The organism is Candidatus Pseudomonas auctus (assembly GCF_048654275.1).
GTDB lineage: Bacteria > Pseudomonadota > Gammaproteobacteria > Pseudomonadales > Pseudomonadaceae > Aquipseudomonas > Aquipseudomonas pharyngis.
Window position 1 is genome coordinate 115,344 of record NZ_JBJYZK010000012.1, and the last position, 54,587, is coordinate 169,930.

Annotated in this window: 58 protein-coding genes and 1 pseudogene (2 of these 59 cut by a window edge); 32 read left to right on the top strand and 27 right to left on the bottom strand. The window is 61.7% G+C overall.

Translation table 11 applies throughout. From position 1 onward, the window contains the following. Positions 1-264, bottom strand: the 5' end (the start) of a protein-coding gene (locus tag ACKUG4_RS21050) for a molybdopterin molybdotransferase MoeA (RefSeq protein ID WP_445434788.1). 942 nt of this gene lie to the left of the window's left edge; 264 of the gene's 1,206 nt are visible here — the first part of the coding sequence; its start codon is at positions 262-264; the stop codon falls past the left edge of the window. Beyond that, complete coding sequence (gene moaB / locus ACKUG4_RS21055) at positions 261-800, bottom strand: molybdenum cofactor biosynthesis protein B (RefSeq protein ID WP_039770868.1); 540 nt, start codon at positions 798-800, stop codon at positions 261-263. Before moaB ends, ACKUG4_RS21050 begins: the two co-directional genes overlap by 4 nt. 298 nt (positions 801-1,098) lie before the next feature. Between moaB and ACKUG4_RS21060 the strand changes: the two genes are divergently transcribed. From ACKUG4_RS21060 to ACKUG4_RS21095, 8 genes are all read left to right on the top strand, one after another. Continuing rightward, positions 1,099-1,998, top strand: a complete 900-nt coding sequence (locus ACKUG4_RS21060) for a LysR family transcriptional regulator (protein ID WP_445434752.1) — start codon at positions 1,099-1,101, stop codon at positions 1,996-1,998. 160 nt (positions 1,999-2,158) lie between these two features. Next, positions 2,159-3,001 (top strand): formate dehydrogenase accessory sulfurtransferase FdhD, encoded by an 843-nt coding sequence (fdhD, locus tag ACKUG4_RS21065; RefSeq protein ID WP_445434753.1) that lies wholly within the window; start codon positions 2,159-2,161, stop codon positions 2,999-3,001. Continuing rightward, on the top strand, positions 2,998-3,483 hold the full coding sequence (gene moaC, locus ACKUG4_RS21070) for a cyclic pyranopterin monophosphate synthase MoaC (RefSeq protein WP_445434754.1): 486 nt from the start codon (positions 2,998-3,000) through the stop codon (positions 3,481-3,483). Before fdhD ends, moaC begins: the two co-directional genes overlap by 4 nt. Then, on the top strand, positions 3,480-3,731 hold the full coding sequence (locus ACKUG4_RS21075) for a MoaD/ThiS family protein (protein ID WP_007957033.1): 252 nt from the start codon (positions 3,480-3,482) through the stop codon (positions 3,729-3,731). The genes moaC and ACKUG4_RS21075 overlap by 4 nt, the downstream gene beginning before the upstream one ends. A 3-nt stretch (positions 3,732-3,734) precedes the next feature. Beyond that, on the top strand, positions 3,735-4,196 hold the full coding sequence (gene moaE, locus ACKUG4_RS21080) for a molybdopterin synthase catalytic subunit MoaE (protein WP_102717759.1): 462 nt from the start codon (positions 3,735-3,737) through the stop codon (positions 4,194-4,196). 391 nt (positions 4,197-4,587) lie between these two features. Beyond that, positions 4,588-5,931: a chromate efflux transporter gene (gene chrA / locus ACKUG4_RS21085; protein WP_445434755.1), complete on the top strand. Its 1,344-nt coding sequence runs from the start codon at positions 4,588-4,590 to the stop codon at positions 5,929-5,931. Between the two features lie 425 nt (positions 5,932-6,356). Then, positions 6,357-7,721 carry a glutamine synthetase family protein gene (locus ACKUG4_RS21090; protein ID WP_064595435.1) on the top strand — a complete coding sequence of 455 codons (1,365 nt, stop codon included), beginning with the start codon at positions 6,357-6,359 and terminating at the stop codon, positions 7,719-7,721. Between the two features lie 143 nt (positions 7,722-7,864). Next, positions 7,865-9,148 carry an NAD(P)/FAD-dependent oxidoreductase gene (locus ACKUG4_RS21095; protein ID WP_445434756.1) on the top strand — a complete coding sequence of 428 codons (1,284 nt, stop codon included), beginning with the start codon at positions 7,865-7,867 and terminating at the stop codon, positions 9,146-9,148. Between the two features lie 49 nt (positions 9,149-9,197). Here ACKUG4_RS21095 and ACKUG4_RS21100 read toward each other — a convergent pair whose 3' ends face one another. The 3 genes from ACKUG4_RS21100 to ACKUG4_RS21110 are packed head-to-tail and all read right to left on the bottom strand — an operon-like array spanning position 9,198 to position 11,124. Further along, positions 9,198-9,983, bottom strand: a complete 786-nt coding sequence (locus ACKUG4_RS21100; protein ID WP_445434757.1) for a DeoR/GlpR family DNA-binding transcription regulator — start codon at positions 9,981-9,983, stop codon at positions 9,198-9,200. A 42-nt stretch (positions 9,984-10,025) separates the two neighbouring features. Then, on the bottom strand, positions 10,026-10,223 hold the full coding sequence (locus ACKUG4_RS21105) for a hypothetical protein (RefSeq protein ID WP_445434758.1): 198 nt from the start codon (positions 10,221-10,223) through the stop codon (positions 10,026-10,028). A gap of 7 nt (positions 10,224-10,230) precedes the next feature. Next, positions 10,231-11,124: a LysR family transcriptional regulator gene (locus ACKUG4_RS21110; RefSeq protein ID WP_178076196.1), complete on the bottom strand. Its 894-nt coding sequence runs from the start codon at positions 11,122-11,124 to the stop codon at positions 10,231-10,233. 84 nt (positions 11,125-11,208) lie between these two features. Here ACKUG4_RS21110 and ACKUG4_RS21115 point away from each other — a divergent pair, with 84 nt between their 5' ends. Further along, positions 11,209-11,985: an NAD(P)H-dependent oxidoreductase gene (locus ACKUG4_RS21115; protein WP_064595425.1), complete on the top strand. Its 777-nt coding sequence runs from the start codon at positions 11,209-11,211 to the stop codon at positions 11,983-11,985. A gap of 27 nt (positions 11,986-12,012) precedes the next feature. On the opposite strand, the gene ACKUG4_RS21120 is transcribed toward ACKUG4_RS21115, so the two are convergent. Continuing rightward, positions 12,013-12,528, bottom strand: coding sequence for a transporter suffix domain-containing protein (locus tag ACKUG4_RS21120; protein WP_445434759.1), 516 nt, complete (start codon positions 12,526-12,528; stop codon positions 12,013-12,015). 131 nt (positions 12,529-12,659) lie between these two features. Here ACKUG4_RS21120 and ACKUG4_RS21125 point away from each other — a divergent pair, with 131 nt between their 5' ends. From ACKUG4_RS21125 to ACKUG4_RS21135, 3 genes are read left to right on the top strand one after another with little or no spacing between them, the layout of a single operon-like run. Then, a complete protein-coding gene (locus ACKUG4_RS21125) occupies positions 12,660-14,213 on the top strand; it encodes an efflux transporter outer membrane subunit (RefSeq protein ID WP_445434760.1) in 1,554 nt (517 codons plus the stop codon). Beyond that, entirely contained in the window at positions 14,206-15,303 is a 1,098-nt protein-coding gene (locus ACKUG4_RS21130; protein ID WP_445434761.1) for an HlyD family secretion protein, read from the top strand. The genes ACKUG4_RS21125 and ACKUG4_RS21130 overlap by 8 nt, the downstream gene beginning before the upstream one ends. Then, complete coding sequence (locus ACKUG4_RS21135; protein WP_445434762.1) at positions 15,293-16,318, top strand: DUF2955 domain-containing protein; 1,026 nt, start codon at positions 15,293-15,295, stop codon at positions 16,316-16,318. The genes ACKUG4_RS21130 and ACKUG4_RS21135 overlap by 11 nt, the downstream gene beginning before the upstream one ends. On the opposite strand, the gene ACKUG4_RS21140 is transcribed toward ACKUG4_RS21135, so the two are convergent. From ACKUG4_RS21140 to ACKUG4_RS21155, 4 genes are all read right to left on the bottom strand, one after another. Continuing rightward, positions 16,303-16,743 carry a hypothetical protein gene (locus ACKUG4_RS21140; RefSeq protein ID WP_445434763.1) on the bottom strand — a complete coding sequence of 147 codons (441 nt, stop codon included), beginning with the start codon at positions 16,741-16,743 and terminating at the stop codon, positions 16,303-16,305. The two genes, ACKUG4_RS21135 and ACKUG4_RS21140, sit on opposite strands and share 16 nt — an antisense overlap. A gap of 79 nt (positions 16,744-16,822) precedes the next feature. Next, complete coding sequence (locus ACKUG4_RS21145) at positions 16,823-17,842, bottom strand: AbrB family protein (protein WP_445434764.1); 1,020 nt, start codon at positions 17,840-17,842, stop codon at positions 16,823-16,825. 39 nt (positions 17,843-17,881) lie between these two features. Next, complete coding sequence (locus ACKUG4_RS21150) at positions 17,882-18,304, bottom strand: HD domain-containing protein (protein ID WP_445434765.1); 423 nt, start codon at positions 18,302-18,304, stop codon at positions 17,882-17,884. Between the two features lie 15 nt (positions 18,305-18,319). Next, the gene (locus tag ACKUG4_RS21155) at positions 18,320-18,709 is read right to left on the bottom strand and encodes a hypothetical protein (protein ID WP_445434789.1); all 390 of its coding nucleotides are present in this window, start codon (positions 18,707-18,709) and stop codon (positions 18,320-18,322) included. Positions 18,710-18,871: 162 nt separating this feature from the next. On the opposite strand from ACKUG4_RS21155, the gene ACKUG4_RS21160 reads away from it, so the two are divergent. Then, positions 18,872-19,303, top strand: coding sequence for a hypothetical protein (locus tag ACKUG4_RS21160; RefSeq protein ID WP_236190657.1), 432 nt, complete (start codon positions 18,872-18,874; stop codon positions 19,301-19,303). Positions 19,304-19,372: 69 nt separating this feature from the next. Here the strand turns inward: ACKUG4_RS21160 and ACKUG4_RS21165 are convergent, their stop codons facing one another. Continuing rightward, positions 19,373-19,786, bottom strand: coding sequence for a hypothetical protein (locus tag ACKUG4_RS21165; protein ID WP_064595408.1), 414 nt, complete (start codon positions 19,784-19,786; stop codon positions 19,373-19,375). A 388-nt stretch (positions 19,787-20,174) separates the two neighbouring features. On the opposite strand from ACKUG4_RS21165, the gene ACKUG4_RS21170 reads away from it, so the two are divergent. Continuing rightward, positions 20,175-20,360 (top strand): hypothetical protein, encoded by a 186-nt coding sequence (locus tag ACKUG4_RS21170; RefSeq protein WP_064595400.1) that lies wholly within the window; start codon positions 20,175-20,177, stop codon positions 20,358-20,360. A gap of 80 nt (positions 20,361-20,440) precedes the next feature. Here the strand turns inward: ACKUG4_RS21170 and ACKUG4_RS21175 are convergent, their stop codons facing one another. The 4 genes from ACKUG4_RS21175 to ACKUG4_RS21190 form a co-directional block, all read right to left on the bottom strand. Further along, a complete protein-coding gene (locus tag ACKUG4_RS21175) occupies positions 20,441-20,989 on the bottom strand; it encodes a cupin domain-containing protein (protein WP_011333561.1) in 549 nt (182 codons plus the stop codon). A 205-nt stretch (positions 20,990-21,194) separates the two neighbouring features. Continuing rightward, positions 21,195-22,478 (bottom strand): NAD(P)/FAD-dependent oxidoreductase, encoded by a 1,284-nt coding sequence (locus ACKUG4_RS21180; RefSeq protein WP_445434766.1) that lies wholly within the window; start codon positions 22,476-22,478, stop codon positions 21,195-21,197. Positions 22,479-22,531: 53 nt separating this feature from the next. Further along, the gene (locus ACKUG4_RS21185) at positions 22,532-24,022 is read right to left on the bottom strand and encodes an aldehyde dehydrogenase (RefSeq protein WP_445434767.1); all 1,491 of its coding nucleotides are present in this window, start codon (positions 24,020-24,022) and stop codon (positions 22,532-22,534) included. Positions 24,023-24,274: 252 nt separating this feature from the next. Beyond that, positions 24,275-25,651 (bottom strand): glutamine synthetase family protein, encoded by a 1,377-nt coding sequence (locus ACKUG4_RS21190; RefSeq protein WP_011333558.1) that lies wholly within the window; start codon positions 25,649-25,651, stop codon positions 24,275-24,277. Positions 25,652-25,933: 282 nt separating this feature from the next. Here ACKUG4_RS21190 and ACKUG4_RS21195 point away from each other — a divergent pair, with 282 nt between their 5' ends. The 5 genes from ACKUG4_RS21195 to ACKUG4_RS21215 all read left to right on the top strand — a co-directional run bounded on the left by ACKUG4_RS21195 (position 25,934) and on the right by ACKUG4_RS21215 (position 31,016). Then, complete coding sequence (locus tag ACKUG4_RS21195) at positions 25,934-26,695, top strand: gamma-glutamyl-gamma-aminobutyrate hydrolase family protein (protein ID WP_074687819.1); 762 nt, start codon at positions 25,934-25,936, stop codon at positions 26,693-26,695. A gap of 219 nt (positions 26,696-26,914) precedes the next feature. Continuing rightward, positions 26,915-28,057, top strand: coding sequence for a polyamine ABC transporter ATP-binding protein (gene potA, locus ACKUG4_RS21200; protein ID WP_221399373.1), 1,143 nt, complete (start codon positions 26,915-26,917; stop codon positions 28,055-28,057). Next, a complete protein-coding gene (locus ACKUG4_RS21205) occupies positions 28,054-28,968 on the top strand; it encodes an ABC transporter permease subunit (protein ID WP_445434768.1) in 915 nt (304 codons plus the stop codon). The genes potA and ACKUG4_RS21205 overlap by 4 nt, the downstream gene beginning before the upstream one ends. Next, positions 28,965-29,849, top strand: coding sequence for an ABC transporter permease subunit (locus tag ACKUG4_RS21210; protein WP_007957119.1), 885 nt, complete (start codon positions 28,965-28,967; stop codon positions 29,847-29,849). Before ACKUG4_RS21205 ends, ACKUG4_RS21210 begins: the two co-directional genes overlap by 4 nt. Before the next feature lie 69 nt (positions 29,850-29,918). Continuing rightward, entirely contained in the window at positions 29,919-31,016 is a 1,098-nt protein-coding gene (locus tag ACKUG4_RS21215; protein ID WP_445434769.1) for a polyamine ABC transporter substrate-binding protein, read from the top strand. A gap of 121 nt (positions 31,017-31,137) precedes the next feature. Here ACKUG4_RS21215 and thpR read toward each other — a convergent pair whose 3' ends face one another. Next, positions 31,138-31,677 carry an RNA 2',3'-cyclic phosphodiesterase gene (gene thpR, locus ACKUG4_RS21220; RefSeq protein WP_443526076.1) on the bottom strand — a complete coding sequence of 180 codons (540 nt, stop codon included), beginning with the start codon at positions 31,675-31,677 and terminating at the stop codon, positions 31,138-31,140. 107 nt (positions 31,678-31,784) lie between these two features. On the opposite strand from thpR, the gene ACKUG4_RS21225 reads away from it, so the two are divergent. Next, positions 31,785-31,979, top strand: a complete 195-nt coding sequence (locus tag ACKUG4_RS21225) for a hypothetical protein (RefSeq protein WP_007957125.1) — start codon at positions 31,785-31,787, stop codon at positions 31,977-31,979. Between the two features lie 15 nt (positions 31,980-31,994). Here ACKUG4_RS21225 and ACKUG4_RS21230 read toward each other — a convergent pair whose 3' ends face one another. Together ACKUG4_RS21230 and ACKUG4_RS21235 are read right to left on the bottom strand one after the other, a co-directional pair. Beyond that, the gene (locus ACKUG4_RS21230) at positions 31,995-32,348 is read right to left on the bottom strand and encodes a DUF1428 domain-containing protein (protein WP_064595389.1); all 354 of its coding nucleotides are present in this window, start codon (positions 32,346-32,348) and stop codon (positions 31,995-31,997) included. A 2-nt stretch (positions 32,349-32,350) separates the two neighbouring features. After that, positions 32,351-33,430: a hypothetical protein gene (locus tag ACKUG4_RS21235; RefSeq protein ID WP_443526079.1), complete on the bottom strand. Its 1,080-nt coding sequence runs from the start codon at positions 33,428-33,430 to the stop codon at positions 32,351-32,353. 223 nt (positions 33,431-33,653) lie between these two features. Between ACKUG4_RS21235 and ACKUG4_RS21240 the strand changes: the two genes are divergently transcribed. Further along, a complete protein-coding gene (locus tag ACKUG4_RS21240) occupies positions 33,654-33,926 on the top strand; it encodes a hypothetical protein (protein ID WP_039770930.1) in 273 nt (90 codons plus the stop codon). A 43-nt stretch (positions 33,927-33,969) separates the two neighbouring features. Here the strand turns inward: ACKUG4_RS21240 and ACKUG4_RS21245 are convergent, their stop codons facing one another. Continuing rightward, the gene (locus tag ACKUG4_RS21245) at positions 33,970-34,176 is read right to left on the bottom strand and encodes a hypothetical protein (RefSeq protein WP_064382340.1); all 207 of its coding nucleotides are present in this window, start codon (positions 34,174-34,176) and stop codon (positions 33,970-33,972) included. 234 nt (positions 34,177-34,410) lie between these two features. Here ACKUG4_RS21245 and ACKUG4_RS21250 point away from each other — a divergent pair, with 234 nt between their 5' ends. The 4 genes from ACKUG4_RS21250 (at position 34,411) to paoC (ending at position 40,179) form a co-directional block, all read left to right on the top strand. Next, a complete protein-coding gene (locus ACKUG4_RS21250; RefSeq protein ID WP_064595387.1) occupies positions 34,411-36,165 on the top strand; it encodes an L-lactate permease in 1,755 nt (584 codons plus the stop codon). Between the two features lie 242 nt (positions 36,166-36,407). Further along, a complete protein-coding gene (paoA, locus tag ACKUG4_RS21255; protein WP_445434790.1) occupies positions 36,408-37,031 on the top strand; it encodes an aldehyde dehydrogenase iron-sulfur subunit PaoA in 624 nt (207 codons plus the stop codon). Continuing rightward, positions 37,028-37,984 (top strand): FAD binding domain-containing protein, encoded by a 957-nt coding sequence (locus tag ACKUG4_RS21260; protein ID WP_445434770.1) that lies wholly within the window; start codon positions 37,028-37,030, stop codon positions 37,982-37,984. Before paoA ends, ACKUG4_RS21260 begins: the two co-directional genes overlap by 4 nt. Next, the gene (gene paoC / locus ACKUG4_RS21265) at positions 37,981-40,179 is read left to right on the top strand and encodes an aldehyde oxidoreductase molybdenum-binding subunit PaoC (RefSeq protein WP_445434771.1); all 2,199 of its coding nucleotides are present in this window, start codon (positions 37,981-37,983) and stop codon (positions 40,177-40,179) included. The genes ACKUG4_RS21260 and paoC overlap by 4 nt, the downstream gene beginning before the upstream one ends. Positions 40,180-40,235: 56 nt before the next feature. Here paoC and ACKUG4_RS21270 read toward each other — a convergent pair whose 3' ends face one another. Next, positions 40,236-40,712, bottom strand: coding sequence for a (R)-mandelonitrile lyase (locus ACKUG4_RS21270; protein ID WP_064595382.1), 477 nt, complete (start codon positions 40,710-40,712; stop codon positions 40,236-40,238). 99 nt (positions 40,713-40,811) lie between these two features. Here ACKUG4_RS21270 and ACKUG4_RS21275 point away from each other — a divergent pair, with 99 nt between their 5' ends. After that, positions 40,812-41,705, top strand: a complete 894-nt coding sequence (locus tag ACKUG4_RS21275) for a LysR family transcriptional regulator (protein WP_085607527.1) — start codon at positions 40,812-40,814, stop codon at positions 41,703-41,705. Positions 41,706-41,711: 6 nt separating this feature from the next. Here the strand turns inward: ACKUG4_RS21275 and ACKUG4_RS21280 are convergent, their stop codons facing one another. Next, positions 41,712-42,656, bottom strand: coding sequence for an aldo/keto reductase (locus ACKUG4_RS21280; protein ID WP_445434772.1), 945 nt, complete (start codon positions 42,654-42,656; stop codon positions 41,712-41,714). 111 nt (positions 42,657-42,767) lie between these two features. Here ACKUG4_RS21280 and ACKUG4_RS21285 point away from each other — a divergent pair, with 111 nt between their 5' ends. From ACKUG4_RS21285 to ACKUG4_RS21295, 3 genes are all read left to right on the top strand, one after another. Then, on the top strand, positions 42,768-43,538 hold the full coding sequence (locus tag ACKUG4_RS21285; protein WP_445434773.1) for an alpha/beta hydrolase: 771 nt from the start codon (positions 42,768-42,770) through the stop codon (positions 43,536-43,538). Positions 43,539-43,668: 130 nt separating this feature from the next. Then, positions 43,669-44,535 (top strand): CAP domain-containing protein, encoded by an 867-nt coding sequence (locus ACKUG4_RS21290; RefSeq protein WP_445434774.1) that lies wholly within the window; start codon positions 43,669-43,671, stop codon positions 44,533-44,535. 402 nt (positions 44,536-44,937) lie between these two features. Continuing rightward, a complete protein-coding gene (locus ACKUG4_RS21295; protein ID WP_445434775.1) occupies positions 44,938-45,366 on the top strand; it encodes a nuclear transport factor 2 family protein in 429 nt (142 codons plus the stop codon). 66 nt (positions 45,367-45,432) lie between these two features. Here the strand turns inward: ACKUG4_RS21295 and mqo are convergent, their stop codons facing one another. Then, the gene (gene mqo / locus ACKUG4_RS21300) at positions 45,433-47,082 is read right to left on the bottom strand and encodes a malate dehydrogenase (quinone) (RefSeq protein ID WP_064595368.1); all 1,650 of its coding nucleotides are present in this window, start codon (positions 47,080-47,082) and stop codon (positions 45,433-45,435) included. A gap of 432 nt (positions 47,083-47,514) precedes the next feature. Between mqo and ACKUG4_RS21305 the strand changes: the two genes are divergently transcribed. Then, positions 47,515-47,937, top strand: a complete 423-nt coding sequence (locus tag ACKUG4_RS21305; protein ID WP_445434776.1) for a nuclear transport factor 2 family protein — start codon at positions 47,515-47,517, stop codon at positions 47,935-47,937. Between the two features lie 40 nt (positions 47,938-47,977). Here the strand turns inward: ACKUG4_RS21305 and ACKUG4_RS21310 are convergent, their stop codons facing one another. Together ACKUG4_RS21310 and ACKUG4_RS21315 are read right to left on the bottom strand one after the other, a co-directional pair. Beyond that, the gene (locus tag ACKUG4_RS21310) at positions 47,978-48,841 is read right to left on the bottom strand and encodes a methyl-accepting chemotaxis protein (RefSeq protein WP_371855266.1); all 864 of its coding nucleotides are present in this window, start codon (positions 48,839-48,841) and stop codon (positions 47,978-47,980) included. Beyond that, positions 48,833-49,591, bottom strand: a pseudogene (locus tag ACKUG4_RS21315) (MCP four helix bundle domain-containing protein); the annotation flags it as partial. The pseudogene ACKUG4_RS21315 and the gene ACKUG4_RS21310, both read right to left, overlap by 9 nt. 247 nt (positions 49,592-49,838) lie before the next feature. Here ACKUG4_RS21315 and ACKUG4_RS21320 point away from each other — a divergent pair. Together ACKUG4_RS21320 and ACKUG4_RS21325 are read left to right on the top strand one after the other, a co-directional pair. Then, entirely contained in the window at positions 49,839-50,153 is a 315-nt protein-coding gene (locus tag ACKUG4_RS21320) for a DUF2388 domain-containing protein (protein WP_011333537.1), read from the top strand. Between the two features lie 117 nt (positions 50,154-50,270). Beyond that, on the top strand, positions 50,271-50,675 hold the full coding sequence (locus ACKUG4_RS21325) for a hypothetical protein (protein ID WP_200889809.1): 405 nt from the start codon (positions 50,271-50,273) through the stop codon (positions 50,673-50,675). Here ACKUG4_RS21325 and ligD read toward each other — a convergent pair whose 3' ends face one another. The 3 genes in view from ligD to ACKUG4_RS21340 are tightly spaced (at most 17 nt apart) and all read right to left on the bottom strand, a layout consistent with a single transcriptional unit that may run on beyond the window. Continuing rightward, positions 50,676-53,222 (bottom strand): DNA ligase D, encoded by a 2,547-nt coding sequence (gene ligD, locus ACKUG4_RS21330; protein ID WP_445434777.1) that lies wholly within the window; start codon positions 53,220-53,222, stop codon positions 50,676-50,678. A 17-nt stretch (positions 53,223-53,239) separates the two neighbouring features. After that, positions 53,240-54,193, bottom strand: coding sequence for a methyltransferase (locus ACKUG4_RS21335; protein WP_445434778.1), 954 nt, complete (start codon positions 54,191-54,193; stop codon positions 53,240-53,242). Between the two features lie 11 nt (positions 54,194-54,204). Then, positions 54,205-54,587, bottom strand: the end of a protein-coding gene (locus ACKUG4_RS21340; RefSeq protein ID WP_445434779.1) for an iron-containing redox enzyme family protein. It continues 994 nt past the right edge of the window; 383 of the gene's 1,377 nt are visible here — the last part of the coding sequence; its start codon lies beyond the right edge, outside the window; the stop codon is at positions 54,205-54,207.

Consider the following 54,587-nt stretch of genomic DNA (forward strand, 5'->3'; position numbering starts at 1 on the left):
GGCGTCCGGCGCCATCCCGGCGTAGACCCGCTGCGACACGCTCAACGGCTGGCGTTGCAGATCGGCGAGGTTCAAGGCATAACCGTCCATGGCGCTGTTCGGCCACGGCGGCAGGTCGAGGGTGGCGACCAGATCGCTGGCCAGCACGCGCCCGCGCGCTTCATTGAGCGGCACCGATTCGCTGTCCGGCAGGCGTTGTTCATCAGCCATCGCCAGCAGTTGGTCGAGGGCGTCCTCGACCGGCATCAATCCCGGCTTGCTCATCCGCGCGGCCCGCAGGCTTGCACCGGCTTGAGGTGCGGAACGAAGTTGCACGGGCGGTGACGGTTATCCAGTTGTTCGGCGAGGATGCCTTCCCACGCGGTGCGGCAAGCGCCGGTGGAACCCGGCAGGCAGCACACCAGCGTGCCGTTGGACAGCCCGGCCAGCGCACGGCTTTGCACGGTCGAGGTGCCGATGTCGAGAATCGAGATGGCGCGGAACAGTTCGCCGAAACCGTCGATCTGCTTGTCCAGCAGGCAAGCCACGGCTTCCGGGGTGCTGTCACGCCCGGTGAACCCGGTGCCGCCGGTGATCAGCACCACTTGAATGCCGTCGTCGGCGATCCACTGCGCGACCTGGGCGCGGATCTTGTACAGGTCGTCCTTGAGCAGGTTGCGTTCGCTCAAGGTGTGGCCGGCCTCCAGCAGGCGGCTGACCAGCAACTGGCCGGAGGTGTCGCTGGCGTAATCGCGGGTATCGCTGACCGTCAGCACGGCAATATTCAGGGGAACGAACAAGGCATCCGATTTCACACTCATGGCACTCTCCGGCCGTCGTCAATTCAATGGATGACGAGCCTAAGTGCCGCCTGTGAGGACTGTCTAATCACTCTGGCCAACCACACTATCGACCTGCTCTATCGGTGTTTTTTTTCAGCCCCTCGACCACTGTCCGGCCCAATGAAACCGGGGGTCATCGAAACCCTCGATAGGCTCTTAAACACTGCCGATTGGACGAAAAAAACCATCAGTGGGATCGTCGTTCCCTGCGCTTTCCGTGCGCTGTACGCATCTGCGTCAATACTCAATCAAAATTCCTTATCGAGCAGGTGCCGTCGTGGACATCAAACAACTCAAGTTCCTGATCGCGCTGGACGAAACCCGCCACTTCGGCCAGGCCGCCGCGCGCTGCCACATCACCCAGCCGACCCTGTCGATGCGCCTGCGCAATCTGGAGGACGAGCTGGATCTGGTGCTGGTCAATCGCGGCCAGCGCTTCGAAGGTTTCACCCAGGCCGGCGAGCGCGTACTGGCCTGGGCCCGCACGCTGCTGGCGGCCCACGACGGGTTGTTTGCCGAAGCCGCTGCCTGCCGGGGGCAACTGGTGGGTAGCCTGCGGCTGGGGCTGGTGCCGCTGAGCAACTTCAATCCGGTCAATTACATTCAGGGTTTGTCCGGGACTTATCCGGAGCTGAAATACAGCCTGTCGTCGCTGAGTTCGGACGAGATCATCGAAGGCCTGGGCAACAATCAGCTGGACCTGGGCGTGTGTTATCTGGACCACGTCAACCCGAACTATTTCGAGTTCTTCGAGATTGGCGAAACCCGTGTCGGCCTGCTCTACGACACCCGCCACTTCCATTTCGAAGGCCCGGAAATGAGCTGGGAAGACGCCGCCGAACTGCCGCTGGGGATGATCACTACCGGCATGCACTACCGCAAATCCATCGACCTGAGTTTCCGCAGTCGCGGGTTGAATCCGCAGCCGATCCTGGAAAGCGACTCGACCTATCAACTGCTGCAGGCGATTCACCAGGGCTTCTGCTGCTCGATCATGCCGCTGGACAGCGGGCTGGAGGAGCCGATCGAACACCTGGCTTTCATCAACCTGCCGGATGCCAGCGTACTCGCGCCGCTGGGGCTGGTGATGCGCAAGACCGAACCGCGCTCGGCGATTGCCGAGAAGTGTTTTGCCGAGGCGCGCAAGATGTTCGGGATCGAGGCGCCCGTCGTTTAACCCTCCCCAAGTTGCCTGAAACGTTGCACTTCGGTGCAACGACTTCAGGTCCGCCTGCGGTCATCGACCAAGCCAATCACTGCATCGGAACAAGCGATTGGACGCACTATTCCCTGCCCCGTAGCCTGAACTCACTTCAGCGCTTCGGGGACTTTTCAAGATGCTGTGCCAAGTTGAACAACTCATCGAACCGGGCGACGCCAACGCCCCCGCGCCACAACCGGCGCAAGTGGCCTACCGCGAATACCTCGACGACGCGCCGTTGTCCCACGCGGCGCTGGCGGCGGAAATCGCCCTGGCCATCAGCTACAACGGCCTGAATCAGGCGGTGATGATGGTCTCTCCAGGCAACATCGAAGACTTCATTCGCGGCTTCAGCCTGAGCAATGCCATCGTCGACCGCCTCGACGATATCCACGACATCCGCCTGACCCATTTCGACCAGGCCTGCCAGGCCGACGTGCAGATTTCCAGCCGCGCGTTCTGGGCCCTGAAGGATCATCGCCGGCAGATGGCGGGCACCAGCGGTTGCGGCCTCTGCGGCGTGGAAGCCCTTGAGCAGGCGCTGCCGCAACTGGAGATCCTGATCCCGACACCGTTGCCACCCGCCGCGCATTTCAACGGCATCCGCCAGCGCATCGAACAGGCCCAGCAACTGGCCCGCAGCAGCGGTGCCCTGCACGCGGCGCTGTACTTCGACGCCGACGGCGAAGCGCTGTTGTGCCGCGAAGACATCGGCCGCCACAACGCCCTCGACAAGCTGATCGGCGCCTTGCAATTCGAAGGTCTCGATGCGCGTCAGGGCTTCGTCGTGGTCACCAGCCGTTGCAGCCTCGAACTGATCCACAAAGCCGTGCGCGCCCGCCTCGGCACCCTTGTCAGCCTGTCTGCCCCCACCGCGCTGACCGTGCGCTGGGCGCTCAAGCACCGCTTGAACCTGATCCACGTCCCGCACCGCAATGCCCCGCGAATCTACAGCCCGATCCAGGAGCCCACCGCATGAGCAACACCCTCACCCACCTCGACGATCAGGGCCGCGCCAACATGGTCGACGTCAGCGACAAAGCCGCCACCCGCCGCGAAGCCACCGCGCAAGCCTGGGTGCAGATGCGCCCGGAAACCCTGCAAATGATCCAGTCCAACGGCCACCCCAAGGGCGATGTGTTCGCCGTGGCGCGGATCGCCGGGATTCAAGCGGCCAAGCGTACCCACGAGTTGATTCCGCTGTGTCATGCGCTGCTGCTCAGTTCGATCCACGTCGAACTCAAGGCCTGCGAACCGGACCGTGTGCAGATCACCAGCACCTGCCGCCTCACCGGCCAGACCGGCGTTGAACTCGAAGCTCTGACCGCCGCCAGCGTCGCCGCGCTGACGATCTACGACATGTGCAAAGCGGTGGACCGGGCGATGGTTATCGGCGACATCCGCCTGCTCAGCAAACAGGGCGGCCGCTCCGGCCACTTTCAATGGGAGAACCCGAAATGATTCTGATCAACTACTTCGCCAGCTACCGTGACCGGCTCAATCTGGGCGGTGAAAAGATTCCGGCCAGCGACACCCTCGCCTGTGTCGAGGACGTGCGGCAGATGCTGATGCAGCGCGGCGATGTCTGGCGTGAAGTGCTCGGCGCCGGCAACCTGATGTGCGCGGTGAATCAGGAACTGTGTCAGCCGGATCAGGCAATCGAGGATTTCGACGAGATTGCGTTTTTCCCGCCGGTCACGGGGGGTTGAAACATGGGTGTTCGAGTCCAGCGTAAAGGCTTCGATGCCGGTCAGTTGATTGCCGATCTGCATGCGCGCAATCCACGGGTGGGCGCGGTGGTGAATTTCATTGGTTATGTACGGGATCTGAACGTCGGGCAGTCGGTGACCGAGCTGTTTCTGGAGCATTATCCGGGCATGACCGAGAAGGCTCTGGAGCAGATCGCCGAACAGGCGCGAGAGCGTTGGCCGCTATTGGCGGTGGAGATTGTGCATCGGGTCGGCGCGCTGTCAGTGACCGAACCGATCGTGTTCGTTGGCGTCAGCAGCAAGCATCGGCATGCGGCGTTCGAGGCCTGTGCGTTCATCATGGATGTGCTGAAGACGCGTGCACCGTTCTGGAAACGTGAGACCACGCCGGAGGGTTCGCATTGGGTCGAGGCGCGGGAGAGTGATCAAAATGCGGCGTTTCGCTGGAGTCTGGCGCATGCCTGAAGACCGAAAGCCCTCACCCTAGCCCTCTCCCAGAGGGAGAGGGAACCGACCCGGGGATATTGCAGTACTACGCCGACCTGAACCTATAGCGTTGAATCCGGATGCCGGTCTGAACGCATAGGACTGAATCCGGATGCCAGTCTGAGGGCAGTTTGCCGAATCCGAATACTGAACTGAACGCATAGTGTTGAATCCGGATGCCAGTCTGAGGGCGGTGTGCTGAATCCATAATCGACTCGATTCTTCAGGTCGATGTATGACGCAAGACACCTCGGTCGGCCCCCTCTCCCTCCGGGAGAGGGCTGGGGTGAGGGCTGCAATCTCGATACCACTCCTTAACAAAAGCCTGATTAGATAGCCGCTCCACCACAACTCAACTCGGGAGCCACACTTGAGCCAAACGCCAAAAGACTTGCCCCGTCCTCAACCCATCACCCTGCGCCAGGCCTGGCCGTTCTGGCTCAAACTCGGCTGCATCGGCTTCGGCGGCCCTGCCGGGCAGATCGCGATCATGCATCAGGAACTGGTGGAGCGCCGGCGCTGGATCTCGGAGCGACGTTTCCTGCATGCGCTCAACTACTGCATGTTGCTGCCAGGCCCCGAGGCCCAACAACTGGCGACTTACATCGGCTGGCTGCTGCACCGAACCCCTGGCGGCATATTGGCCGGAGTGCTGTTTGTATTGCCTTCGCTGCTGATTCTGATCGCTCTGTCGTGGGTCTACATCGCGTTCGGCGATGTGCCGGCGGTAGCCGGGGTGTTTTACGGAATCAAACCGGCGGTGACCGCGATTGTGTTGCACGCGGCCCATCGCATCGGTTCGCGAGCGTTGAAGAACAGTTGGTTATGGGCGATCGCCGGGGCGGCGTTCGTGGCGATTTTTGCCTTCAACGTACCATTCCCGCTGATCGTGCTCGGCGCGGCATTGATCGGTTATTTCGGCGGACGCTGGGCGCCGCAGCGGTTCAGCAACGGCGGCCATCGCGGCGGCGAAAAATCCTTCGGCCCGGCGCTGATCGATGACGACACACCGCCGCCCGAACATGCGCAGTTCAACTTGCCAAGGCTGCTGCGTCTGGCGCTGATCGGTGCGTTGCTATGGTGTCTGCCCATGGCGTTGCTGACCGCGTTGTTCGGCTGGGACGGCACCTTCACGCAGATGGGCTGGTTCTTCACCAAAGCGGCGCTGCTGACGTTCGGCGGCGCCTACGCCGTGCTGCCCTACGTGTATCAGGGCGCGGTCGGGCATTACGGTTGGCTGACGCCAACGCAGATGATCGACGGCCTGGCCCTGGGCGAAACCACGCCGGGACCGCTGATCATGGTCGTGGCGTTTGTCGGGTTCGTCGGCGCTTACGTGCAACCGACGTTCGGCCCGGAACACGCGTTCGCCGCCGGAGCCTTGGCCGCGACGCTGGTGACCTGGTTCACTTTTCTGCCCTCGTTCCTGTTCATCCTCGCCGGCGGGCCGTTGGTGGAGTCGACGCACAATGAACTGAAGTTCACCGCGCCGCTGACCGCGATCACGGCGGCGGTGGTCGGGGTGATCCTCAATCTGGAGTGTTTCTTTGCCTGGCACGTGTTCTGGCCCAATGGATTCGCCGGGCAACCGGACATTTTCTCGATCCTGCTGGCCTTGGCTGCCGCCGTCGCCCTGTTCTTTTTCAAGCGCGGCGTGATCGAGGTGTTGATCGTTTGCGCCCTCGTCGGGCTGGGGTTTTATCTGCTGCGTTGAACCGGGGTGCACGCCAACGCCTGCGGAAACAGGCGTTTACTTATCCGGGGATTCCCCCTTACTATCCAGCCACACCGGCTTGGCGGGACACTCCCGCCGCCGACGTTTTCCGCCAACGGAAACACGCGTCATGAGCACGTCACCACAACAATCAGAATCGTTGAACGTCTCTGCACTGTGCGCCCTCCTTCACAGGGGCCGCGCATGAATCGCATCGTCAATCTCCCCATGGCCCTGAGCCGTTCCAAGCTGCGTCACTCCGCACGCCCGCCGGATATCTGCCTGCCTGTCTGATCGCGCCGATAAAAAACCGCGACAGCTCCCCCTCTTTTTTCGATATCCCTGCCAGGACGCCCGCGCCTTTTGCCGAGCTGCGTCCGGCCCGAATCTGCGCGCCTGTGCGGCGCCATCGTGAGTGATTGATTATGAAATTCGCAGCCATTGAAGACGCCCGTCACTTTCTCGAGCAGAACCCCGACATCGACATGATCGAGCTGTTCATCCTCGACGCCAACGGCGTGCCGCGCGGCAAGCTGTTGCACCGCGAAGAACTGCTCGCCGTGTACGAAAGCGGCCGCCCGCTGCCGAGCACCATTCTCGGCCTGACCGTGCATGGCGAAGACGTGGAAAACTCAGGCCTGGTGTGGGACGTCGGCGACATCGACTGCCGCGCATACCCATTGGAAGGCAGTCTGGTGCGCCTGCCGTGGCGGCAGATTCCGACTGCGGCGGTGCAGGTCAGCATGCACCCGGAACAAGGCATGCCAGCGAGCATCGCCGACCCGCGCCACCTGTTGATCAAGGTTATCGACCGCCTGAAGGCCGAGGGTTATCACCCGGTCATGGCCTGCGAGCTGGAGTTCTATCTGCTCGACGCCAAACGCGATCACAACGGCCGTCCGCAACCGGCGCTGGATGCCGACGGTGGGCGACCGCGACACACGCAGGTCTACGGTTTGCGTGAGCTGGAGCAGATCGAACCGTTCCTTGCCGACCTCTACAGCGCCTGCAAACTGCACGGCATTCCGGCGCGTACGGCAATCTCGGAATACGCGCCGGGCCAGGTGGAAATCACCCTCGAACACGGCGATGCGCTGGAAGCAATGGACCAGGCCGTGCGCTACAAACGGCTGGTCAAAGCCGTGGCGCACAAGCACGGGATGCAGGCGACGTTCATGGCCAAGCCGTTCGATCACCTGGCCGGCACTGGCATGCACATGCACGTCAGCCTCGCCGATGCCGAGGGGCGCAATCTGTTTGCTTCCGAAGACCCGGCCGGCACCCCGCTGCTGCGCACGGCGATTGGCGGGATGCTCGCCTCGTTGCTCGATTCGCTGCTGCTGTTCTGCCCGAACGCCAACTCCTACCGCCGTTTCCAGGCCAACAGCTACGCGCCACTGGCACCGACCTGGGGCGTCGACAACCGCACCGTCAGCCTGCGCGTGCCCGGCGGTCCGGCCAACACCCGGCACATCGAACACCGCATCTGCGGCGCCGATGCCAACCCGTATCTGGCAGCGGCAGCGATCCTGGCGGGCATTCATCGCGGGATAAAAGAGGACATCGATCCGGGTGAACCGGTGGAAGGCAACGGTTACGCGCAGGCGAAAGAATTGCTGCCGACCGACTGGCTGACCTCGCTTACGGCGCTGGAAAATTCGGTGTGGGCGCGGGATGCCTTGGGGCAGGAATTTCTCGGGGTGTATCTGGCAGTGAAACGCGCGGAATACCGGCAGTTCATGGCCGAAGTGGGTGAGCAGGACTGGCGCTGGTACCTCACAGAGGCCTGATCTTTCACAACTCCCCCTGTGGGAGCGGGCTTGCCCGCGAAGGCGTCGTCACATCCAACACTTCAGGTGACTGACACATCGCTTTCGCGAGCAAGCCCGCTCCCACAGGGTCCGTGCACCGACTCCCGAATCTGGACACTGAAATGACTGAACGCAGCAATTCCTACTACACCGCGACCCTCAACTGCGACACCGACTACCCGACCCTGCAAGGTCGGCACAAGGTCGATGTGGTGATCATCGGCGGCGGTTTTACCGGCGTCGCCACAGCCGTCGAGTTGGCCGAAAAAGGCCTGAAAGTCGCCATCGTCGAAAGCCAAAAGATTGGCTGGGGCGCCACCGGGCGCAATGGTGGGCAGGTCACCGGCAGCCTGTCCGGCGACGGTGCGATGCGCAAACAGATGCGCAACACCTTGGGCGATGAGGTCGATGATTTCATCTGGCACCTGCGCTGGCGCGGCCACGAAATCATCAAGCAGCGGGTCGAGAAATACGCCATCGATTGCGACCTCAAGCACGGCCACTTGCACGCCGCGTACAAGCCGAGCCACATGGCCGGTTTGCGCAGCGACTACGACGAAGCCGTGCGTCGCGGCATGGGTGATGAAGTCAGCCTGCTCGACCGCAGCCAGGTGCGCGACCTGTTGCAAAGCGATCTCTACCACGGCGCAATCAAGAACACCCGCAACATGCATTTGCACCCACTCAACCTGTGCATCGGCGAAGCGCGGGCGGCGGAAAGCCTCGGCGCGCTGATCTTCGAAAACAGTGAAGTGCTGGAGATCATTCACGGCGACAGCCCTGGCGTACGCACCGCACACGGCCAGATCGACGCCAATCAGGTGCTACTGGCGGGCGACGTCTATCACAAACTCGAACCAGGCCAACTCAAGGGCAAAATCTTCCCGGCCATGGGCGGCATCGTCACCACCGAACCGCTGGGGGATCTGGCCAAACAGATCAACCCCGAAGACCTCGCCGTTTACGACTGCCGCTTCGTCCTCGACTACTACCGCCTCACCGCCGACAGCCGCCTGCTGTTCGGCGGCGGCGCCAACTACAGCGGCAAGGATTCACGGGACATCGCCGGCGAACTGCGGCCGTGCATCGAACAGACCTTCCCGGCGCTCAAAGGGGTGAAGATCGACTACCAGTGGAGCTGCGCGATGGGCATCGTCATCAACCGCATTCCGCAACTGGGCAAGCTTTCGGACAACGTCTGGTATTGCCAGGGCTACTCCGGCCACGGCATCGCCACGACCCACATCATGGGCGAAATCATGAGCCGGGCGATCACCGGGCAGATGCAGCAGTTCGACACGTTTGCCGCGTGCTCGCACATTCGCGTGCCGATGGGCGATCTGCTGGGAAATCCGATGTTGGCGGCGGGCATGTGGTACTACCAGATGCTGGAAAAACTGCGCTGATCGAGCGGGCCCCATCGCCAGTGATGGGGCCTCTTTTTGCCGCAAAAACTCAGTCAAGCAACTGCTCCACCTCAATCCCCAACCGCCGATAATCCTCGACACTCCCCGACGCCACATGCCGTTCGGTGATCAGCGTGTGCAAGCGCTCGCACGGCGCGACCACAAACGGCTCCACCGCGCCGAGCTTGTCCGCCGTGGTCACGGCAATCACCCGCGCCGCGCAGTCGAGCAGCGCCTGCTTGACCGGCACTTCATCGAAATGCAGCGAGGTGATGCCCACCTCCGGATGAATCGCGCAGACCCCGGTGATCGCCAGATCCGCCTTGATCCCCGACAGCAGCCGCAGCGCCTCGTGACCGCCAGCCGACATGGTTTTCGGATTGAGCTGCCCACCCGCCAGAATCACCTTGATGCCCGGATATTCTGACAACGCGATCGCCGTCATCGGTGACGCCGTGACCGCCGTGAGGTTGATATCCCTGGGCAACGAGCGCGCTACCTGCAACGAGGTGGAACCGGAATCGAACATCACCGTCTGCCCGTTCTGTACCTGCTGCGCCGCCAACTGCGCCAGGCGGATTTTCACCTCGTCGATTTCATCCAGCCGGGTGAAGTAATCCTTGCCGGTGTCCTTGGGCCGCGGCAACGCGCCGCCGTGCACCCGCTGCACCAGTCCGGCGTTATCCAGCTCGGCCAGATCGCGGCGGATAGTGTCTTCGGACACTGCAAAATGCTGGCTCAACTCGGACGCCATGACCTTGCCGTCACGTTCGAGGATCAGAAGGATTTTCTGCCGGCGCAGGGAGGGAAGCTCGGAAGCGGAGTGATCGTGCATGGTTTTGCCTGTTTGTGCTTTTAATTGCAGGTTTGCGCGAGCTTAGCCAAGCAAACAGGCAAACACAACGCCGGTATCAATGGCTTCGATCATTGGAATCACAAAGCGGAATTTTTTTTTTCGACCCGCCCCCGGCAGAATGGCCCCACTTTCAAAAGGACCAGGATGAACACCCCCATGAACCTCAATTTCGCTTTCGCCTGCATGGTCGTCGTGTCGTTTGCCATTGCCCTCGGCCACGCTTGATTCACACCGACGCCGCCAAGTGTTCGCGCAACCATCTGTGCGCTGGATCACGATGGGATCGTTCGCCCCAGAACATCGCCATCTCGTAGCCCGGCACCTCCAGCGGCGCAGCGACCACTTGCAGTGCAGGGTTGTCACGCACCAGGCGTGACGGCAGCATCGCCACCAGATCAGTGCTGGCGAGCACCGACATCACCAACAGAAAGTGCGGCACCGACAGCACGACTTTTCTCGACAGGCCCACTTCGGCCAGCGCCTTGTCCGTCACCCCGAAAAAGCCCCCGCCCTCGCGCGACACCATGACGTGTTCCAGCGCGCAGAACTGTTCGCGAGTCGGTCTGGCGTTCAGGCCCGGATGCCCGACTCGTCCGGCCAACACATAACGCTCGGTGAACAGCCGGCGCTGATACAACTCCAGTGGCGCGTCTTCGGTGATGTGCAATGCCAGATCGAACACCCCCTGCTCCGCCTGCTTGACCATTTCTCTGGGCATCAGGTCGATCACCGCCAGCCGTGTGCCCGGTGCCTGCCTGCGCAAACCGTTCAGGCCCGGCAGGACAATGGTCGACCCGCCGTAGTCCGTTGCCGCGATTTTCCAGGTATTCGTCGCTTGCGCCGGGTCGAACGGCCTGGCCGGCGCCACCGCTCGTTCCAGCGCCTCCAGTGCGTCCCGCAACGGCTCGCGCAGCTCATCCGCCCGCGCCGTCGGACGCATGCCTCGTGGGCCGGGCAGCAACAGCGGATCGCCGAAGATGTCCCGCAACTTGGCCAGATGCACGCTTACCGACGGCTGCGACAGGTTCAGCCGCTGGGCGGCACGGGTGACGTTGTGCTCCGCGAGCAACACATCGAGGGTCAGCAGCAGGTTGATATCCAGCCGTCTCAAATTATTCATGGCTATACCAGACATATCAGACATTCATTTCCAATATACCCGGCAAACGTCGATCCTGCTGTCACACAGCAACGGAGCTTCAACATGAATGTACTTCTGGTCTATGCCCATCCCGAAGCGACCTCACTCAACGGCTCGCTCAAAGACTTCACCGTCCAGCGCCTGCAAGCCGCCGGCCATACCGTGCAGGTCTCCGACCTCTATGCGATGAACTGGAAAACCACCCTCGACGCCGACGACAGTCCCGGTCGCGACACGAGCCGGCCGTTTCATGCCTCCCTCGATTCGAAACTTGCTTTCGAGCAGGGCCGACAAGCCGCCGACATCGCCCGCGAGCAGGAAAAACTGCAATGGGCCGACGCACTGATCCTGCAATTCCCGCTGTGGTGGTTCTCCATGCCGGCGATTCTCAAGGGCTGGGTCGAGCGCGTGTATGCCTACGGATTTGCCTACGGCGTGGGCGAGCATTCCGATGCTCGCTGGGGCGACCGCTACGGTGAAGGCCACCTGAAAGGCAAGCGGGCCATGCTGATGGTCACCACCGGAGGCTGGGAATCACACTACAGCCCGCGCGGGATCAACGGCCCGATCGACGACGTGCTGTTCCCCATCCAGCACGGAATCCTCTACTACCCTGGCTTTGACGTGATGCCGCCCTTCGTGGTGTACCGCACCAGCCGGATGGATGAAGCCCGGTTTGCCCAGACCTGTGAGGCGCTGGGCACGCGGCTCGATGAACTGTGGAGCACGCGGCCGATCGCGTATCGGCAGCAGAATGGCGGTGATTACGAGATTCCGTCGCTGACTTTAAAGGACGACATTGCGCCAGGCAGCGAGGGCTTCGCCGCCCACCTCAAATGACACAGGGGGGGCTTATGCCCCCTGTTTTCATTCCACCACCACCCGCGCTTTGCGCACGAACAGTGCATGCACCTTGTCCCAGAAATTGCCGCCCAGCACAAAGAAGCTGCCGATGAACATCAAGTCGCCGAGCGCCTGCAACTGCCAGAGATTGGGCCGCACGCCGGGGAAGAAGTTGTCGAAATACGGTTCCAGGAAGGACGACAGCAGCGGCAGGCAGAACATCACCACGCCGATCTTGTGGCGCATCGGGCTGACTTCGGCCACCGGGGTCGGAATCACGCCGGAAATGTAGTGGCCGATCGTGCGCTTGAGTTCGGCGAACCCGGCCTTGCCCATGACCGCGATCACCAGCAGCAACAGCACTTTATTGCTGATGAACAGCACCCCGGTCAGCGCCGCGACTTTCGAGCCCGGCACGTCGAGGGCGGCGGCAATCGGCACCATCAGCCACGAACCGAGCATCAGGCAGATGATTGCCACACCGACCTTGAAACGCCAACTGGCGCTGGTGGGGGCAAGCGGTTCTTGAGCAGTGTCCATGGCTTCCTACCTTTTTATCCGGGGCGGGGTTCGGTGGCGTTCGCCTGAAAAAGCGTAGCAGCTGATTGCTTCGAACAACCCGCAATCTGCGGTCTATGCTCCAGTGACATCTCCCGCTGGGGCCTCCCGGTATGCCTGCAACGCCAGCCCTGCTGATCCGTCCCGGCCACCTGCTGTTGCTCGGTGCGCTGGGCCTTGGCGGCTGCCTGCGGCTGGGCCCGGATTTCCAGCCACCGGCGCAGGACTGGAGCAAGCAGTGGCAAAGTCCGGCGCTGGAGCAGGCCAGCGAACGCGGCACCGTGCCGGATCTGCGCCAGTGGTGGCAGGTGTTTGCCGATCCGATCCTCGACCGTTTGATCAGCGACGCCGAAGCCCACAACAGCAGCCTGAAGATCGCCGGCCTGCGGGTCCTCGAAGCCCGCGCGCAACTGGGCATCGCCGACAGCGGTCGCTACCCGCAGCTGCAACAGGCCAGCGCCGACAGCCTGTACATCGACCGCAACCAATCCGGCGGCAACAACCCGCAGGACTTGCACTTCTGGCAACACAGCGCCGCATTCGATGTCGGCTGGGAACTGGATTTCTGGGGGCGCTTCAGCCGTGCCATCGAATCCGCCGACGCCAGCTACTTCGTCGCCCAGGCCAACTACGAAGACGCCCTCGTGCTGCTGCGCGCTCAAGTGGCCGATACCTACTTTGCCCTGCGCACCACCGAAGCCCGGCTGCGGGTCGCTCGGGAAAACGCCGCTCAACAAAAACGCAATTTCGAGATCACCGAAAAACTCTTTCGCAGCGGCCAGACCGCCGAACTCGACCTGCAACAGGCCAGAACCCAATACCTCGGCACCCTGAGCAGCATTCCGGCGTTCGAAGACCAGTTGCTACGCACCCGCAATGCGCTGGCGGTGCTGGTCGGCCAGCCGCCCGGTGGCGCGGCGTTTCTGGCGGAGCAACCGGGGCTGATTCCGCTGGTGGATCGCGCCGTGTTGCAGGATGTCCCGGCCAACCTGCTGCTGCGCCGTCCCGATGTCCGCGCGGCAGAGCTGAACGTGGCCGCGCAATCGGCGCTGGTCGGCGTGGCTGAAACCGATCTGTACCCCTCGCTGACCCTGCTCGGCAGCATCGTCTGGTCCAGCGACACCCTCGGCAGCACCCCGCGCAGCCTCGACCTGATCGGCGGCCCGAGCCTACGCTGGAACCTGTTCGATTACGGTCGCATCCACAACAACATCCGCGTACAGGATGCGCGCTTGCAGCAACTGATCGAAGCCTATCGCGACAAGGTCCGCCAGGCTGCCCGCGAGGCCGACGACGCCGCCAGCGGCCTGACCAAAGCGCTGGAGCGCGAACGCATTCTCGGCGAGGCCGAAGGCGCGGCGCGACGTTCGCTGGTGCTGGCCAACACTCAATATCGCGAAGGTTATTCAGACTTTCAGCGAGTGCTCGATGCCCAACGTGCGTTGCTGGAGCTACAGGACAACTATCTGGTCAGCCGCAGTAACGCCGTGAGCAATCTGATCGCCCTGTACCGTGCCGTCGGCGGTGGCTGGCAAAGCGCCGGGCCGCAGATTGATTCAGCGACCCGGCAGCAGATGCAGCAACGCACCGACTGGGGCGGTCTGCTGAGCGCCCCGCCGCCGCAACCGACCTATCCGATTCCCTCGCAGGTAGACCGCCATGAGTGATGAAGCGCCGCCGGATCCGGCGAAAAAAGGCATCCGCTGGGTGCTGCTGGTGATTGTGCTGAGCCTGGTCTGGTATCTGCTGGCCGACCGTTTTACGCCCTACACCCAACAGGCGCGGGTCGGCGCATTCGTGATCCCGGTGGCAGCGGAAGTCGCGGGCCGGGTGATCAAGGTCAACGTGCGCAACAATCAGGACGTGCAGGCCGGCGACATCCTCTTCGAGCTCGATCCGCAGCCGCTGCAAATTGCTGTCGACCGGGCCCGCGCCGATCTGGAAAACACCCGGCGCACGGTCGGCGCCAGCACCGCGGGCATCGCTTCGGCACAGGCGTCTTTGCGTGCGGCGCAAGCCAATGAACTCAAAACGCGCCAGGACATTCGACGGCTGGAAGGCTTGTACAAAGAAGATCCGGGCACGGTTTCGGTTCGGCTGCTGGAAGTGTCCCGGGCCAATCACGAGGCCGCTGTCAGCCAAGTCGCCGCCGCTCGGGCCGAAGTGCTGCGCGCCCAAGAGCAAGAAGGCGGCAACACCGATACCAACGCCAAACTGCTCAGCGCCGCCGCCACGCTGGCCAAGGCCGAACTGGATCTGGCCAACACCCGCATTGGCGCGCGTTCGGCGGGCCTGATCACCGACCTGCGCACCGATGTCGGCCAGTTCGCCGCTGCCGGCAGCCCGGTGATGACGCTAATCACGATCCAGGACGTGTGGGTCAGCGCCGACCTCACCGAGAACAACCTCGGCCGGATCAAGCCCGGCACGCCGGTGTCGATCATCCTCGACGCCCTGCCCGGCGAAGTGCTCGATGGCCGGGTGCGCAGCGTCGGTTATGGCGTCAGCGTCGGCCAGACACCGCCGCCCGGCACCCTGCCGACGATCCAGAACAGCCGCGACTGGCTGCGTCCGGCCCAGCGTTTTCCGGTGATCATCGAGTTCAGCGAAGAGGCGAAGAAGCGTCTGTTCGAGAGCCGTTCGATTCGCGCCGGCGGGCAGGCGGAAGTCATGGCGTTTCCCAGCGAGGGCAATCTGCTCAATCCACTCGGGCGGATGTTTGTCTGGTTGATGAGCTGGCTATCGTATGCCTACTGAACGCAGCGTTCCGGCGCAACGGGCCTTGCGCCTGGCCTGCGGCACGGCGTTGTGTACCGCCGCCAGTTACGGCCTCGCTCTGCCGCTGTCGTTTCTGTCACCGGTGCTCGCGGTGTTGCTGCTGGCCAGCATGCCCCGGCCATTGCCAGTCAAAATGGCGCTGGTGCTGACATTGGTCGCGGCGTTCACCACCAGTCTCGGGCTGTTGCTGGTGCCGTTGCTGCGTTATTACCCGGTGTGCGGCGTGCTGCTGATCGGTGTCGGTCTGTTTCTGGTGTTCACCTACGGCTTGCGCGGCGGCAATGTGCTGATCATGACGTTTCTGGTGATCGGCATGACCATGATCTCCGCCGCCGGTTTTGCCTCATTCGAACTGGCCATGGCGGTGATCGGCGCGCTGGTCAAAGGCTTGTTGCTGGCCGTCGTCATCGTTGGCCTGAGCCATGTCCTGTTCCCGGAACCGGCCAACAGCCCCGCGCCACCATCCGCTCCCGCCCTGCCCGCCGAAGACGTGCCCCGCGTAGCGATGCGCGCAACATTGATCGTGCTGCCGACCTTCCTGCTGGTGCTGATCGACCCGGCCAGCTACCTGCCGATCATCCTCAAAGCCGTCAGCCTCGGCCAGCAAAGCACCACCACTCGCACGCATCACGCCGGGCGCGAACTGCTCGGTTCGACCTTGCTCGGCGGGCTGCTGGCGGTGCTGTTCTGGTGCGCGTTGAGCCTGTTCGTGCACCTGTGGATGTTCTTTCTGTGGATGCTGCTGTTCGGGCTGTTTCTGGCGCGCAAACTCTATCGACTGCACCCGACGCAACTGACCCCGGGGTTCTGGCTCAACACCCTGATCACCATGATCATCCTGCTCGGCCAGTCGGTGGAGGACAGCGCGGCGGGCAAGGATGTTTACACTGCGTTTGCGGTGCGGATGGGGTTGTTCATTCTGGTGACGCTCTACAGCGGCGTGATGATGCACCTGCTCGTCGCGCACCGGGAAAGCCGTCAGGGCGTGACCTGATAACCCCGCCCCTGCAGGCAACCGGTGTAGGCGCTTGAACTGGCTGAAGCATCGGTCCGCCGCTGCTCGCGCCGATCCTGCCGCTGCCGCGCACCGCCAACCACCGCACCCGCCGCAGCCGTCTCTTTGGCGCGGTTCTGGCGGTAATCCTGCTTGCGGTCATCGTCCACGGCTTCATAGAACTCGTCGTGCTGACGGCCGCGCACTTCAGCTGCGGTGGCGCCGGCAGCGGCACCCACGGCAGCGCCCTTCAACCGACCGCCGGCCTGGGGTGTCGACGTGGTTGAGGTGGACGCGATGGAATGGCAATCGTTGATGTCGATCTGGGTTTGCTGGGAAGTCTGGCCCTTGAGCGGGACGACGGATTCAGCGCTGGCCTGCGTGGCGCACAGGCACGCTGCGAGGAACAGTGAATGGCGGAACATGATGACCTCCGACGCGGCGGGGCTTGCCTGGGGGGCGGGGTAATCTGGGAGTGTAGTTCACGGGGCACAATGCCCGTGCTCAAGCGTCCTCCCGCACCCGCCGCACCTGCACCAGCAACGCCGGCGCGAAGTGCAGCACCACCATCCGCGCCAGATGGTGGGTGAGGATAAACACCACATTCAGCCCGCCGGCGAACGCCACGATTGCGATGGTCTCGATGGCCCCCGGCATGTAGGCGAGCCACAGCGACAACGCATCGCTGCCCAGCAACCGTGCCGCCGCCAATGCAAAAACCGCCGCGACCAAAATCATCAAACCCACCGACACCAATGCCGTGCGACCATGACGTCCCAGTTCCGCGAGGCCCAATCCCTGGAATCGGGAGCCGATCCGCACACCGAGAATCAGCGCCGCCAGATTCAGACTCCAGTCCGGCATGTGAAAGCCCTGCAGCCATCCTGATTTCACGAATACGGCGGTGATGATGATTGCCGTCAACATGAACGGCGCCGGCACGCCAACGGCCAGCAACAACCGCCCGACCACCACGCTCAAACCGATCACTGCCAGCACGGTCAGCGCCATGCCCGTCGACAATGGGTCGACCTCGGCCACGGCAACCGGTGCCGGTCCCGGAATCAGCAAACTCACCAGCACCGTGATCAGCAGCAGCCGCATCAAGTGCACGATGATCACCTTGCTCGACGCCTGATGCGATTCCAGCAAATCGAACACCGCCGCCAGCGCACCCGGATAAACGGCCAGCAAAGCATCCGTGCGATTCCACCCTGCCCCGCGCGCCAGCCACCAGGCGGCCAGCGCCACTTGCACTGCCAGGCACAGCAGCAACACGCCGAGGCTCGGCAACATCGTCGATACCGTCGCACTGTCCCACGCTTCAAACATCAACCCGGTAGCGATGCCCAGCGTGACCTGGATGTAGCCCAAGCCATAGGGCGTCGCTGGCGCGAATTTGAATTTGGTGACGACCAGTGCCGTCACAAGAATCGAGCCCAGCAGCAACCCGTGGGGCACGCCTTCGAACTGCAACAGCGCGCCGAATCCGGCAGCAATCAACAAACACAGAATGGATTTCATGGTCGCCTTCCTGGCTATTCAAGGTGCTTTTCAGTTAGGTCAGGCGCGCAGCCGTCCAATCGCCCGCCGATACTTTTCGATCCGCTCCAAATCCTCCCAACTCGGCGAGGCAATCCGCGACAGGTCGCTGTTTTCTTCCAGATCCGCCAGCTTCACCACCCGCCCGATCGGGTTCTGCGCCGCGCGCTCGACGAAGTCCTCGTAGGATTCGCCGGGCACTTTGGTCACCGATTCGATGGCGGACAAAACAGCTTCGCTGAAACCTTCCTTGCGCAAATCCTCCAGGCTGATGCCGCAGTCCTCGACCACATCGTGCAGCACCGCGACGATGCGCTCTTCCAAGTTGCTCATGCGCAACATGACCTTAAGCGGATGCAAAATATACGGCGCACCCCCCTTGTCCACCTGCCCCGCGTGGGCCGTGGCGGCAATGGCGATGGCGCGTTCCAGTGTCTGAGTCATGGGCTTTTCCTCGGGTCAGACGCCGTACCGGCCGCCAATATAGAAGTGACGCTTGAACCAGCGCCCAATCGCCTGCAAACGCCCGGATGGCTGCGCCGGCTCGGCATAGCGCTGGAGGATCAGCGAGACCAGATCAGCCTGACTCTCCCCCGAATGAGCGTCCAGCAACTCGGCCACCCAGGCGCATCCGGCCTTCTTCAAATGCTCACGCCACTCGCCGGGCCAGCCATCCAGCTCATCCAGCGCCAACCACCGCGCACCACCCTGCTCGACATGCCCGCCGCCAATCGACTGCTCGAAGCAGAACGGCGTCGCCGGGCGAGACAGGTCGATGCTGAAGATGTAGATGTCCTGGGTTTTGTGCTGCGGCGTGGGGGCGTTGTGGCGGCTGCCGATTTGAATCATGCGCACTGCTCCAATCCTTGGGTGCTAAGTGTGTCCGATTGTTTCTCACTCTGTGCGCCCGGCGCAAATCAAAATCCTGATGGAACCTCCCGCGCCCGCCCCATCTCGAAACCATAAGCGCCCCGCTCACGATCAAACACGGGGCCATGGGAGAGTTCCGCGATGAACATCCGACTGTTGCTCCTGATCGCCACATTCAGCGTTGTCCCAACCTGCGTCATGGCCGAGGGCTGCGACGTCAAGACCCGCTCCTCCAGCCCCTCGGTGCCCGCCGTCGAGACGCACAGCTGCTACGAATACGAAGGCATGCCGGTCAACGCCATCGACTGGTCATGCAGCAACGAAAGCAAGGACATGCTCAACAGCAGCAAAACCAAAGTCGAACACTGCGCCGACCACTATCAGGCCTCGTGCATTGCCACCCTCACCCAGGAATCCCTGGCCAACCCACACTCCACCAGCAAAGACAAAAACGCCAAGGCCCTGAACATTCCGGACAGTGCGCAAGTGACCACCTATTACTATGACGTAGAGCATCTGCCGCAGGCGCGGATTGATTGCGAGAACGGGGGTGGACATTGGAAAGCGAAATAACGGCGTTCAAGCGCGCATGAAAAAGGGACACCGATGGGTGTCCCTTTTGGTTCTAAATGGCGGGTGGATTCAGCGTTTCATGGCTTCACACTGACTGCGCAGATCATGATCGCCAATTGACGAACAACTACTGCCCTTCTTCGCTTCACAAAACGCCCGCTGGTCATGATCACCGATGCTTGAACATGAACTGCCTTTCTCCGCTTCACAGGCCGCGCGCAGGTCGTGATCGCCGATGGAGGAACAACTGCTGCCCTTTTTGGCTTCGCAATAAGCGCGTTGGTCATGGTCGCCAATGCTTGAGCACGAACTGCCTTTCTCCGCTTCGCAGGCCGAACGCAAATCGTGGTCGCCGATGGAAGAACAACTGCTGCCTTCCTCCCTGGCCTGGCAATAACTGCGTTTGTCGTGATCACTGATGCTGGAGCAACTGGCGGAAACGTAACCGCTGAACAGCAACAACATCGCAAGAATCAGTTTCATCTCACACTTCCTTGGGCTTGCCGGGAAACAGCCTGGCACTGGGTGACTCGTTCGACATGAGCGTCGCGACACGCAATCAAATTGACATCAGCTTTAAGGAAAGTTCCGGGGCGGGGATGGGGGCTGGATTCGCTGTGCAAGATGTGCAAGATGTGCAAGATGTGCAAGATGTGAAGGATGATTAGCGACGGCGGAATTGATATTCAACTCACAACGTATGCCACAACGTCTAATTAACATCTTAAAAGTTAATTTGTAATTATAAAACATTCTAGAAACCTGTCAGATCCTACAGGTGCCATTCCTGCGAATTTCATTGACTCTGCCTTGGCGAATAACAAAAGTTTACTTCGCAAAAATGCAAGATAATTTTAATAAAGGAAAAATCATGAAAATCAATAAAAAATCCATCATCCTTCCCTCACTATTTTTCGCAATGAGTAGTATCGGGTGCGCAGGCATAGCATTGGCTAGCCCTGCAAGCACCGAGTTGTCTGTGAAAGAGCAAAAAGTGATTTATGCAGAGCAATGCCAAGAAAAGGACAAAGTCGACGGTTATTGTCCTCGAAAATAACGACAGAAGAAGAGAAACCGCACTTTTGCGGTTTCTCTTGAGAACTTATTAGATGCACTATGGACTGATAAAATCCGAACTCAAAAATTCGCCGGCGTATTCGCACTAATAATCTCCGCCTCATCCGCCCCAATATTCCGGAACTTATGCGGCAGCGTCGTCGGAAAATAATACCCATCCCCCGCACTCAACACGCTCACCTGCCCGTCCACCGTCAACTCCACGGTGCCACGGGTCACCAACCCACACTCCTCACCTTCCGCGTGAACAATCGGCTCTTCCCCGGAACTCGCGCCCGGCGCGTATTGCTCGCGCAGCAAGCGCATCTGGCGGCTGGGGACCGAGGCGCCGATGAGCAGCAGGCGCAGGCCGTGGCGGCCGAGGTCGGGTTGTTCGTTGGCGCGGAAGACGTATTGGTGTTCGCGAGGGGGCTGGTCGAAGGTGAAGAAGTCGGCCAGGGACATCGGGATGCCTTCGAGCAGCTTTTTCAGTGAGCTGACGGAAGGACTGACACGATTCTGTTCGATCAGGGAGATGGTGGCATTGGTCACGCCGCTACGCCGGGCCAGCTCGCGCTGGGAGAGTTTGTAGCTTTCGCGTACTAGTTTGAGTCGAGAACCCGTATCCATGACAGCCTTATGTGAGAACGACTTAAGGGCGATGGGGGTGGGTGGCGGGTGCCGCGCAAGGCGCGCGGATCACGTTGCTCCCGTGTCCCGGAACCGTGAAAGGCGGCTATTAAATCACGTTTGTCGGTGTTGCTCAGCAGGTTCGATGGACGGCACATGAAAAAGCCGGCGACGCCCTTTTTGGGGGCGCCACCGGCGAGGTTAATCAGATGCCGAAACGGTCGCGCAGCGAGTAGTACACGGCGCCGAGAGCGGTCAGCGGCGCGGAGAAGGTGCGGCCGCCGATCATCGGCATGTGTGGCAGGGAGGCGAAGGCGTCGAAGCGTTCGGCATCACCGCGGATCATTTCCGAGATCAGTTTGCCGGCCAGGTGCGAGCAGGTGACGCCGTGGCCGCTGTAGCCCTGCATGTAGTAGGCGTTTTTCTCGATGCGGCCGAATTGCGGCATGCGTGACATGGTCAGCAGGAAGTTGCCGGTCCAGCGGTAGTCGATTTTCACGTCCTTGAGCTGCGGGAAGGTCTTGAGGATCTTCGGGCGGATCAGGGTTTCGATGTCGTCCGGTTCACGGGCGCCGTAGACCACGCCGCCGCCGTAGAGCAGACGGTTGTCGGCGGTCAGACGGTAGTAGTCGAGCAGGTAGTTGCAGTCTTCGACGCAGTAGTTGTTGGTGATCAGGCTGCGTGCCTGTTTCTCGGTCAACGGTTCGGTGACGCAGATCTGCGAGCCGCACGGCATGCTCTTGGCGGTCACACGGTTGTCGAGGCCTTGCGGCAGGTAGGCGTTGCCGGCGATCAGCAGGTACTTGGCGCGGACCTGGCCTTTGGCGGTGCGTACGACGTTGGGCTCGCCGTATTTGATTTCCACCGCAGCGGACTGCTCGTAGATCTTGCCGCCCAGACGCACGATGGCGGCGGCTTCACCGAGAGCCAAGTTCAGCGGGTGGATGTGGCCGCCCTGCATGTCCAGCAGGCCACCGACGTAGGCGTCGGAGCCGACTTCGCGGCGGATGTCCGCAGCGTCGAGCATCTTCAGGTTTTTATTGCCGTAACGTTCCCAGCTACGTTTTTGCTCGGCGAGGCCCTTGAGCTGTTTGTTGTTCATCGCCGCGAAAATACCGCCCGGGCGGTAGTCGCACTTGATGTCGTATTCCTTGATGCGCGAACGGATGATGTCGGCGCCTTCGAAGATCATGCTGCCGAGGATTTCGGCGGTCTTGTCGCCGTAACGCTCTTCGATCACGTCGACGTCGCGGCTGTAGGAGTTGACCAGTTGGCCGCCGTTGCGACCGCTGGCGCCATAGCCGACTTTCGCCGCTTCCAGCACCGTCACCTTGTAGCCGGCTTCGGTCAGGAACAGCGCCGAGGACAGCCCGGTATAGCCGGCGCCGATGATGCAGACATCGCAGTCCACCGACTCTTCAAGCGTCGGGAAGTCGATGACTTCGTTGCGGGTGGCGGCGTAATAACTGTTGACGTGTTGTTGTTTCATTATTGTTCTCCGAGGGACGCCGGAAAAACCGGCGTCCACCGTTGTAAATAGAATTAGAGCTTGATCCAGGTCGATTTCAGCTCGGTGTACTTGTCGAACGCGTGCAGCGATTTGTCGCGACCGTTGCCCGACTGTTTGAAGCCACCGAACGGTGCGGTCATGTCGCCGCCGTCGTACTGGTTGACCCACACGCTGCCGGCGCGCAGGCCACGGGCGAAGGTGTGGGCCTTGCTCAGGTTGCTGGTCCAGACCCCGGCGGCGAGGCCGAAGATGCTGTCGTTGGCGATGTGCAGTGCTTCTTCAACGGTGTCGAAGGTGATCAGCGACAGCACCGGGCCGAAGATTTCTTCCTTGGCGATGGTCATGGCGTTGGTCACACCGTCAAAAATCGTCGGCTCGATGTAAGTGCCGCCGGTTTCCTCGAGGGTGCGGCGGCCGCCGGCGATCAGTTCGGCGCCCTGCTCGCGGCCGATGCTGATGTAGCGCAGCACGTTGTCCAGTTGACGCTGATCGACCACGGCGCCGACGGTGGTCGCCGGATCCAGGGCGTGCCCCGGTTTCCACGCTTGCAGCGCTTCCACCAGCAGCGGGATGAATTGCTCGCGGATCGAACGCTCCACCAGCAGGCGCGAGCCGGCGGTGCAGACTTCGCCCTGGTTGAACGCAATGGCGCCGGCCGCCGCTTGTGCTGCCGCGCGCAAGTCCGGTGCGTCGGCAAACACCACGTTCGGGCTCTTGCCCCCTGCTTCGAGCCAGACGCGTTTCATGTTGCTTTGGCCTGCATAAATCATCAGTTGCTTGGCAATCGCGGTGGAGCCGGTGAAGGCCAGCACATCGACGTCCATGTGCAGCGCCAGCGCCTTGCCGACGGTGTGGCCGAAGCCTGGCAGGACGTTGAACACGCCTTTCGGAATGCCCGCATCCAGCGCCAGTTGCGCGATGCGGATCGCGGTCAGCGGGGATTTTTCCGAAGGTTTGAGGATGAACGAGTTACCCGCCGCCAGCGCCGGGGCGAATTTCCAGCTGGCCATGATCAGCGGGAAGTTCCACGGCACGATCGCAGCAACAACGCCGGACGGCTCGCGGGTGACCAGACCGAGTTGGTCGTGCGGGGTGGCAGCGACTTCGTCGTAGATCTTGTCGATGGCCTCGGCGCTCCAGCGGATCGCGTTGGCAGTCGCCGGGATGTCGATGCTCATCGAGTCGCTGATCGGTTTGCCCATGTCGAGGGTTTCGAGCAGCGCCAGTTCTTCCTGGTGTTGCAGGATCAGGTCGGCGAAGCGGATCAGGATGCGCTTGCGCTCGGCCGGGGCCTTGTTCGCCCACACGCCGGAATTGAAGGATTGGCGCGCGGCTTCGACGGCGAGGTTGGCATCGGCTTCATCGGTGCTGGCGACGGAGGCCAGGAAACGGCCGTCGACGGGGCTCAGGCATTCGAAGGTTTCGCCGCTGATGGCCGGGCGATATTCGCCGTTGATGAAGGCACGGGATTCGAGGGTCAGGGACTGGAAGCGTTGTTCCCAGTCGTTGCGGGTCGTTGTCATGGTGGTGGCTCGACGCGGGGGAATTTGGGGGTGTCTGGGTGTGTGTTCGGCTTGAGATGGCTGCCCTCACCCTAGCCCTCTCCCAGAGGTAGAGGGGACCGACCGAAGTGTCTCGGGAGATGCACCAACGTGAACGACCGAGTCGAATATGGATTCGGTAAAAATCGTTCAGGTCGACGGATTTCCCGAGCATCCCCGGGTCAGTCCCCTCTCCCCTTGGGAGAGGGTTAGGGTGAGGGGCTTTTGAAGGCCTCACACCGTATGCAGATACCAGTTGTACTCAAGGTCAGAGATCGAGTTTTCGAACTCGGCCAGCTCGCTTTCCTTGCACGCGACGAACACGTCGATGTACATCGGATCGATGTAGCGGGCCATGACTTCGCTGTCGTCCAGCTCACGCAGGGCATCGCGCAAGTTGTTCGGCAGGCTCTGTTCGTTCTGCTCGTAGCTGTTGCCTTCGACCGGAGCGCCCGGCTCGATTTCGTTGGTGAGGCCGTGGTGGATACCGGCCAAAACGGAAGCCATCAGCAGGTACGGGTTGGCGTCGGCACCGGCGACACGGTGCTCGATGCGCACGGCATCCGGCGAACCGGTCGGCACGCGGACGGCCACGGTGCGGTTGTCGATGCCCCAGCTCGGCGAGTTCGGCACGTAGAACTGCGCGCCGAAGCGGCGGTACGAGTTGACGTTCGGGCAGAGGAAAGCCATTTGCGCAGGCAGGGTCTCCAGCACACCGCCGATCGCGTGGCGTAGCGCGGCGTTCTGCTCGGGATCCTCGCTGGCGAAGATGTTGTTGCCTTCTTTGTCCAGGATCGAAATGTGCACGTGCAGACCGTTGCCCGCCTGGCCCGGATACGGCTTGGCCATGAAGGTGGTGTCCATCTCGTGGTCGTAGGCGATGTTCTTCACCAGACGCTTGAGCAGGACGGCGTAGTCGCACGCCTTGATCGGGTCGGACACGTGGTGCAGGTTGACTTCGAATTGCGCCGGGGCGCTTTCCTTGACGATGGCGTCGGCAGGAATGCCCTGCTCTTTCGCGCCTTCGAGGATGTCTTGCAGGCAGTCGACGTACTCGTCGAGGTCGTCGATCAGGTAGACCTGGGTCGACACCGGACGCTTGCCCGAAACCGGCGAACGCGGCGATTGCGGACGGCCGTTCACGTTGTCCTGGTCGATCAGGTAGAACTCGAGTTCGAACGCGGCGCAGATGGTCAGGCCCAGTGCGTCGAACTTGCGCACCACGTTGGCCAGCACTTCACGCGGGTCGGCAAAGAACGGCTCGCCTTCCAGCTCGTGCATGGTCATCAGCAGTTGCGCGGTCGGACGCTTCTGCCAGGGCTCGATGCTCAGGGTGCCGGGGATCGGGTAGCAGATGCGGTCGGCGTCGCCGATGTCCAGGCCCAGGCCGGTGCTTTCCACCGTGGAGCCATTGATGTCGAGGGCAAAGAGCGAGGCCGGCAGGTTGATGCCTTTCTCGTAAACCTTGTGAAGACTGGTGCGCTCGATGCGCTTGCCGCGCACCACACCGTTCATGTCTGCAATCAGAAGGTCGACGTACAAAACCTCAGGATGTTTCTTAAGGAATGCGTTTGCTTCGTTGAGTTGAACGGCACGCAGAGGGACCGACATGATGCACCTATTTAGCTGTTAATTATTATGTTCACTGCTGTTTCGCGGAGCCAGTCAACCCGAACGGCAAAGTGAAGTCAATAGCGAACACAGGGCCGCTCAGCGTTTATTTTTCGGGCTTTTTTTAACACTCACGTGCCAATGACGGCGCCAAAGGCCCGCGAATCATGAAGATTTGATGAACGGCGTTTAGAATTTTTTACATGGGAGTTGTTAATTAAAATCAACGACGCTAAGCTCCGGAAAAGCTCGTTCAAGTGTCAAACTTCGAGGTGAATAAAAATGGCATTCAAGCCATTGATCGGCGTTACTGCGTGCGTCAAACAGATTGGCCTGCACCCCTATCACATCAGCGGCGACAAATACGTTCGCGCTGTCAGCGTTGCGGCGCTGGGGTTGCCCGTCGTCATTCCTTCCCTTGGCCAACTGACTGAAATCGAAGACCTGCTGGGTCAGCTCGACGGTCTGTTGCTGACCGGCTCGCCGTCCAATGTGGAACCCTTCCACTATCAGGGTCCGGACAGCGCTCCCGGCACGGATCACGATCCGGCGCGGGATGCCACTACCCTTCCTCTATTACGTGCAGCCATCGCGGCGGGCGTTCCGGTACTCGGCATTTGCCGCGGCTTTCAGGAAATGAACGTGGCGTTCGGCGGCAGCCTGCACCAGAAGGTGCATGAACTGCCGGGCATGCTCGATCACCGCGAAGCCGACAGCCCGGACGTCGCCGTGCAATACGCCCCGGCCCACGCCGTGAAGGTATTGCCGGGTGGCGTGTTCGAAGCGCTGGAGCTGCCGGGTGAATTCCAGGTCAACTCGATTCACAGTCAGGGCATCGACCGCCTCGCGCCCGGCCTGCGCGCCGAAGCCGTGGCGCCGGATGGCCTGATCGAGGCGGTCTCGGTGGAGCACAGCCCGACCTTCGCCCTCGGCGTGCAATGGCACCCGGAATGGCAAGTGCTGGACAACCCGAATTACCTGCGGATTTTCCAGGCATTCGGCGAGGCCTGCCGCCAGCGTGCGGCGCGACGCAACCAGCGCTGACGCCACCCAACGATTGCAAAACCATTTACTGCCCCCGCGGGGTCGGCGGCTGCGCGCTTGCGCATCCGTCATCCGCGATCAGCAACACACCGCGAAAACAAAAAGCATCACCCGGCAGCCAGGACGGCGGCGCCGAACAACCCGCACGGTGCGGGTCTGCAATCCACTCTTAAGCCAGGCCGCGTTGGCCCGGCGACTGAAACCTGTTGGGAGTTTCACATGGCAAACGCCTCCAGCACTTACAGGAAGGCTCTTGAAGGTCATCAGCAACCGAAAAAGGTTCTGGTGAAAGTCGATCGAGTCACCAAGAAGTTCGACGAAACCACGGCGGTGGACGATGTGTCCCTGGAGATCCATCAGGGCGAAATCTTCGCCCTGCTCGGCGGCTCCGGCTCCGGCAAATCAACCCTGCTGCGCATGCTCGCTGGTTTCGAACGGCCGACTGAAGGACGCATTCTGCTCGACGGTGTCGACATCACCGACATGCCGCCGTACGAGCGGCCGATCAACATGATGTTCCAGTCCTACGCCCTGTTCCCGCACATGACGGTCGCGCAGAACATCGCCTTCGGCCTCAAGCAGGACCGTTTGCCGGCCAGCGAAATCGACGCCCGCGTCGAAGAAATGCTACGCCTCGTCCACATGACCCAATACGCCAAACGTCGTCCGCATCAACTGTCCGGCGGCCAGCGTCAGCGCGTGGCCCTCGCCCGCTCCCTGGCCAAGCGGCCGAAGCTGTTGCTGCTCGACGAACCGATGGGCGCGCTGGATAAAAAACTGCGTTCGCAGATGCAGCTGGAACTGGTGGAAATCATCGAGCGCGTCGGCGTGACTTGCGTGATGGTGACCCACGACCAGGAAGAGGCCATGACCATGGCCGAGCGCATCGCGATCATGCACCTGGGCTGGATCGCCCAGATCGGCAGCCCGGTCGACATCTATGAAGCGCCGGTCAGCCGCATGGTCTGCGAATTCATCGGCAACGTGAACGCCTTCGAGGGCACCGTGGTCGAGGACCTTGAAGGTCACGCGATCATTCACAGCCCGGACTTGCAGCAGAAGATCTACGTCGGTCATGGCGTCAGCACTTCGGTGCAGGACAAGTCGATCACCTACGCGATCCGCCCGGAAAAAATGCTGGTCAGTACGATCAAGCCGGAGACCCGCTACAACTGGTCCGAAGGCAAGGTGCATGACATCGCCTACCTCGGCGGCCATTCGGTGTTCTACGTCGAATTGCCGAGCGGCAAGATCGTCCAGTCGTTCATGGCCAACGCCGAACGCCGTGGCGCGCGGCCGACCTGGGACGACAAGGTCTACGTCTGGTGGGAAGACGACAGCGGCGTGGTACTGCGCTCATGAGAACCTTCAATCAGCAATTCCTGCGCCTGGTGCCCAGCGGGCGAAAGTTCGTCATCGGCATCCCGTTCATCTGGCTGTTCCTGTTCTTCATGCTGCCGTTCTTTTTGGTAATGAAGATCAGCTTCTCGGAAGCCGCGCTGTCGATCCCGCCGTACTCGGAGATTTACACCTACGCCGAACAGAAATTCCAGCTGCTGCTGAACATCGGCAACTACACCCTGCTCGGCGAAGACGAGCTGTACCTGTCGGCCTACCTCGGGTCGTTGAAGGTGGCGCTGCTCAGTACGCTGATGTGCCTGGTGATCGGTTTCCCGATGGCCTACGCGATCACCAAGACCGGCAAGGAAACGCAAAACGTCCTGCTGCTGTTGATCATGATGCCGACCTGGACCGCGATCCTGATCCGCGTGTATGCGTGGATGGGCATCCTCAGCAACAACGGTCTGCTCAACGCGTTCCTGATGTGGACCGGGCTCACCGATCACCCGGTCGAGATCCTCAACACCAATACGGCGGTGTATATCGGCGTGGTCTATGCGTACCTGCCTTTCATGGTGCTGCCGCTGTACGCCAACCTGGTGAAGCACGACGGCAGCCTGCTGGAAGCCGCGCAGGATCTGGGTTCGAGCAACTTCAACAACTTCTGGAAAATCACCGTGCCGCTGGCCAAGAACGGCATCATCGCAGGCTGCATGCTGGTGTTCATTCCGGTGGTGGGCGAGTTCGTGATCCCGGAACTGCTGGGCGGCCCGGAGACCCTGATGATCGGTCGCGTGCTGTGGCAAGAGTTCTTCAATAACCGCGACTGGCCGGTGGCATCCGCCCTGGCGGTGGTGATGCTGTTGATCCTGATTGTGCCGATTCTGCTGTTCAACCGCAGCCAGGCCAAAGAGATGGAGGCACGGGGATGAAACGCTTCGGTTTTGCAAAGTTCATGTTGATCTTCGGCCTGACGTTCATTTATCTGCCGATGCTGATTCTGGTGATCTACTCGTTCAACGCCTCCAAACTGGTGACGGTCTGGGGCGGCTGGTCGGTGAAGTGGTATGTCGGCCTGCTCGACAACACTCAACTGATGGGCTCGGTGGTGCGCTCGCTGGAAATCGCCTGCTACACCGCGATTGCCGCCGTAGCGCTGGGCACCCTCGCCGCCTTCGTGCTGACTCGTGTAACGCGCTTCAAGGGTCGCACGCTGTTCGGTGGTCTGGTCACCGCGCCGCTGGTGATGCCTGAGGTGATCACCGGTCTGTCGCTGTTGCTGCTGTTCGTGGCGATGGCGCAACTTATCGGCTGGCCGCAGGAGCGCGGCATCGTCACCATCTGGATCGCCCACACCACGTTTTGTGCCGCTTATGTGGCGGTGGTAGTCTCCGCCCGCTTGCGCGAGCTGGACCTGTCGATCGAAGAAGCGGCGATGGATCTGGGCGCGAAACCGTTCAAGGTGTTTTTCCTGATCACCATCCCGATGATCGCGCCGTCGCTGGCAGCGGGCGGCATGATGTCGTTCGCCCTGTCGCTGGACGATCTGGTGTTGGCGAGCTTCGTGTCGGGCCCGGGTTCGACGACCCTGCCGATGGAAGTGTTCTCGGCCGTGCGTCTGGGTGTGAAGCCCGAGATCAACGCCGTGGCCAGCCTGATTCTGCTGGCGGTGTCGCTGGTGACTTTCCTGGTCTGGTACTTCGGCCGCAAGGCAGAAGCCAACCGCAAGCGGGCGATTCAGGAAGCGATGGATCAGACCGCCAACGAATCGTGGCAGCAACCGCAACCTCAACGAGTGGCAGCGACGGCTTAGGGCCGTCGCGTTTTACGGCTTTGCGCTTTGGCTTAAAAGCTTTTGAATAAAAAGAATGGAGTTTCACCGATGAAAATGTTTGGCAGGACTCTGCTGACACTGTCCTTATTGGGCGCAATCGCCACGGGCGCCCAGGCCAACGACAAGGTGCTGCGCGTTTACAACTGGTCGGATTACATCGCCCCGGACACCGTCAAGAAGTTCGAGGACGAGACCGGCATCCGCGTGACCTACGACGTGTTCGACAGCAATGAAACCCTCGAGGCACGTCTGCTCGCGGGTAAATCCGGCTACGACATCGTGGTACCGTCCAACAGTTTCCTGGCCAAGCAGATCAAGGCCGGGGTCTACCAGACTCTGGACAAATCGAAGCTGCCAAACTGGAAAAACCTCAACCCGGTGCTGCTGAAAAACGCCTCCGCCAGTGATCCGGACAACGCCCACGCGTTCCCGTACATGTGGGGCTCGATCGGCATCGGCTTCAACCCGGACAAGGTTCGCGAAGTGCTCGGCAAGAATGCGCCGACCAATTCCTGGGACCTGCTGTTCAAACCAGAGAACGCCGAGAAGCTGAAAGCCTGCGGTATCAGCTTCCTCGACTCGCCGACCGAAATGCTCCCGGCCGCCCTGCACTACCTGGGCTATCCGGTGAACGACAAGGACGTGAAGCACATCGCCGAAGCCGAAGCGCTGTTCATGAAGATCCGGCCGTCGGTGGCGTATTTCCATTCGTCCAAGTACATCTCCGATCTGGCCAACGGCAACATTTGCGTGGCCGTCGGTTACTCGGGTGACGTGTTGCAGGCCAAGGCCCGTGCGGTGGAATCCGGCAACAAGGTCGAGATCGACTACAGCATTCCCAAGGAAGGCGCCGGCAGTTTCTATGACATGGTCGCCATCCCGCGCGATGCCGCCAACGTCGAGAACGCTTATCTGTTCATGAACTTCCTGATGCGCCCGGACATCATCGCCGAAGTCACCAACAGCATCGGCTACAGCAACGCCAACGCAGCGGCGACGCCGCTGGTGGACGAAGCGATCCGCAACGACCCGGGCTCATACCCGCCGCAAGCGGTGATGGCCACGCTGTATGCGGTGCCGGATCAGCCGATTGCCACCCAGCGGATCATGACCCGGGGCTGGACCCGCGTGAAACTCGGCAAATAAACACACATCGATTTCCGTTCACGCAGCGCCTTACCACCGCTGCCCCCTGCTCTGAACGGCCTCACCTGGCTTCCTCGGTTCAGGTGAATTCAGGCGCCCTCGGGCGCCTTTTTTTGTTGGCTCAGATCAGTGGCCAATCGGCCAGCGAGCGATAACGACCCTTGTGGGATTCGAACAACGCAAAACGCTCAGCACGCAGGAAAAACTCTGGCGCAGTGGCGGATTCCGGTTCCGGCGCCCGATAGTCGCGGGCCAGCGTCAGGTGCGGACGATACTCCCGCGTCGCCTCTTCAAACCCGAATGGCAACATCGCCTGCTCCAGCGCATACACCAGTCGCAGCAATGCCTGCGGCGCCTGCTCCGGCGCCAGCGACAATACCCCGGCACGCCGCCAGACCTGCAACCGATCCAGCGAAATCCTCAGCGCCTCCCCCGGTGTTCGCACCTTCGCCGCCGCCTCGCAGACTTCGCCAATCTGCGCCAACGGCACCGCGCCGAGAAACAGCAACGTCAGGTGGAAATTATCGGCCGGCACCGGTTTGCCGGTACGCAAACCCAGTTCGCTGCGCCACTGGGCAATCGCCTTGCGCTGTGCCGGCGGGCAGTCCAGGGCGAAGAACAGCCGCTTGACCGGTTGATCCCCGCGCGTTTCGTCCGTCATGGCCCCGCTCCTTCGTTCGTCGAGATCCCTGGATTCTACACGCCCGTTTCTGGCGACTCTCGGCATGGGGTTTATAGTTCAACGATTGCCATCAACCGGAGGACGTCATGCGCGAGATCCTCAGCAAAGAACCCTGGTGGGCCCGACCGCCGAATCCCGGGCAGGATGAGAGTGAACTGGAATGGGGCTGGCTGGTGCATTACAGCGAAGGTGAGCCGCGTTTCGAATTCGTCCGCGAGCGGCCGACGGACGAACAGATCCGCAACCGCAAAGGTTGCCGGATCACCCCGTCGGCGGAGTGACCCGGCAACGCGGCATCAAGGCTCGAGAATGTCCTTGAAGCCACCGAAGATCATCCGCTGCCCATCGAACGGCATCGGGTTGACGTCCGGTTGCATGCGCGGGTCTTCCATCATTTTCGCCATGCCGGCGTCGCGGGTGGCCTTGTCCGGCCAGACCAGCCAACCGGCCGATACGACTTCGCCTTCCTTGAGTTTTACGGCCATCGGGAATGAGGTGACCTTGCCGTCCGGCACGTCATCGCCCCAGCCCTGAATCACCTCCAGCGCGCCGTATTCCTTGAACAGCTTCGCGGCGATTTCGCAGTGTTTTTTGTACTGTTCGCGGTTGGCATTCGGCACGGGCGCCACGAAAACATCGATGTAAGCCATGATCATTCTCCTTGCAGGGTGGGTTCGATCTGCTGAGTAGTCGACTCGGGCGGCCGCCATTCGACACGGTTGACGCCCAACCCGACCGACGGTTCATCTCGCCCGCCCAGATTGCCCTCGACCTGCGCCGCCATGTGCAGCGTGCCGGCCATCACGCCGGTGGTCGGGTTCTGCACCAGTTTCAGCCAGGCCTTGTCGAAGGTGTTGCCCAGGCTGCTGCGGATCAGCGCTTCGCTGTCCGGGCGGTCGTTGGCCTGAATGATTGCGCGCACGCCCGCCACGCCGACCGAAATCAGCGCCCCGGCCAGTTTGCCTGCCGCTGCCGCCACCGCGCTGGCTGCGCCGCGCGGGGCCATTTCCGCCTCCATGCGCTGGCTGGCGCGCTTGGCCACCGGGGCCATGGCCGACTCCGTCGAGGTCACGCCTTTGGAGCCGCCGTCGGTGTGAATCTTGTCGATCAGCGCCGCGTAGGCCGGCAGCGTGTTCAACGGTTCAGTGCTGACAACCTGATACAGCGAGGCGTCCCGGGCCGGCGGCGGGCCAAGGGCGATGGCGGGGATTTTCTGCAACCGCCCGTTGAGCTGGGCAATGGGCACACCGTGGCGCTGGGCGATGACCGGCATCTGCTGCGCCATCAGTTGCGCGTAGAACGCGGTGGACTGGCCGAGGATCGCATCCGGGTCGATCTCCACCGCTACCGGCGCCAGCACGCGTTCCTGATATTGCTCCAGCAGATAGGCCGCCAGACGCTTAGCCGAGGCATCCTGCTCGCCGCTGGCACTGATGGTGTACCAGCTGACCTTCATCGATAGCCATTCCTGGGTCCAGTAGCTGCTGAACCACGGGATGAAATTTTCTTCAGTTTGCTCATAGACCCGAATGCGCCAATGTTCCATCGAGCCACGGGCGAACACCTTGACCTGCTCGGTGGCCTGTTTCGAGGCGCTGACGATTTCCCGGTCGATCTGCTGCCAGGTCGCCGGCGAAACCACCACCGCCGGCGCGGTCACCGGGGCCCGCGCCGTAGTGGCGCAGCCGGCCAGCAACACCAGTGCGGCGACGAGCAGCGCACGCAGGTTCACGGTGGCGGTCCTTATCTGTTCTTCGGGCAGGAGACCTGAAGAATCCGGGGGAGATGACATGAGTATAGGTGCGTGCGGTGCGCCGTTTATCCGCTGGTCAGGGCTGCATCAGTCCAACCATCAATGGCGTCGATATTCACCATTGCGACGATTGCCTTCCGCCGACCGCTCGCCAAAGGCACGATTAGCCCATCCGAAACACACAGCACGAGGAGTTCACATCATGATCAATACCGTCACCCTCGCCGTGAGTTTCCCGGTCTTCGGCAGCAACTACTACGATCAGCACGCCGTGTCGCGCAAGACACAAGCGCTGGTGTTCGACGAAGCCTTCGAAGATCTGTTGATGCCCGCCGCCAGCAATCATTTCAGCAATGAAGTGGTCGGCCTCAACGATCAGTTCCGTTTTCTGAGCGACATTCTCGCCACCCATTTGCTGGACATCGAGGCCTCAGTGCCTGCGCGATCCAGCGTCCGGGCGAGCGCTCATTTTTAATGCCAGAGGGCGTTCCCGCAAGGGAACGCCCTCTTCGTTTCAGTCAGTCATCATCCCGGTCGCGGTGATAACGACGCCCGTCGCGGCGGTCGTCATCGCGGTCGTCCCAGCGCCGGTCGTGATCGTAATAACGGCCATGATCGCGGTCGTAATGCCGGCCATGGCGATGGTCATCATCGAAATCCGCCACACAGCCGCCCAGCAGTACAGCGGCGGAAACGGTCAGCAGCAGGCTTGTTGCACGCATCATTCAGAATTTCCCTAAAACCAAGGTCTTGACGACGGAAACGGCAGCGCTGCCCGCACCGAAGAGGCGCGGTGTGCGCTGCCGCAGATACGACCGGGGAAAACGACGATGATTCACCGACCGCCGATGACCGTTGATCGCCTCGCCCGCCTCGCCCGAGCGGCGGCCAAATGCCACCTATACTGCTTGCAACGCGCAAAGGATCTGCCCCTCAAAAACAACAAGTAGAGGTGCGACATGGTCTGGCAACAAGTCTATGACCCGTTCGGCAATCCGGTGATTTCCACGATCATGGCCGCCGTTCCAGTGGTGGTGATGCTGGCGGCGCTGGCCTTCTTTCATGTGAAGGCGCATCTGGCCGCACTGCTGGCGCTGGCCTCGGCACTGCTGATCTCGATCTTCGCCTTCGGCATGCCCGCCAACATGGCCGGTTCGGCGGCGCTGTTCGGGGCGGCCAACGGGCTGCTGCCGATTGGCTGGATCGTGCTCAACATCATTTTTCTGCATCGCCTGACCACCGAGAACGGCTCGTTCAAGGTGTTGCAGGATTCGCTCGCCCGCATCACCGACGACCGGCGCCTGCAATTGCTGCTGATCGCCTTCTGTTTTGGCGCCTTCTTTGAAGGTGCCGCCGGATTCGGCACGCCGGTGGCGGTCACCGGCGCCATTCTGATCGGTCTTGGTTTTTCGCCACTGGCAGCGTCCGGTCTGGCGCTGATCGCCAACACCGCGCCCGTGGCCTTCGGCGCACTGGGCACACCGATCATTACGCTGGCCAAGGTCACCGGGCTGGATGAAATGGAGCTCTCGATGATGGTGGGACGGCAGCTGCCGTTCTTTTCGGTGCTGGTGCCGTTCTGGCTGATCTGGGCCTTCGCCGGGTGGCGCAAGATGCTGGAAGTATGGCCGGCGATTCTGGTGGCGGGCGTCAGTTTCGCCATCCCGCAGTTTCTGGTTTCGAACTACCACGGGCCGATGCTGGTGGATGTGATCGCCGCGCTGATTTCCATGGCCTGCCTGACGTTGTTCCTCAAGGTCTGGAAACCGGCAACCGTCCACACCTCGGCCGCGCTGTCGGGGCGGCATGACGACTCGAAGGTCGAAGAAGAAAAGGTCACGGCCAGCGCCGCATTCAGCGATCAGGCGCGCCCGGCAGTGATGCGCGCGTGGATGCCGTGGATCATCCTCACGGTGTTCGTGTTTGCGTGGGGCACCCAGGGTTTCAAGAACATGTTCGACACCCGTCCGGCGATTGATCCCGTCAGCCAATCGGCCAGGCTTGATCCGCAGGGCAAACCGCTGCGCGAGGCCAATCCGGTGTTCGCCCCGGCCGTGACTTTCAGCTCCCTGCATCTGCAGATCGAAAAAGTCCCTCCGGTGGTCGCCGCGCCGAAAGCTGAAGAGGCGGTGTACAAGTTCACCTGGTTCACTGCCACCGGCAGCGGCATCCTGCTCGCGGCGATTGTCGGTGGGTTGCTGATGGGCTACTCGATCCCGCAACTCATCAAACAGTACCTTCGCACACTGTGGGTGGTGCGCTTCTCGCTGATCACGATTGCCGCGATGCTGGCGCTGGGATTCCTGACCCGCTACTCGGGACTGGACGCGACCATGGGGCTGGCATTCGCTGCCACGGGGATTTTCTACCCGATGTTCGGCACCTTGCTCGGTTGGCTTGGCGTAGCGCTGACCGGGTCGGATACCGCGTCCAACGTGCTGTTTGGCGGCTTGCAACGGGTGACGTCGGAGCAGTTGGGCATCAGCCCGGTCCTGATGGCGGCGGCCAACAGCTCCGGCGGAGTGATGGGCAAAATGGTCGACGCGCAGTCGATCGTGGTCGCCTCGACGGCGACTCGCTGGTACGGGCATGAAGGGGAAATCCTGCGTTACGTGTTCTTCCATTCCATCGTGCTGGCAATCCTGGTCGGCGGCCTGGTGACGTTGCAGGCGTATGTGGCGCCGTTTACGTCCATGGTGGTCGGCGCACATTGAGAATCGCGGGTGTCTCGGTTGTGAGAGCGATCTGACTCACAGCCAAGGCACCCGCGTTCCTTCTGTCGATTCATGAAGCGCGCGCATGAGGCCATGCGCAAATCAAAGAAAACCTTTTCCTCTCCAGCGTGGTCACTCCTAGAACAGAGCGAGACTGGCAACCACGCCAGCGTACCCGTGCGGGTCTTTCACACCCTGCCGACCTGATAGAGGAAGCCAAGCAAATGAACGACCATCCGCCAATGGCGATCTCCCGACGCCGTTTCCTGATTCTCGGTGCCGTGACCGCAACCGCGTTCGCGATGCCCCCTTTCATCAGCCTCAAGGCCTACGCGGCCAGCCTGGAGCAACCGGCCATGGCCAAAGTAACCATCGAAGTCAACGGCAAGCCACAGGCGCTGGAGGTTGATACTCGCACCACCCTGCTCGACGCCCTGCGCGAACACCTGCACCTGACCGGCAGCAAAAAGGGCTGCGACCACGGCCAGTGCGGCGCCTGCACGGTGATCGTCGATGGCCGGCGAATCAATTCCTGCCTGACCCTGGCGGTAATGCAGGACGGCGCCAAAGTCACCACCATCGAAGGCCTCGGCATGCCGGACCACCTGCACCCGATGCAGGCCGCGTTCATCAAGCATGACGGCTATCAATGCGGCTACTGCACGCCGGGGCAGATCTGTTCGGCGGTGGCGGTGCTCCAGGAAATCCGCGACGGCATCCCCAGCCACGCCAGCGCCAGCCTCACCGACGCACCGCAACTGATCGCCAGCGAATTGCAGGAACGCATGAGCGGCAACATCTGCCGCTGCGGCGCCTATTCGAACATCATCGAAGCCATCAGCGAAGTCGCGGAGGTGCCAGCATGAGAGCGTTCAATTACAGCCGCGCCGACTCTCCCGCCGCAGCCGCCGCTCAAGCTGCACAAATCGAAGGTGCGCGTTTCATCGCCGGCGGCACCAACCTGCTGGACTTGATGAAGCTCGACATCGAAACGCCGCAGCAGTTGATCGACGTCAATCACCTGGGCCTCGACCAGATCGAAGCCACCGAAGACGGCGGCTTGCGCATCGGCGCACTGGTGCGCAATACCGATCTGGCCGCCGACAGCCGCGTCCGGAAAGACTACGCGCTGCTGTCCCGCGCCTTGCTCGCCGGCGCATCGGGCCAGTTGCGCAACATGGCGACCACCGCAGGCAATCTGCTCCAGCGCACGCGCTGCCCGTATTTCTACGACACCAATCAAGCCTGCAATAAACGCAATCCCGGCAGTGGCTGCGCGGCGATTGGCGGGGTCAGTCGACAACTCGGCATTATCGGCGTCAGCGACGCCTGCATTGCGACCCATCCGAGTGACATGGCGATTGCGATGCGGGCGCTGGATGCCCAGGTCGAAACGATCAAGGCCGACGGCCGCACGCGGCGCATCGCCATCGCGGACTTCCACCAGTTGCCCGGCACCACACCGAATGTCGAAACCAGTCTGACGCCGGGCGAACTGATTACCGCCGTCACCCTGCCCGCGCCAGTGGGCGGCACCCATGTCTATCACAAGGTGCGCGACCGCTCGTCGTACGCCTTCGCCCTGGTTTCCGTCGGCCTGATCCTGCAGAAGGATGGCAGCGGCCGCATCGCCGTCGGTGGCATCGCGCCGAAACCCTGGCGAGTCGAAGCGGCGGAAGCGCTGCTGCCGCAAGGCGCGAAAGCCGTCAGTGCGCGCCTGCTCGACGGCGCCACGCCTACTTCTGACAACCAGTTCAAAGTGACATTGGTCGAGCGCACGATTGCCTCGGTGCTGGCCCAAGCGAGGGACGAAGCATGAAATTCGACACGCCCGCCACGACCAACCCGATTGATCAGTTGAACGTCATCGGCAAACCCACCGACCGCATCGAAGGCCCGCTGAAGACCAGCGGCCAGGCGCCTTACGCCTACGAGCAACATGAGGCGGTCAAGAATCAGGCCTTTGGCGTGATGGTCGGTTCGGCCATTGCCAAGGGTCGCATCACCCGCATCGATCTGGAGGCCGCCCGCGCCGCGCCGGGCGTGCTGACCATCGTCACCGCCGCCAATGCCGGCAAGCTCGGCAAAGGCCAATACAACGCCGCGCACCTGCTGGCCGGGCCGCAAGTGCAGCACTATCACCAGGCAGTAGCGCTGGTGGTCGCCGAAACCTTCGAACAGGCGCGGGCTGCCGCGCAGTTGGTCAACGTCGAGTACGCCGCCGACAAAGGTCAATTTGATCTGGCCAGCGTGCGCGATCAGGGCGTGGAGCCGAAAGACGAATTGCCGGACGTCACACACGGCGATTTCGCCAGCGCTTTTGCCGCCGCACCCGTGCAGTTCGACCAGACCTACACCACGCCGGATCAGTCCCACGCGATGATGGAGCCCCACGCGACACTCGCCGCCTGGAAAGGCGATCAACTGACGCTCTGGACCTCCAACCAGATGATCGCCTGGAGCGTCGGCGACATCGCCACCACCCTCGGCCTGCCCAAGGAAAACGTGCGGCTGATCTCGCCGTACATTGGCGGCGGTTTCGGCGGCAAGCTGTTCATTCGTGCCGACGCGATCCTCGCCGCCCTTGGCGCACGTCTGGCGAACCGGCCCGTGAAGGTCGCCCTCGCCCGCCCGCAGATCGCCAACAACACCACCCACCGTCCGGCTACCATTCAGCGGATTCGCATGGGCGCCACGGCTGACGGCAAACTCACCGCCATCGCCCATGAAGGCTGGTCGGGCAACCTCGCCGACGGCAAGGTCGAAGTCGCGGCGCAGCCGAGTCAGTTGCTCTACGCTGCAGAAAATCGCCTGGTGACCATGCGCCTGGCGCCTCTGGATCTACCGGAAGGCAACGCCATGCGCGCACCGGGTGAAACGCCGGGGCTGATGGCGCTGGAGATCGCCATGGACGAGATGGCGGAACAGCTCAAACTCGATCCGATCCAGTTCCGCATCCTCAACGACACGCAGGTCGATCCGGTGAAAACCGAGCGGCCGTTCTCCCAGCGGCGTCTGATCGAATGCCTGCAAACCGGCGCCGAGCGTTTTGGCTGGGATAAGCGCAATGCGGCGCCCGGCACCCGTCGCGAAGGTCGCTGGCTGATCGGCATGGGCGTTGCAGCGGCGATTCGCAACAACCTGCTGGTGAAGTCCGGCGCACGGGTACGACTGGAGCGCGACGGCAAGATCACCGTTGAAACCGACATGACCGACATTGGCACCGGCAGCTATACGATCATTGGTCAGACTGCAGCGGAAATGATGGGGATCAGCCTGGACGATGTGGTGGTGCGACTCGGTGATTCGAATTTCCCGGTGTCGGCAGGCTCCGGCGGCCAGTTCGGCGCCAATTGCTCGACCGCCGGGGTTTACGCGGCGTGCATGAAGCTGCGCGAAGCGGTCGCGACCAAACTGGGCATGAACGCGGGTGAAGCGCAGTTTGTCGACGGCCACGTGCGGCTGGGCAACCAGAACGTGCCGTTACGTGACGCCGTGCAACACGCCGCGATCGAAGTCGAGGACAGCATCGAATTCGCCGACCTCGCCAAGCAATATCAGCAATCGACCTTCGGCGCGCACTTCGTCGAAGTCGCCGTCGATGCCGCTACCGGCGAAGTCCGCGTGCGGCGCATGCTCGCGGTGTGCGCCGCCGGGCGGATTCTCAATCCGAAATCGGCCCGCAGCCAGGTGATCGGCGCCATGACCATGGGCGTCGGGGCCGCGTTGATGGAAGAGCTCGCGGTGGATCAGCGCCACGGCTTTTTCGTCAACCATGACCTGGCCGGCTACGAAGTGCCGGTGCACGCCGACATCCCGCATCAGGAGGTGATTTTCCTCGATGAAACCGACCCGATTTCATCGCCGATGAAAGCCAAGGGGGTCGGTGAACTGGGGATTTGCGGCGTGAGTGCGGCGGTGGCGAATGCGATCTACAACGCCACGGGCGCACGGGTGCGGGAATACCCGATTACCTTGGACAAGATTCTCGCGTCACTGCCGGAGATGATTTGATTTGTGGACTGGCCCCACGGTGAAGACGTTCGGTCTCACCGTGGGCGACTTGTTGATTATCGGACGTCGGGATACTCCGACTCTCCCACCTGCTCCATCCAGTCCACCACTTTGCCATCCAGCATTTCAGCAATGGCGATATGCGTCATGGCCGTGGTCGGCGCCGCACCGTGCCAATGCTTCACGTCGGGCGCGATCCACACGGTGTCGCCTGGCCGAATCACCCGCACCGGCTGCCCCCATTCCTGCACGAAGCCTGACCCAGCGGTAACAATCAGCGTTTGCCCCAACGGATGGGTGTGCCACGCCGTACGCGCTCCCGGCTCAAAGGTCACGGTGGCGCCGCTGATCCGCGCCGCATCGCTGCCCTTGAACGGCGCATCGACCCGTACCGTCCCGGTAAACCAGTCGCTCGGGCCTTTGGCCGACGGTTGTGAGCCGTTGGGGGTAACGGTCACGCGAGATGTTTCGCTGGCCTGGACTTCGCCCGCCAGCAGGGAAAGGGTCAGCGCCGAAGCGGCGATCGGATTCATGTTGAGGCTCTCCAGAAAAGGGACAGCCTCCACTTTAACCAGCCCGACTCTTCAGATAATCGACTAGAATTCAAAAAAACTTATGCAGGGTACTCATTAATGCTTCGGGAAAATGCCAGTGATCTGCTCGCTTTCCTCGCCGTGGCGCGTGAGCGCAGTTTCACCAAAGCAGCTGCCAAACTTGGCGTTTCGCAGTCGGCGCTCAGTCATACGATCCGCAGCCTTGAAACCCGGCTGGGCCTGCGCCTGCTGATCCGCACCACCCGTAGTGTCTCTCCCACCGAGGCTGGTGAGCACTTGCTGCAAACCATCGGCCCGCGCTTCGAAGAGATCGAATCGGAACTGGCCGCCCTCAGCAACCTGCGGGAAACGCCCGCCGGCAAGATCCGTCTCAGCGCCACCGATCACTCGCTGAACTGGCTGTTGCGACCGGTCCTCAAAGAATTTCTTATGCAATACCCGGACATCTCCGTCGAAGTCAGCTGCGACTACAGTTTCGTCGACATCGCAGGTCAGGGTTTCGATGCCGGCGTACGGCTGGGCGAGGATGTCGCACAAGGCATGATCGCCACTCGTATCGGCCCGGACATGCGCATGGCGGTGGTCGGCTCGCCCGCCTATTTCGCCAGACGTTCCGTACCGAAAACCCCGCGTGATCTGACCGATCACGCTTGCAATAACTTGCGCCTGCCTACCAACGGCGGTCTATACGCCTGGGAGTTCGAGAAGAATGGCGAACGCCTGAAGGTGCGAGTCTGCGGACAGGTCACCCTCAACGGCGTCTATCCATTACTGGACGCCGCACTCGACGGTTTCGGCCTGAGTTACATCCCGGAGAACATCGTCGCCCCCTGTCTGGCTGAAGGTCGCCTGATACAAGTACTGGAGGATTGGTGCCCGGTGTTTTCCGGATATCACCTCTACTACCCGAGCCGGCGCCAGACAGCGCCGGCTTTTGCATTGTTGCTGGCGGCGCTGCGCTATCAAGGCTGAAACCGTCTAGTCCACCAGCGCAATCAACTGCTGACGCTGCGCATCGGTCAGCATCAACCCGAACCCGGCGCCGGCATTGTCGGCCATGTACAACGGGTTGCTGGTGCCGGGAATCACACAAGTCACCGCCGGATGCGCCAGCAGAAATTTCAGTGCCAGTTGCGGCCAGCTCTTCGCCCCCACCTGAGCTGCCCAACCCGGCAGCGGTTTGCCCTTGAGCCGCGCGAGCAGGTCGCCGCCGCCGAACGGCCGGTTGCAGATCACTGCCACCCCGCGTTCGCGGCACAGTGGCAGGATGCGTTTCTCGACCCCGCGATCATCCAGGGCGTAGTTGATTTGCAGGAAGTCCAGCGGCTCGGCCTTGAGCACCGCTTCCACCTCCTCATACGCCGACGGCGTGTAGTGGGTGATGCCGATGTAGCGGATGCGGCCCTGCTCTTTCCATTCGCGCAGGGTCGGCAGGTGGGTTTGCCAGTCGAGCAGGTTGTGGATCTGCATCAGGTCGATGCGCTCGGTGCGCAGCAGGCTGAACGACTTTTCCATCTGCGCGATGCCCTCCTCGCGACCACGGGTCCAGACCTTGGTCGCCAGAAACGCCGGTGAGCGCGGTTCGTGGATCGACAGCAATTCACCGGTGGTTTCTTCGGCGCGGCCGTACATGGGGGAGCTGTCGATCACCGTGCCGCCCTTTTTGAACAGCTCGCCGAGCACCGCCGGCAATTGCTTGTAGACCGGATCGCCAGGGGCGACGTCGAAACCGCGATAAGTGCCCAACCCCACCAGCGGCAGTGGCTCGGAGCTCGAAGGGATGGCGCGGGTCTGCATGGTCTGGGCTCCTGTGGCGTTCGGCGACGTAATGGCGGCCAGCGCCCGGTCAAAGGTGAAAACCGCTGACACGCCGGCTGCCAGTGTCAGCAACCGGCGGCGGGAATATCCCTCAGTGTGGTTCATGCTGGCGCCCTTGCCCTGTGGATCTGTTGCACCTTGTGTTTTGATGCAGCCCACAAAACCGTTGGACTACACTGCGACAGCCAACCTGCGCGCCCGGTTAACGTTAGTCGAATGTCCAGAACCCTGTTGTCACTCGTCGCATTGATCCTCGCCGTGTACTTGATCCTGTGCGCGGCGCTGTTCGTGTTTCAGCGGGCGCTGATTTATTTTCCGCAGCCCGCCAGCCTCGATTCGCCAGAGTCACGGCTGACGCTGGCCATGCCCGACGCCGAGATCCGCGTGACGGTGCGCGAGCGCGCCGGCCCCAGAGCGCTGATCTATTTCGGCGGCAATGCCGAGGATGTTTCGCGCAATCTGCCGGAGTTTTCCGAGGCGTTTCCTGACTATTCGTTGTATTTGCTGCATTACCGGGGATTTGGCGGCAGCGGCGGCTCGCCGTCCGAAGAAGCGATCGCCGAGGATGCGCTGGCGCTGTTCGATCAGGTGTATGCCAGTCATCCTCAGGTCGCGCTGCTGGGGCGCAGCCTCGGTTCCGGCGTCGCGGTGCGGCTGGCCAGCCAGCGACCGGTGGAACGGTTGATTCTGGTCACGCCTTACAACAGCCTCGAGGAAATCGCCGCCCATCAATACCCGTGGGTGCCGGTGCAGTGGTTGCTCAAGGATCGTTTCCGGTCGGGCCAGTACGCGGCGCACATCCGCGTGCCGACGCTGCTGCTGGCGGCGAGCGACGACGAGGTGATTCCACGGGCCAGCACCGAGCGCTTGTTGCACAGCTTTCCCGACGGTGTGGCCACGCTCAAAGTGGTGGCGGACGCGGCGCACAATTCGATTTCCGAACGGCCGCAATACCTGCAATGGATCGAGGATGCGTTGAATCGCTGAGCACTTCGTCGGCAGTCGATGAAACCCGGCGCTGCTTCGTGAACCAAGTGCAAAAAGGCCAGTCCTACCCGCGCCGCGTTCTGCGGCTCACTTTCCTTCAGCCTTGTCTTTGTTCAGAGCTTTGCGTCCCATGCGCCACGCCGTTCGTTCGTCTCGCTTCGTTTCGCTGTGCCTGTTGCTCCTTTCTCCCCTGCTTTCTCCCTCTGCCCACGCCGGCGCCGAGCGACAACTGGTGGCCGCCATCAACGACTACCGCGCCCATCCGCAACGTTGTGACCGGCGCCCGGCCCAACGGCTGGCGCCGCTGACGCTGAAGTCGAACCTGGCGTTGCCGGTCGGCTATGGCTACGGGGGTGGATTGCGCGAACGATTGAAAGATTCCGGCTACGCAGCCGTGGCGGTGCGCAGCATCCGGATTGTCGGCGCGCAGGACGCCGAAGAGGCGTTCGATCTGCTGCAAAGCGATTACTGCGGCGCACTACTGGACGGTCAATACGCCGACATCGGCATCAGCCGCGCCCGCAGCGAATGGCAAGTGGTGCTGGCCCGGCCGGTGCTTGACAGTCGTGTCGGCGACAACCGCAGCGTCGGCAAGGCTTTGCTGGCCGAGGTCAACGCCGCCCGCGCCCGACCGCGCATGTGCGGCCGCCAGCGCTTCGCCGCCGCCCGGCCCTTGAGCTGGAACCCGGCCCTTGGCGCCGCCGCTCAGGGGCACAGCAACGCCATGGCCTACGGCAACTACTTCGCCCACCGCGACCCGGACGGCGACGGCCCGGCAGATCGCGCCCGTGCGGCCGGCTACCGTGGCCGGCAGATCGGCGAAAACATCGCCGCCGGGCAAAGCTCACCGGGCAAGGCCATGGCCGGCTGGCTGGCCAGCCCCGGACACTGCGCCAACCTGATGAACCCGATGTTCACCCAGGTCGGCGCCGGGTTTGCCAGTGAGGCGCGCAGTGATGAAGGGGTTTACTGGACGATGCTGTTCGGGGCGCCTTGATCCGGTTTCATCCGAAAATGTCGAAGAGCACTGCAAGTCGCAACTCGACGTCGGATAGTCAGACCGGAGAAATCGTGGCAAGAACGCCAATCATGATGGTCAACACAAGAAAGCCGCCGAGGAAAATCGCCATCTTAGCCATGAAGGCCTCCTGAATACTCAATGTCCGGCGCACCGAGCGCTTCGGAATGAAGCGCGTCGCGTATGGCCGAACGGCAGGGCCATTTTGGGCCCGTGGCTGAGATGGTTACAGATGCAGATTCGACAGGAAAAAGCGGATCAGATGGATCGGGCTGACGCATGTGTCGATATTCAGATCGGGACCGAGGGTTTCCATTGCGCCGCTTTGATCTACAGTCATGGGCGCCACGCCAAGAACAACAAAAATACAGGAGTGAAACCATGTCCGATTTGAACCTGCACCCAAACGCCGCCGAATCCCTGAACCGCTGGCACGAGATGATCCGCACCGGCAACCTCAAGGCCCTGCCCGAATTGCTCGATCCCAAAGCGGTGTTCCGCTCGCCCATGGCCCACACGCCTTATCCAGGCGCGCCGGTGGTCTCGATGATCCTCAATACCGTGTTCAATGTGTTCGAAGACTTCAAATACCACCGTGAACTGGCGACGGCCGACGGTTTGAATGTGGTGCTGGAATTCAGCGCCAAAGTCGGAGCGAAAGAGCTCAAGGGCATCGACATGATTCGTTTCGATGAACAGGGCAAGATCGTCGAGTTCGAGGTGATGGTGCGGCCGTTGAGTGGGTTGCAGGCGTTGGGCGAAGAGATGGGACGGCGGTTGGGAGCTTATCTGGCGGCCGCCAAGGCCTGAAACCCGGACACAAAAAAGCCCACTGACCGTCGCCGGTTCAGTGGGCTTCGTGTGTCAGGCGTCTAGTTACAGAGCCATGTCACGTGCAGCGCTTTCTTTCGGAGCCGGGGCTTTTTCAGCCGAGGCGTCCGCCGCTGGAGCTGCAACCTGGCCAATCACCGGAGGGGTTGGCAGTTGCAGGATCTTGGCGGTGTAGGCCCACTCTTCAGCCACTTTGGCTGGATCGTTGTTCAGCTGGGTGCCGTAGCTTGGAACGATCTGGTGCAGCTTGGCTTGCCACTCAGGGCTGGCGACTTTGTCTTTGAAGACTTTCTGCAGCACGCTCAGCATGATCGGTGCAGCGGTCGATGCGCCTGGCGATGCGCCCAGCAGACCGGCGATGGAGCCGTCTTTCGAAGCAACGATTTCGGTGCCCAGTTTCAGCACGCCGCCAGCGGCTTCATCACGCTTGATGATTTGCACGCGTTGGCCGGCTTGCCACAGGCGCCAGTCTTCGGCTTTGGCGTTCGGGAAGTATTCCTTCAGCGCATTCAGACGGTCTTCATCCGACAGCATCAGTTGACCGGCCAGGTACTCGACCAGCGGGTATTCCTTGATGCCGACCCGGGTCATAGGCCAGATGTTGTGGGTGGTGGTGCTGGTCAGCAGGTCCAGGTACGAACCTTCTTTCAGGAACTTGGTGCTGAAGGTCGCGAACGGGCCAAACAGGATGACGCGCTTGCCGTCCAGGACACGGGTGTCCAGGTGCGGAACGGACATCGGAGGCGCGCCAACCGAAGCTTTACCGTAGGCCTTGGCCAGGTGCTGTTCGGCGATGGCCGGGTTATCGGTCACCAGGAACGAGCCGCCGACCGGGAAGCCAGCGTATTCCTTGGCTTCTTCGATACCGGACTTCTGCAGCAGGTGCAGGGCACCGCCGCCGGCGCCGATGAACACGAACTTGGCGTCGGTTTCAGTCTTGGTGCCGTCTTTCAGATTCTTGTAGCTGACGCGCCAGGTGCCATCTGCATTCTTGGTGATGTCTTGCACTTCGCTCGACAGCTTCAAGTTGAAGTTGGGCTTGGTCTGCAGGTAACCGGCGAACTGGCGGGTGATTTCGCCGAAGTTCATGTCGGTACCCAGCGGGCTCCAGGTGGCCGCGATTTTCTGGTTCGGGTCACGCCCTTCCATCATCAGCGGAACCCACTTCTTGATCACAGCCGGGTCTTCGGAGTACTGCATGCCGGCGAACAGCGGGCTCGCTTGCAGGGCTTCATAGCGCTTTTTCAGGAACTTGATGTTGTCATCGCCCCACACGAAGCTCATGTGCGGAGTGGTGTTGATGAACGAACGAGGGTCCTTCAGGACGCCTTGACGAACCTGCCAGGCCCAGAACTGACGGGAGACCTGGAACGCTTCGTTGATCTCGACGGCTTTCGGGATGGTGACATTGCCCTTGTCGTCTTCCGGGGTGTAGTTCAGCTCGGCGAGCGCCGAGTGACCGGTACCGGCGTTGTTCCAGCCGTTGGAGCTTTCCAGGGCGACGCCATCGAGGCGCTCGACCATTTCCATCGACCAGGTCGGTTCCAGCTCATTGATCCACACACCCAGGGTGGTGCTCATGATGCCGCCGCCGATCAGCAGGACGTCGACTTTCTTTGCTTCCTCGGCATTGGCGGAAGACATCCCCATCGCCAAAGCCAGCCCCAGCAAGGCTGTGTTCACTTTTTTAAACATCCGTTGCACCTATGATAAAACGCCTTCCGCCCGCCGCTGTTGTACGTATGAGGTCCCCTCTTTCGCGACACTCAGGCCAGCGTCGCGGGTTCCGGCACACTTCAATTTTGACGGGTGGGCACACAAGACCGACAGGCAGTGTCGACCTCAGTTATATGTCCCTTCTGAACTGACTTCTTATCATTATTGGCTTCAGCTACTTGAGCGACAGGGGTTCTGCCTGGCCCGCCGAAAAGCGCACCAGACTGAATTGGGTCAAAACAAGTGGCGCGAAGAATATCACGTCATGGCAAACCCGCGCGTCTGTTCGCGACCGGATAGTTTTCGATTGGTTCCTCAAGCGCTTTCAAACGCGGTCCTCTTCCTGATAAGTTGTACGACGACTGACAAATGATCCAGTCGTTCCGAAACCTACAACAACAAGGAATACCCATGAACAAAACCAGATTGCTGCTCGTTCTCGCCTGCCTCTTCAGTGGTTACGTCGCCGCCGCCCCGGAACAGGACGTCGCCCAGGCCGTCGATCACCTGACCCAGGCGATGCTGCACAAGGACATCGCTGAACTGAACGCCCTGACCGCCGACAACCTCACCTACGGACACTCCAGCGGCAAGATCCAGGACAAGAAAGCCTTCATCGCCGATATCGAAACCGGCAAGAGCGCGTTCAAGACCCTGGAGATGCAAAATCAGACCATCACCCTGTCCGGGGATACTGCGCTGGTACGCCATCACTTTTCGGCGCAGGCCCTCAAAGGCACCGAAGTCGTGCCGACGGAAATCGAGAACTTCCAGATCTGGCAGAAGCAGGCTGGCAAGTGGCTGCTGGTGGGGCGTCAGGCGTACAAGTTCTGATGCATGAGCTCTGCCGCCAATGCGGCGGCAGAGCCTGCTCTCACAACCGAAACCGATCCACCGACTGCGCCAGCCGCCCCGCCAGACTCGACAGTTCGTCCGTGGTATTGGCCGTCTGGCCGATGACCTTGCTGTTGCCCTCCGACATGCCCGCGATCATCTCCACCTGATGGGCAATTTCGTTGCTGGCCTGGCTCTGTTCGCCAATGGTGCGGGTGATGTCGTTGACCAGCTGCGTGGTGCTGAGAGTGGCCTCGAGGATTTCGCGGATGGCGCGTTCGACGTCGGCGGTGACCGCCATGCCCTTGTCGACCTGGGCGACACCGGCCTCCATGCTGCTGACGGCCTCGCGGGTGCTGTTCTGGATGCGTGCGACCATCGCGGCGATTTCCTGAGTTGACGCACTGGTGCGCGCAGCCAGACTGCGCACCTCATCGGCCACCACCGCAAAGCCCCTGCCCTGCTCGCCCGCCCGGGCTGCCTCGATGGCTGCGTTGAGCGCCAGCAGGTTGGTCTGGTCGGCGATGCTCTTGATCACCTGGATGATGTTGAAAATGCCTTCGGACTCCTGATCCAGGGTGCGGATCACCTGCGCCGATTGCTGGGCGGAACGGGCGATGTCGTCCATGTCGCTGACCACTTGATGGATCACCTGTCCGCCGTTCTTCGCCAGTGACTCGGCCTGGCTGGCCATGTCCAGTGCACGCTCGGCGTGCCGGGTGATTTCCTCGATGCTGGCGGTCATCTGGCTCGCGGCGGCGGCCATGGTGCCGGCGGCGGTGCTTTGCTGCTGACTGCTGTCGGCCACCTGATGGCAGCCGTGGCTCAATTGTTCGCTCATGCCGCTGACGCCGTGAGCGTTGCGTCGCACCACGTCGATCATGTCCCGCAGGTCGCGCTGCATCGTGGCCAGCGTGCGAATCAGCGCACTGGCTTCGTCCTTGCCGGACGGTTCGGCGATCGGCTCGCTGAGGTTGCCGTGAGCAATGCTTTCGGCGATGCGGCTGGCGGATTTCAGCGGACCCATGATGCTCAGGATCACCCACCGGCCCTGGGCCAACAGCAGCAACAGACTGGCGACCAGGACAATGCCGAGGGCGATATTGGCATTGTGGATCGCCGCCTCGGTGCCTTCGCTGGTGTGCCGGGTATTGGTTTCGATCAGCTCGCTGAGAGCGGCCATCTGTTCTTCGAGCTGGCTGAACGCGGTATTGAAGGTCCCCAGTTGCTGCTGGGCGCTGTCCGGATTTTCCAGTGCAAGACCGACGATCTGCTCGCCGGCGCTGATGTAGGTGTCGAGGCTGGGCTTGATCTGTTCCAGCGCGGACTTGATCGTCGGATTGACCGGCAGCTTGAGGTTTTCACCCAGCACTTCGCGAAAATGCGTCGCATGCTCTTCGACCGAACTGCGCACCTCGTCCGCCGAACTGGTGCTTTTGCCCAGCCCCACCAGCATCGCCGAATACACGTCCGCGCGCAGGGCGTCGTGCATCATGTCGGCTTCCATGTGGTTGCGCAGCGCGCTCATGCTGACCGCGTTGTCACTGACCGCCGAAGCCATTCGCTGGTTGCCCACATAACTGACCAGGCTCACGATCAGCGCCGTCAGCAGGCTGGTCGCAATCAGCAACACCAAACGCAGTTTGATCGACACCGTGATTTCCTCCCAGGTCGCGCCACGCGGCGCCGTTCAACGCTTCAGTTAAGCCTATTTCCATGAACCCGCTGCGTTAGAGCGTCTCAGCGTGTGTCGTTACATCCGGTAAAAATGCCGCACTGTGCGACGGTTCTCATTCCGCCCCCTACCGCCTGAGCCGACTTACGGAACTCCCGTGCCCGCCGACACCTCTCACATTATGTGGTACTTCCTTTTCGCTTTACGCTGCTGGAGGAACACCGTCATGCGTCGTTTACTACTGGTTTCGTCTCTTATGCTGTGCCTGCCTTTCGGTTCGGCTTTCGCCCGCGTGGATGCGGGGGATGTCGCCACTTCGGCCGGCGTTTCCGCCTCGCTGTATTCCACGTTCAAGGATCACAAAATGGTGATTCCGGCCCGTGACGACTTGTCGGCATTCGTCGCCAGCGGCGGAACGATCCGTGGCGTGTACCTGGAATCGGTACTGCAGCAGGTGCGTCAGGACAATCCTGGCCTGAACGCCAGCGATGAAGAGCTGGCCAATGCCATCCTGGTTCAGTACGAAGGGCTGTCGCAGTAACCACGGCACGTTCGATGATGATGGTGGCTGACGGACTTGCCACCGTTACGCCCTGCCGATGGACGGCTGGCGAACGACCATGGGCAAAACCGTCGAACGGCCTCTATGATGGAGGCCATGACGATTTCCGCCTCACTCCGCTCCCCTTGCCCGCCGGGTCTGTGCATCTGCGGGCGTGATCCGCTGCTGGATACGCCCGGCGCGGATGTGCGCATCCTGTTGCTGACCCGCGAGGAAGAAAAGCGTCTGCTCGAGCGACTGGAAAACCTCAAAGACCTCGCCGACCTCCAGCGGCTGCAAGGCAAGATGTTCGATCAGCTAGGCATTCGTGTGCTGATCGCGCCAAAGTTCGGTGAAGTGCGGACTGTGCGAGGCGGCATCGAAATCGAGGTCGAAGAGCTTCCTGGGCTCTGCCGCAAAACCCGAAAAACCATCCCGGCCGCCATCCGCCGTGGCCTGGAAAACAATCCGCAAGTTGCCTTCGATCTGCTCAACGCCCACGACTTGCTGCGCGACACCTGATCATTTCTTCATGCCCACCCGCTTGCGCATCTCCGCTGTGATGCTCTGCCGGGTTTTCTTCAGATCCGCCCAAGGTTCATCGCCCACGTCCGCCAGCCGTTCGTGAACGTTGTGCACGGTCCATTGATCGGCACCTTTGATCTCGCCGACCTCCTCCCGAAACAGCGGCACCGACACCGGCAACCCTTCACGGGTACGCGCCGCGTAGGCGCAAATGGTGGTGGCGCCCAAGCCGTTGCGCAGGTAATCGATGAAGATCCGCCCTACGCGATTTTTCGGCCCGGACACCGCAGAAAAACGCTCCGGTAACAATTTCGCCATGTGCGTGACGATGGCGTGGCTGAAATCCTTGACCTCGTCCCAGCCATGCTTGCGGGTCAGCGGCACCACCAGATGAATGCCCTTGCCGCCGCTGGTCTTGAGAAACGCCTTGAGGCCCAGCTCATCCAGCACGGTCAGGGTCAGTGCTGTGGCTTCGACCATGCTTTTCCACGGCAGCGCCGGGTCCGGGTCGAGGTCGAGGACAAAGCGGTCGGGCTTGTCCAGATCGGTGGTGGTAGCGTTCCAGGTGTGCAGTTCGACCGTGCTCATCTGCACAGCGCCGATCAAGGCTTCGGCGTTGTTGATCAGCATCACCGGCTGGCCGGTCAGTTCCTTGTCCAGCGTGCGGATGCCGGGGATCGCCAGGTTTTCGGCGTTCTTCTGGAAGAACAGCTCACCGGCGATACCGTCCGGCGCGCGCACCAGCGCCACCGGGCGATCCTTGAGCTGCGGCAGAATCCATTCGGCGACGCTGGCGTAATACTCGGCCAGCTGCATTTTGGTGGTGCCACTGCTGGCGTCGATCACTCGGTCGGGATGGGTGATCCGCACCTTGCCGTCGGCCAGGCCGGATTGCGACGGCGCGGTAGATTCAGTCTTTGAAGTCTTCATGGGTTTGGCGCGCTCCTCGGTGATGTCCTTGGCCGGTTTGTCCTCGCGCAAGCCATGAAAAACGGCGTGACGCACCGAGCCGTCCTGGGTCATTTCGGCAAACGCGACTTCCGCCAGCAGACTCGGCTTGAGCCAGTGCACACCCTTGGCCTCGAACCCCGTGGGCGGGTTGGCCACCGCCGGCTTCTTCACCCGCAAGGGTTTGAGCTGCGCGAGGATGCTCTTGAGGGTGGTTTCATTAAATCCCGTGCCGACCTTGCCGGCGTACCGCAACTCGCCGCTGTCACGATCATGCAGACCCAGCAGCAACGCGCCGAACGAACTGCGCGCGCCTTTCGGATCGGTATAGCCGACGATCACGAATTCCTGGCGATGCTTGCACTTGAGCTTGATCCAGTCGCTGCTGCGACGTGACACGTAAGACGAGCCGAGGCGTTTACCGATCAGGCCTTCCATGCGCATCTGGCAGGCGCTGTTGAGCAAGGCCTGCGGTGTTTCGTCGAACGCTTCGGAAAAACGCAGCAGCGGGTCTCGATGCGTTTTCAGCACCGTCGCCAGCGCAGCACGCCGTTCCTCCACAGGCACCTCGCGCAGGTCGACGCCGTTCAGATACGGCAGATCAAACAGGTAATAGACGATGTTTTCGCTGCGTCCCGAATCGAACGCGTTTTGCAGGGCCTGAAAGTCCGGCACGCCGTCCGCGTCGGCGACCACCATCTCACCATCCAGCCACGCCGACTCCAGGCCCAGCGCCGCAAGGGCTTGCGCCTGTTTCGGCAATTTGTGCGTCCAGTCATGACCATTGCGGGTGAACAACTGCACCTCGTCCTGATCGATACGCGCCATGATTCGATAGCCGTCGAACTTGATTTCGTATTGCCAATCCCCTTCCGGCGCGCTCTCCACCAGAGTCGCCAGTTGAGGTTTCAACTGCGCCGGGATACTCGCCTTGTGGGCGCCAGTGAGTTTGCCGGAAGCTGGCTTGCGCGGTGCTTTCGCCGGGCCTTTAAGTGGTTTGACCTGCTTCGCGCTGAGCCGGGGTTTGTCGACGATCGTGCGCTCGCTGAGCACGCTGTCGGGCTCGGCGACCAGCACGTCGTAATCGCTTTGCGTGCGTGCGGCGCTGTCCTGATGCTTGATCAAAAACCACTGCTCTTTCTTGCCCGGCATGTGGGTGCGCACCAGGTTCCAAACCCCGGCGAGCTTCTCGCCGCGCAGTTCGAATTTGAGCTTGCCCTTGGCGTAGGCTTTCTCCGGTTCTTCCAGCGGAATCCACACGCCGCGATCCCAGACGATCACATCGCCGGCACCGTAATGCCCTTCGGGAATGCTGCCCTCGAACGTCGCATAGTCCAGCGGGTGATCCTCGACGTGCACCGCCAGCCGCTTGACCTTGGGATCCAGCGACGGGCCTTTTGGCACCGCCCAGCTCTTGAGCGCACCGTCGAGTTCCAGGCGAAAGTCATAATGCAGGTGCGAGGCGTCATGCTTCTGGATGCAAAATTGCAAAGCCTGCTCACCGCCGGGCTTCTTGCCCCGTCGGTGGTCGGCTGCCGGTTCCGAGGTCGCCGAGAAGTCACGCATCCGGTTGTAGTCGTCGAGATTCCTGCTCATCCTGCACCTGCCTTGTTTCAACCTGTTCGAGTCACCGTCAGCGCGACCACGGCAATCCGGTCGACGCGCTGATAGCCGGGATTCAGCAACTCTTCGCCGAACACATCGGGATCGAGTTCGCGGTAGGTCCAGCCGAACCGTTTTTCATCCAGCCGTGGCAATACCGTGTCGAGGAAAGGATCGCGGCCATCGACCATCGCCACGCCGGTGTACAGCAGCAGCGAACCACCGGGGGTCAGGTGATTGAGCGCCTGTTCGACGATGCGCAACGACAGCCCCGCCCCCAGCGTCCCACCGCCATGGCGGTAAGCTCGTCCGGCCGGATCGGCCATGTACGGCGGGTTGGCGACGATCAGGTCGAATTCACCGTCCACGCCTTGCAATACATCACTGGCGCGCACCTCGACGTTGGCCACTTCGGCCAGCGCCGCGTTGATCGTGGTCAGGCGCAGCGCAGCGGGGTTGATATCCACCGCCAGCACTTGCGCTTCGCGCCGGGCACGGCCAATCAGGATTGCGCCAACGCCGGCGCCACAACCGATGTCCACCGCCCGGTGAATAGGCGCAAAGTTCTGCTGCAAATGGCCGTGAATCAGTTGGGCAAAGCGATAGGTGTCCGGACCGAAGAACACCGAGTCGGCGGCATCCGTGGGAAACCCCGAATGCACGAACAGCAAGTCATCCAGGCTCGACCAGCGCACCCGGCTCTTCAAGCGCCCGTCGAACGCGTCAATCACCTGGGCATCCTGCAATTGTCGCTGTTCATCGGCAGACAGCAGGCCCGGTTCGAACGGGCGCGACCATCCGAACACATCCCGCAGGCAATCGGCGGCCTGCCCTTCGTCGCGCTGGTTGACCCGTTGATGGGTCAGCGGCGTCGGAGTGATGAAACGATAGCCGTCGGCCTGCAGGCGCCTTCCCAGTTGCAGCAGCACCAGATCGTTGGCAGACAGTTGTTCTTCCTGATTCATTGATGATTTCCTTAACGCAGGCCGGATTTGAGTTGGATGAATTGGCGAGTGGCAAGCAGCCCGGCCGGATGCGCGTGCCGGGCCGGCGCGAGCCAGGGGATCAACGTTGCGAACCTGGTGTGTGCATCCTGCCCTTGCAGTGCCGCATTCAGGCGCTGCACATCGGGGTCCTGTTCGGGCACCTCGATCGGCGCAGGGACTGAGGGGCGGCGGCGGAATGCGACGGCTTTGTCCGCAGAAATCCAGTCACCGGCAATCCAGTCGTGCACCAGTTGTTTTTCATAGGCGCTGAACACGCCGAACATCGCCGCGCCATCGCCATCGATCAATTGCCAGAAGCGGCTGCCCTGTGGATCTTCGTGGCGCTTGATCCAGCCCTTGTCCTGCATGGCCT

Coding starts and splice junctions, on each gene's coding strand:
- moaB (WP_039770868.1), bottom strand. CDS start 800: ATGAGTGTGAAATCGGATGCCTTGTTCGTTCCCCTGAATATTGCCGTG.
- fdhD (WP_445434753.1), top strand. CDS start 2,159: ATGCTGTGCCAAGTTGAACAACTCATCGAACCGGGCGACGCCAACGCC.
- moaC (WP_445434754.1), top strand. CDS start 2,998: ATGAGCAACACCCTCACCCACCTCGACGATCAGGGCCGCGCCAACATG.
- ACKUG4_RS21075 (WP_007957033.1), top strand. CDS start 3,480: ATGATTCTGATCAACTACTTCGCCAGCTACCGTGACCGGCTCAATCTG.
- moaE (WP_102717759.1), top strand. CDS start 3,735: ATGGGTGTTCGAGTCCAGCGTAAAGGCTTCGATGCCGGTCAGTTGATT.
- ACKUG4_RS21090 (WP_064595435.1), top strand. CDS start 6,357: ATGAAATTCGCAGCCATTGAAGACGCCCGTCACTTTCTCGAGCAGAAC.
- ACKUG4_RS21095 (WP_445434756.1), top strand. CDS start 7,865: ATGACTGAACGCAGCAATTCCTACTACACCGCGACCCTCAACTGCGAC.
- ACKUG4_RS21100 (WP_445434757.1), bottom strand. CDS start 9,983: ATGCACGATCACTCCGCTTCCGAGCTTCCCTCCCTGCGCCGGCAGAAA.
- ACKUG4_RS21110 (WP_178076196.1), bottom strand. CDS start 11,124: ATGAATAATTTGAGACGGCTGGATATCAACCTGCTGCTGACCCTCGAT.
- ACKUG4_RS21115 (WP_064595425.1), top strand. CDS start 11,209: ATGAATGTACTTCTGGTCTATGCCCATCCCGAAGCGACCTCACTCAAC.
- ACKUG4_RS21120 (WP_445434759.1), bottom strand. CDS start 12,528: ATGGACACTGCTCAAGAACCGCTTGCCCCCACCAGCGCCAGTTGGCGT.
- ACKUG4_RS21125 (WP_445434760.1), top strand. CDS start 12,660: ATGCCTGCAACGCCAGCCCTGCTGATCCGTCCCGGCCACCTGCTGTTG.
- ACKUG4_RS21130 (WP_445434761.1), top strand. CDS start 14,206: ATGAGTGATGAAGCGCCGCCGGATCCGGCGAAAAAAGGCATCCGCTGG.
- ACKUG4_RS21135 (WP_445434762.1), top strand. CDS start 15,293: ATGCCTACTGAACGCAGCGTTCCGGCGCAACGGGCCTTGCGCCTGGCC.
- ACKUG4_RS21140 (WP_445434763.1), bottom strand. CDS start 16,743: ATGTTCCGCCATTCACTGTTCCTCGCAGCGTGCCTGTGCGCCACGCAG.
- ACKUG4_RS21145 (WP_445434764.1), bottom strand. CDS start 17,842: ATGAAATCCATTCTGTGTTTGTTGATTGCTGCCGGATTCGGCGCGCTG.
- ACKUG4_RS21150 (WP_445434765.1), bottom strand. CDS start 18,304: ATGACTCAGACACTGGAACGCGCCATCGCCATTGCCGCCACGGCCCAC.
- ACKUG4_RS21155 (WP_445434789.1), bottom strand. CDS start 18,709: ATGATTCAAATCGGCAGCCGCCACAACGCCCCCACGCCGCAGCACAAA.
- ACKUG4_RS21160 (WP_236190657.1), top strand. CDS start 18,872: ATGAACATCCGACTGTTGCTCCTGATCGCCACATTCAGCGTTGTCCCA.
- ACKUG4_RS21165 (WP_064595408.1), bottom strand. CDS start 19,786: ATGAAACTGATTCTTGCGATGTTGTTGCTGTTCAGCGGTTACGTTTCC.
- ACKUG4_RS21170 (WP_064595400.1), top strand. CDS start 20,175: ATGAAAATCAATAAAAAATCCATCATCCTTCCCTCACTATTTTTCGCA.
- ACKUG4_RS21175 (WP_011333561.1), bottom strand. CDS start 20,989: ATGGATACGGGTTCTCGACTCAAACTAGTACGCGAAAGCTACAAACTC.
- ACKUG4_RS21180 (WP_445434766.1), bottom strand. CDS start 22,478: ATGAAACAACAACACGTCAACAGTTATTACGCCGCCACCCGCAACGAA.
- ACKUG4_RS21185 (WP_445434767.1), bottom strand. CDS start 24,022: ATGACAACGACCCGCAACGACTGGGAACAACGCTTCCAGTCCCTGACC.
- ACKUG4_RS21190 (WP_011333558.1), bottom strand. CDS start 25,651: ATGTCGGTCCCTCTGCGTGCCGTTCAACTCAACGAAGCAAACGCATTC.
- ACKUG4_RS21195 (WP_074687819.1), top strand. CDS start 25,934: ATGGCATTCAAGCCATTGATCGGCGTTACTGCGTGCGTCAAACAGATT.
- potA (WP_221399373.1), top strand. CDS start 26,915: ATGGCAAACGCCTCCAGCACTTACAGGAAGGCTCTTGAAGGTCATCAG.
- ACKUG4_RS21205 (WP_445434768.1), top strand. CDS start 28,054: ATGAGAACCTTCAATCAGCAATTCCTGCGCCTGGTGCCCAGCGGGCGA.
- ACKUG4_RS21210 (WP_007957119.1), top strand. CDS start 28,965: ATGAAACGCTTCGGTTTTGCAAAGTTCATGTTGATCTTCGGCCTGACG.
- ACKUG4_RS21215 (WP_445434769.1), top strand. CDS start 29,919: ATGAAAATGTTTGGCAGGACTCTGCTGACACTGTCCTTATTGGGCGCA.
- thpR (WP_443526076.1), bottom strand. CDS start 31,677: ATGACGGACGAAACGCGCGGGGATCAACCGGTCAAGCGGCTGTTCTTC.
- ACKUG4_RS21225 (WP_007957125.1), top strand. CDS start 31,785: ATGCGCGAGATCCTCAGCAAAGAACCCTGGTGGGCCCGACCGCCGAAT.
- ACKUG4_RS21230 (WP_064595389.1), bottom strand. CDS start 32,348: ATGGCTTACATCGATGTTTTCGTGGCGCCCGTGCCGAATGCCAACCGC.
- ACKUG4_RS21240 (WP_039770930.1), top strand. CDS start 33,654: ATGATCAATACCGTCACCCTCGCCGTGAGTTTCCCGGTCTTCGGCAGC.
- ACKUG4_RS21245 (WP_064382340.1), bottom strand. CDS start 34,176: ATGATGCGTGCAACAAGCCTGCTGCTGACCGTTTCCGCCGCTGTACTG.
- ACKUG4_RS21250 (WP_064595387.1), top strand. CDS start 34,411: ATGGTCTGGCAACAAGTCTATGACCCGTTCGGCAATCCGGTGATTTCC.
- paoA (WP_445434790.1), top strand. CDS start 36,408: ATGGCGATCTCCCGACGCCGTTTCCTGATTCTCGGTGCCGTGACCGCA.
- ACKUG4_RS21260 (WP_445434770.1), top strand. CDS start 37,028: ATGAGAGCGTTCAATTACAGCCGCGCCGACTCTCCCGCCGCAGCCGCC.
- paoC (WP_445434771.1), top strand. CDS start 37,981: ATGAAATTCGACACGCCCGCCACGACCAACCCGATTGATCAGTTGAAC.
- ACKUG4_RS21270 (WP_064595382.1), bottom strand. CDS start 40,712: ATGAATCCGATCGCCGCTTCGGCGCTGACCCTTTCCCTGCTGGCGGGC.
- ACKUG4_RS21275 (WP_085607527.1), top strand. CDS start 40,812: ATGCTTCGGGAAAATGCCAGTGATCTGCTCGCTTTCCTCGCCGTGGCG.
- ACKUG4_RS21280 (WP_445434772.1), bottom strand. CDS start 42,656: ATGAACCACACTGAGGGATATTCCCGCCGCCGGTTGCTGACACTGGCA.
- ACKUG4_RS21285 (WP_445434773.1), top strand. CDS start 42,768: ATGTCCAGAACCCTGTTGTCACTCGTCGCATTGATCCTCGCCGTGTAC.
- ACKUG4_RS21290 (WP_445434774.1), top strand. CDS start 43,669: ATGCGCCACGCCGTTCGTTCGTCTCGCTTCGTTTCGCTGTGCCTGTTG.
- ACKUG4_RS21295 (WP_445434775.1), top strand. CDS start 44,938: ATGTCCGATTTGAACCTGCACCCAAACGCCGCCGAATCCCTGAACCGC.
- mqo (WP_064595368.1), bottom strand. CDS start 47,082: ATGTTTAAAAAAGTGAACACAGCCTTGCTGGGGCTGGCTTTGGCGATG.
- ACKUG4_RS21305 (WP_445434776.1), top strand. CDS start 47,515: ATGAACAAAACCAGATTGCTGCTCGTTCTCGCCTGCCTCTTCAGTGGT.
- ACKUG4_RS21310 (WP_371855266.1), bottom strand. CDS start 48,841: ATGCAGCGCGACCTGCGGGACATGATCGACGTGGTGCGACGCAACGCT.
- ACKUG4_RS21320 (WP_011333537.1), top strand. CDS start 49,839: ATGCGTCGTTTACTACTGGTTTCGTCTCTTATGCTGTGCCTGCCTTTC.
- ACKUG4_RS21325 (WP_200889809.1), top strand. CDS start 50,271: ATGACGATTTCCGCCTCACTCCGCTCCCCTTGCCCGCCGGGTCTGTGC.
- ligD (WP_445434777.1), bottom strand. CDS start 53,222: ATGAGCAGGAATCTCGACGACTACAACCGGATGCGTGACTTCTCGGCG.
- ACKUG4_RS21335 (WP_445434778.1), bottom strand. CDS start 54,193: ATGAATCAGGAAGAACAACTGTCTGCCAACGATCTGGTGCTGCTGCAA.